At 49.3% G+C, this 57,258-nt stretch carries 51 protein-coding genes and 3 pseudogenes (2 of these 54 running past the window's edge); 22 read left to right on the forward strand and 32 right to left on the reverse strand.

Annotated features, from left to right (window positions below; translation table 11 throughout):
- From lon to KDD30_RS03645, 4 genes are all read left to right on the forward strand, one after another.
- Window positions 1-2,187, forward strand: the 3' portion of a protein-coding gene (lon, locus tag KDD30_RS03630; RefSeq protein WP_211647439.1) for an endopeptidase La. The gene continues 186 nt to the left of window position 1, outside the view; only the last 2,187 of its 2,373 coding nucleotides appear in the window; its start codon lies off the left edge, out of view; the stop codon is at window positions 2,185-2,187.
- Window positions 2,188-2,422: 235 nt separating this feature from the next.
- Window positions 2,423-2,695: a nucleoid-associated protein HU-beta gene (gene hupB / locus KDD30_RS03635; protein WP_027252850.1), complete on the forward strand. Its 273-nt coding sequence runs from the start codon at window positions 2,423-2,425 to the stop codon at window positions 2,693-2,695.
- A gap of 191 nt (window positions 2,696-2,886) precedes the next feature.
- Window positions 2,887-4,779, forward strand: coding sequence for a peptidylprolyl isomerase (gene ppiD / locus KDD30_RS03640; RefSeq protein WP_211647440.1), 1,893 nt, complete (start codon window positions 2,887-2,889; stop codon window positions 4,777-4,779).
- A 134-nt stretch (window positions 4,780-4,913) separates the two neighbouring features.
- A complete protein-coding gene (locus tag KDD30_RS03645) occupies window positions 4,914-5,198 on the forward strand; it encodes a ComEA family DNA-binding protein (protein WP_211647441.1) in 285 nt (94 codons plus the stop codon).
- A 54-nt stretch (window positions 5,199-5,252) separates the two neighbouring features.
- On the opposite strand, the gene rrtA is transcribed toward KDD30_RS03645, so the two are convergent.
- A complete protein-coding gene (gene rrtA, locus KDD30_RS03650) occupies window positions 5,253-5,828 on the reverse strand; it encodes a rhombosortase (protein ID WP_249199186.1) in 576 nt (191 codons plus the stop codon).
- Between the two features lie 10 nt (window positions 5,829-5,838).
- On the opposite strand from rrtA, the gene KDD30_RS03655 reads away from it, so the two are divergent.
- Window positions 5,839-6,468: a tRNA-uridine aminocarboxypropyltransferase gene (locus KDD30_RS03655; protein ID WP_211647442.1), complete on the forward strand. Its 630-nt coding sequence runs from the start codon at window positions 5,839-5,841 to the stop codon at window positions 6,466-6,468.
- 8 nt (window positions 6,469-6,476) lie between these two features.
- Here the strand turns inward: KDD30_RS03655 and KDD30_RS03660 are convergent, their stop codons facing one another.
- The 6 genes from KDD30_RS03660 to KDD30_RS03685 all read right to left on the reverse strand — a co-directional run bounded on the left by KDD30_RS03660 (window position 6,477) and on the right by KDD30_RS03685 (window position 13,117).
- Window positions 6,477-7,835 carry an anti-phage deoxyguanosine triphosphatase gene (locus KDD30_RS03660; RefSeq protein WP_371826078.1) on the reverse strand — a complete coding sequence of 453 codons (1,359 nt, stop codon included), beginning with the start codon at window positions 7,833-7,835 and terminating at the stop codon, window positions 6,477-6,479.
- Window positions 7,836-7,843: 8 nt separating this feature from the next.
- Window positions 7,844-8,428, reverse strand: coding sequence for a 5'-deoxynucleotidase (gene yfbR / locus KDD30_RS03665; RefSeq protein WP_211647444.1), 585 nt, complete (start codon window positions 8,426-8,428; stop codon window positions 7,844-7,846).
- Window positions 8,429-8,532: 104 nt separating this feature from the next.
- Complete coding sequence (locus tag KDD30_RS03670; RefSeq protein WP_211647445.1) at window positions 8,533-9,747, reverse strand: pyridoxal phosphate-dependent aminotransferase; 1,215 nt, start codon at window positions 9,745-9,747, stop codon at window positions 8,533-8,535.
- Window positions 9,748-10,051: 304 nt separating this feature from the next.
- Window positions 10,052-11,926, reverse strand: a complete 1,875-nt coding sequence (locus tag KDD30_RS03675; protein ID WP_211647446.1) for an MFS transporter — start codon at window positions 11,924-11,926, stop codon at window positions 10,052-10,054.
- A 17-nt stretch (window positions 11,927-11,943) separates the two neighbouring features.
- Window positions 11,944-12,540 (reverse strand): TetR/AcrR family transcriptional regulator, encoded by a 597-nt coding sequence (locus KDD30_RS03680; protein WP_211647447.1) that lies wholly within the window; start codon window positions 12,538-12,540, stop codon window positions 11,944-11,946.
- 166 nt (window positions 12,541-12,706) lie between these two features.
- Entirely contained in the window at window positions 12,707-13,117 is a 411-nt protein-coding gene (locus KDD30_RS03685) for a TM2 domain-containing protein (protein WP_211647448.1), read from the reverse strand.
- Window positions 13,118-13,408: 291 nt separating this feature from the next.
- Between KDD30_RS03685 and KDD30_RS03690 the strand changes: the two genes are divergently transcribed.
- Window positions 13,409-14,272 (forward strand): Tim44 domain-containing protein, encoded by an 864-nt coding sequence (locus KDD30_RS03690; protein ID WP_211647449.1) that lies wholly within the window; start codon window positions 13,409-13,411, stop codon window positions 14,270-14,272.
- A gap of 165 nt (window positions 14,273-14,437) precedes the next feature.
- Entirely contained in the window at window positions 14,438-14,683 is a 246-nt protein-coding gene (locus KDD30_RS03695) for a TIGR02647 family protein (RefSeq protein ID WP_211647450.1), read from the forward strand.
- Here KDD30_RS03695 and KDD30_RS03700 read toward each other — a convergent pair.
- Entirely contained in the window at window positions 14,660-14,926 is a 267-nt protein-coding gene (locus KDD30_RS03700) for a YkgJ family cysteine cluster protein (protein ID WP_211647451.1), read from the reverse strand. The genes KDD30_RS03695 and KDD30_RS03700 overlap by 24 nt on opposite strands.
- A 248-nt stretch (window positions 14,927-15,174) precedes the next feature.
- Here KDD30_RS03700 and KDD30_RS03705 point away from each other — a divergent pair, with 248 nt between their 5' ends.
- Window positions 15,175-15,612, forward strand: coding sequence for a YcgN family cysteine cluster protein (locus KDD30_RS03705; RefSeq protein WP_211647452.1), 438 nt, complete (start codon window positions 15,175-15,177; stop codon window positions 15,610-15,612).
- A gap of 94 nt (window positions 15,613-15,706) precedes the next feature.
- On the opposite strand, the gene KDD30_RS03710 is transcribed toward KDD30_RS03705, so the two are convergent.
- From KDD30_RS03710 to KDD30_RS03735, 6 genes and pseudogenes are all read right to left on the reverse strand, one after another.
- The gene (locus tag KDD30_RS03710; protein ID WP_211647453.1) at window positions 15,707-16,369 is read right to left on the reverse strand and encodes a hypothetical protein; all 663 of its coding nucleotides are present in this window, start codon (window positions 16,367-16,369) and stop codon (window positions 15,707-15,709) included.
- Window positions 16,366-17,394 (reverse strand): annotated as a pseudogene (locus KDD30_RS03715) (tyrosine-type recombinase/integrase). The gene KDD30_RS03710 and the pseudogene KDD30_RS03715 overlap by 4 nt, the downstream one beginning before the upstream one ends.
- Window positions 17,394-18,248 carry an MAE_28990/MAE_18760 family HEPN-like nuclease gene (locus KDD30_RS03720; RefSeq protein WP_211647454.1) on the reverse strand — a complete coding sequence of 285 codons (855 nt, stop codon included), beginning with the start codon at window positions 18,246-18,248 and terminating at the stop codon, window positions 17,394-17,396. The pseudogene KDD30_RS03715 and the gene KDD30_RS03720 overlap by 1 nt, the downstream one beginning before the upstream one ends.
- Window positions 18,248-19,405 (reverse strand): DUF262 domain-containing protein, encoded by a 1,158-nt coding sequence (locus tag KDD30_RS03725; RefSeq protein ID WP_211647455.1) that lies wholly within the window; start codon window positions 19,403-19,405, stop codon window positions 18,248-18,250. The genes KDD30_RS03720 and KDD30_RS03725 overlap by 1 nt, the downstream gene beginning before the upstream one ends.
- On the reverse strand, window positions 19,402-20,652 hold the full coding sequence (locus KDD30_RS03730) for a DNA methyltransferase (protein WP_211647456.1): 1,251 nt from the start codon (window positions 20,650-20,652) through the stop codon (window positions 19,402-19,404). Before KDD30_RS03730 ends, KDD30_RS03725 begins: the two co-directional genes overlap by 4 nt.
- Window positions 20,649-21,257 carry a phage repressor protein CI gene (locus KDD30_RS03735; RefSeq protein ID WP_211647457.1) on the reverse strand — a complete coding sequence of 203 codons (609 nt, stop codon included), beginning with the start codon at window positions 21,255-21,257 and terminating at the stop codon, window positions 20,649-20,651. The genes KDD30_RS03730 and KDD30_RS03735 overlap by 4 nt, the downstream gene beginning before the upstream one ends.
- 190 nt (window positions 21,258-21,447) lie before the next feature.
- On the opposite strand from KDD30_RS03735, the gene KDD30_RS03740 reads away from it, so the two are divergent.
- Complete coding sequence (locus KDD30_RS03740) at window positions 21,448-21,648, forward strand: Rha family transcriptional regulator (RefSeq protein WP_211647458.1); 201 nt, start codon at window positions 21,448-21,450, stop codon at window positions 21,646-21,648.
- Window positions 21,649-21,943: 295 nt separating this feature from the next.
- Here the strand turns inward: KDD30_RS03740 and KDD30_RS03745 are convergent, their stop codons facing one another.
- The 3 genes from KDD30_RS03745 to KDD30_RS03755 form a co-directional block, all read right to left on the reverse strand.
- Window positions 21,944-22,423, reverse strand: coding sequence for an arsenate reductase ArsC (locus KDD30_RS03745; protein ID WP_211647459.1), 480 nt, complete (start codon window positions 22,421-22,423; stop codon window positions 21,944-21,946).
- An 81-nt stretch (window positions 22,424-22,504) separates the two neighbouring features.
- Window positions 22,505-23,455 carry a tRNA dihydrouridine(16) synthase DusC gene (dusC, locus tag KDD30_RS03750; RefSeq protein WP_211647460.1) on the reverse strand — a complete coding sequence of 317 codons (951 nt, stop codon included), beginning with the start codon at window positions 23,453-23,455 and terminating at the stop codon, window positions 22,505-22,507.
- 18 nt (window positions 23,456-23,473) lie between these two features.
- Window positions 23,474-24,253: an NAD(P)H-binding protein gene (locus KDD30_RS03755; RefSeq protein ID WP_211647461.1), complete on the reverse strand. Its 780-nt coding sequence runs from the start codon at window positions 24,251-24,253 to the stop codon at window positions 23,474-23,476.
- A 137-nt stretch (window positions 24,254-24,390) separates the two neighbouring features.
- On the opposite strand from KDD30_RS03755, the pseudogene KDD30_RS03760 reads away from it, so the two are divergent.
- Window positions 24,391-25,049 (forward strand): annotated as a pseudogene (locus tag KDD30_RS03760) (UPF0149 family protein).
- Between the two features lie 46 nt (window positions 25,050-25,095).
- Here KDD30_RS03760 and dsbB read toward each other — a convergent pair.
- Both dsbB and nhaB read right to left on the reverse strand, forming a co-directional pair.
- Window positions 25,096-25,626, reverse strand: coding sequence for a disulfide bond formation protein DsbB (dsbB, locus tag KDD30_RS03765; protein WP_211647462.1), 531 nt, complete (start codon window positions 25,624-25,626; stop codon window positions 25,096-25,098).
- Between the two features lie 145 nt (window positions 25,627-25,771).
- A complete protein-coding gene (gene nhaB / locus KDD30_RS03770) occupies window positions 25,772-27,361 on the reverse strand; it encodes a Na(+)/H(+) antiporter NhaB (protein ID WP_211647463.1) in 1,590 nt (529 codons plus the stop codon).
- Window positions 27,362-27,800: 439 nt separating this feature from the next.
- Here nhaB and fadR point away from each other — a divergent pair, with 439 nt between their 5' ends.
- Window positions 27,801-28,652, forward strand: coding sequence for a fatty acid metabolism transcriptional regulator FadR (gene fadR, locus KDD30_RS03775; RefSeq protein ID WP_211647464.1), 852 nt, complete (start codon window positions 27,801-27,803; stop codon window positions 28,650-28,652).
- 104 nt (window positions 28,653-28,756) lie between these two features.
- Here fadR and KDD30_RS03780 read toward each other — a convergent pair whose 3' ends face one another.
- The 3 genes from KDD30_RS03780 to KDD30_RS03790 all read right to left on the reverse strand — a co-directional run bounded on the left by KDD30_RS03780 (window position 28,757) and on the right by KDD30_RS03790 (window position 33,613).
- Window positions 28,757-30,289 (reverse strand): SpoVR family protein, encoded by a 1,533-nt coding sequence (locus KDD30_RS03780; protein WP_211647465.1) that lies wholly within the window; start codon window positions 30,287-30,289, stop codon window positions 28,757-28,759.
- An 87-nt stretch (window positions 30,290-30,376) separates the two neighbouring features.
- Window positions 30,377-31,648: a YeaH/YhbH family protein gene (locus KDD30_RS03785; RefSeq protein WP_211647466.1), complete on the reverse strand. Its 1,272-nt coding sequence runs from the start codon at window positions 31,646-31,648 to the stop codon at window positions 30,377-30,379.
- A gap of 30 nt (window positions 31,649-31,678) precedes the next feature.
- Window positions 31,679-33,613: a PrkA family serine protein kinase gene (locus KDD30_RS03790; RefSeq protein ID WP_211647467.1), complete on the reverse strand. Its 1,935-nt coding sequence runs from the start codon at window positions 33,611-33,613 to the stop codon at window positions 31,679-31,681.
- Between the two features lie 541 nt (window positions 33,614-34,154).
- Here KDD30_RS03790 and KDD30_RS03795 point away from each other — a divergent pair.
- Window positions 34,155-34,535 (forward strand): VOC family protein, encoded by a 381-nt coding sequence (locus KDD30_RS03795; RefSeq protein WP_211647468.1) that lies wholly within the window; start codon window positions 34,155-34,157, stop codon window positions 34,533-34,535.
- Window positions 34,536-34,598: 63 nt separating this feature from the next.
- Here KDD30_RS03795 and KDD30_RS03800 read toward each other — a convergent pair whose 3' ends face one another.
- The gene (locus KDD30_RS03800; RefSeq protein WP_211647469.1) at window positions 34,599-35,471 is read right to left on the reverse strand and encodes a D-hexose-6-phosphate mutarotase; all 873 of its coding nucleotides are present in this window, start codon (window positions 35,469-35,471) and stop codon (window positions 34,599-34,601) included.
- A gap of 112 nt (window positions 35,472-35,583) precedes the next feature.
- Window positions 35,584-36,579: a type I glyceraldehyde-3-phosphate dehydrogenase gene (gap, locus tag KDD30_RS03805; RefSeq protein WP_211647470.1), complete on the reverse strand. Its 996-nt coding sequence runs from the start codon at window positions 36,577-36,579 to the stop codon at window positions 35,584-35,586.
- Window positions 36,580-36,924: 345 nt separating this feature from the next.
- Here gap and msrB point away from each other — a divergent pair, with 345 nt between their 5' ends.
- Window positions 36,925-37,332 carry a peptide-methionine (R)-S-oxide reductase MsrB gene (msrB, locus tag KDD30_RS03810; RefSeq protein WP_211647471.1) on the forward strand — a complete coding sequence of 136 codons (408 nt, stop codon included), beginning with the start codon at window positions 36,925-36,927 and terminating at the stop codon, window positions 37,330-37,332.
- A 23-nt stretch (window positions 37,333-37,355) separates the two neighbouring features.
- Here msrB and KDD30_RS03815 read toward each other — a convergent pair whose 3' ends face one another.
- Entirely contained in the window at window positions 37,356-38,243 is an 888-nt protein-coding gene (locus tag KDD30_RS03815) for a DUF2989 domain-containing protein (RefSeq protein ID WP_249199187.1), read from the reverse strand.
- Between the two features lie 235 nt (window positions 38,244-38,478).
- Here KDD30_RS03815 and KDD30_RS03820 point away from each other — a divergent pair, with 235 nt between their 5' ends.
- Entirely contained in the window at window positions 38,479-38,775 is a 297-nt protein-coding gene (locus KDD30_RS03820; protein WP_211647472.1) for a YeaC family protein, read from the forward strand.
- A gap of 35 nt (window positions 38,776-38,810) precedes the next feature.
- Here KDD30_RS03820 and KDD30_RS03825 read toward each other — a convergent pair whose 3' ends face one another.
- The 3 genes from KDD30_RS03825 to sppA all read right to left on the reverse strand — a co-directional run bounded on the left by KDD30_RS03825 (window position 38,811) and on the right by sppA (window position 42,584).
- Window positions 38,811-39,491: a glutathione S-transferase family protein gene (locus KDD30_RS03825; RefSeq protein ID WP_249199188.1), complete on the reverse strand. Its 681-nt coding sequence runs from the start codon at window positions 39,489-39,491 to the stop codon at window positions 38,811-38,813.
- Between the two features lie 106 nt (window positions 39,492-39,597).
- On the reverse strand, window positions 39,598-40,611 hold the full coding sequence (ansA, locus tag KDD30_RS03830) for an asparaginase (protein ID WP_211647473.1): 1,014 nt from the start codon (window positions 40,609-40,611) through the stop codon (window positions 39,598-39,600).
- Window positions 40,612-40,730: 119 nt separating this feature from the next.
- Window positions 40,731-42,584, reverse strand: coding sequence for a signal peptide peptidase SppA (gene sppA / locus KDD30_RS03835; RefSeq protein ID WP_211647474.1), 1,854 nt, complete (start codon window positions 42,582-42,584; stop codon window positions 40,731-40,733).
- 271 nt (window positions 42,585-42,855) lie between these two features.
- On the opposite strand from sppA, the gene KDD30_RS03840 reads away from it, so the two are divergent.
- The 4 genes from KDD30_RS03840 (at window position 42,856) to KDD30_RS03855 (ending at window position 48,719) form a co-directional block, all read left to right on the forward strand.
- The gene (locus KDD30_RS03840; RefSeq protein WP_211647475.1) at window positions 42,856-44,871 is read left to right on the forward strand and encodes an NADPH-dependent 2,4-dienoyl-CoA reductase; all 2,016 of its coding nucleotides are present in this window, start codon (window positions 42,856-42,858) and stop codon (window positions 44,869-44,871) included.
- Between the two features lie 122 nt (window positions 44,872-44,993).
- Window positions 44,994-45,542: an NAD(P)H nitroreductase gene (locus KDD30_RS03845; protein ID WP_211647476.1), complete on the forward strand. Its 549-nt coding sequence runs from the start codon at window positions 44,994-44,996 to the stop codon at window positions 45,540-45,542.
- Window positions 45,543-45,663: 121 nt separating this feature from the next.
- Entirely contained in the window at window positions 45,664-46,602 is a 939-nt protein-coding gene (locus KDD30_RS03850) for a sulfotransferase (RefSeq protein WP_211647477.1), read from the forward strand.
- A 140-nt stretch (window positions 46,603-46,742) separates the two neighbouring features.
- Window positions 46,743-48,719, forward strand: a complete 1,977-nt coding sequence (locus tag KDD30_RS03855) for a DNA topoisomerase III (RefSeq protein WP_211647478.1) — start codon at window positions 46,743-46,745, stop codon at window positions 48,717-48,719.
- Here KDD30_RS03855 and KDD30_RS03860 read toward each other — a convergent pair.
- Complete coding sequence (locus KDD30_RS03860; RefSeq protein ID WP_211647479.1) at window positions 48,706-50,100, reverse strand: GGDEF domain-containing protein; 1,395 nt, start codon at window positions 50,098-50,100, stop codon at window positions 48,706-48,708. The genes KDD30_RS03855 and KDD30_RS03860 overlap by 14 nt on opposite strands.
- 503 nt (window positions 50,101-50,603) lie before the next feature.
- Here KDD30_RS03860 and KDD30_RS03865 point away from each other — a divergent pair.
- A complete protein-coding gene (locus tag KDD30_RS03865; protein ID WP_211647480.1) occupies window positions 50,604-50,879 on the forward strand; it encodes a hypothetical protein in 276 nt (91 codons plus the stop codon).
- Between the two features lie 54 nt (window positions 50,880-50,933).
- On the opposite strand, the gene KDD30_RS03870 is transcribed toward KDD30_RS03865, so the two are convergent.
- Window positions 50,934-52,814, reverse strand: coding sequence for a DUF3413 domain-containing protein (locus tag KDD30_RS03870; protein WP_211647481.1), 1,881 nt, complete (start codon window positions 52,812-52,814; stop codon window positions 50,934-50,936).
- Between the two features lie 30 nt (window positions 52,815-52,844).
- Window positions 52,845-53,063 carry a YejL family protein gene (locus KDD30_RS03875; protein WP_211647482.1) on the reverse strand — a complete coding sequence of 73 codons (219 nt, stop codon included), beginning with the start codon at window positions 53,061-53,063 and terminating at the stop codon, window positions 52,845-52,847.
- Between the two features lie 76 nt (window positions 53,064-53,139).
- Here KDD30_RS03875 and yejK point away from each other — a divergent pair, with 76 nt between their 5' ends.
- Both yejK and asd read left to right on the forward strand, forming a co-directional pair.
- Complete coding sequence (gene yejK, locus KDD30_RS03880; RefSeq protein WP_211647483.1) at window positions 53,140-54,153, forward strand: nucleoid-associated protein YejK; 1,014 nt, start codon at window positions 53,140-53,142, stop codon at window positions 54,151-54,153.
- Window positions 54,154-54,845: 692 nt separating this feature from the next.
- Window positions 54,846-55,960, forward strand: a pseudogene (asd, locus tag KDD30_RS03885) (aspartate-semialdehyde dehydrogenase).
- Window positions 55,961-56,069: 109 nt separating this feature from the next.
- Here the strand turns inward: asd and sodB are convergent.
- Window positions 56,070-56,654 (reverse strand): superoxide dismutase [Fe], encoded by a 585-nt coding sequence (sodB, locus tag KDD30_RS03890; RefSeq protein WP_211647484.1) that lies wholly within the window; start codon window positions 56,652-56,654, stop codon window positions 56,070-56,072.
- Between the two features lie 425 nt (window positions 56,655-57,079).
- Here sodB and KDD30_RS03895 point away from each other — a divergent pair, with 425 nt between their 5' ends.
- Window positions 57,080-57,258: the 5' portion of a Grx4 family monothiol glutaredoxin gene (locus KDD30_RS03895; RefSeq protein WP_211647485.1), read on the forward strand. 163 nt of this gene lie beyond the right edge of the window; the window shows 179 of its 342 coding nt (coding positions 1-179); the start codon lies at window positions 57,080-57,082; the stop codon falls past the right edge of the window.

Raw genomic sequence — 57,258 nt, forward strand, 5'->3', positions numbered from 1 at the left:
CCCACCGTTGACGATCTCTATGATGTCGGCACCGTTGCCACGATTCTGCAATTGCTGAAACTACCGGACGGTACAGTCAAAGTTCTGGTTGAGGGGCAGCAGCGTGCCAGCATTCACAAGCTGACGGATGATGATTTCTTCAGTGCTGAAGCTGAGTTTCTGGTCACGCCAGAAATGGATGAGCGTGAGCAGGAAGTACTCGTTCGTACCGCAATCAGCCAGTTCGAAGGCTTTATCAAGCTGAATAAAAAGATTCCGCCAGAGGTGTTGACCTCCTTAAACGGAATTGATGAAGCTGCGCGTTTGGCTGACACCATTGCAGCGCATATGCCGCTGAAGTTGGGTGACAAACAAAAAGTGCTGGAAATTGTGGATATCACGGAGCGTCTTGAGTTCCTGATGGCTATGATGGAATCTGAGATTGACCTGCTGCAGGTGGAAAAACGCATCCGCGGCCGCGTGAAGAAACAGATGGAGAAAAGCCAGCGCGAGTATTACCTCAACGAGCAGATGAAAGCCATTCAGAAAGAACTGGGTGAGCTGGATGATGCGCCGGATGAGTTCGAGTCGTTGAAGAAGAAAATCGACGAATCGAAAATGCCTGCGGAAGCCCGTGAGAAAACAGAGCAGGAACTGCAAAAGCTGAAGATGATGTCGCCGATGTCAGCCGAAGCAACCGTGGTTCGTGGTTATATTGACTGGATGCTGAGTGTGCCATGGCACAAGCGGACCAAAGTCAAAAAAGATCTGTCCAAAGCCGAAGAGATTCTGAACGCTGACCACTATGGTCTGGAGCGGGTTAAAGACCGCATTCTGGAATATTTAGCGGTACAAAGCCGAATCAACAAACTGAAAGGTCCAATCCTGTGTCTGGTGGGACCTCCGGGTGTCGGTAAAACCTCGCTCGGTCAGTCGATTGCAGCAGCTACGGGTCGTAAGTATGTGCGGATGGCGCTGGGTGGCGTGCGTGATGAAGCGGAAATCCGTGGTCATCGCCGGACCTATATCGGTTCCATGCCGGGCAAGCTGATCCAGAAAATGTCAAAAGTGGGCGTGAAAAACCCATTGTTCCTGCTGGATGAGATCGACAAGATGTCGTCCGACATGCGTGGCGACCCGGCGTCAGCACTGCTGGAAGTGCTGGACCCTGAGCAGAATAATGCATTCAACGATCATTATCTGGAAGTCGATTACGATCTGTCGGATGTGATGTTTGTGGCAACGTCGAACTCCATGAACATTCCAGGTCCGTTGCTGGACCGGATGGAAGTGATTCGTTTGTCGGGCTATACCGAAGACGAGAAGCTGAATATCGCCAAGCGCCACCTGTTAGAAAAACAAGTGCAGCGCAATGGTCTGAAAAAAGGTGAAGTCGACATTGATGATTCAGCCATCATTGGCATCATCCGTTATTACACCCGTGAAGCCGGCGTTCGGAGCCTGGAGCGTGAAATCTCCAAGCTGTGTCGTAAAGCAGTGAAAGAGATTCTGCTCAACCCGGGTGTGAAGAAAGTCACCATCAATCAGGCGAACCTGAAGCAGTACCTGGGCGTTCAGCGTTTCGACTACGGTAAAGCTGAAGAGAGCAACCGGATTGGCCAGGTGACCGGATTGGCCTGGACTGAAGTGGGCGGCGATTTGCTGACGATTGAAACTGAGTCAATGCCAGGGAAGGGTAAACTGTCTTTCACCGGCTCTCTGGGCGATGTGATGCAGGAATCCATCCAGGCCGCGATGACGGTTGTTCGTACCCGTGCCGAGAAGCTGGGGATTAACAACGATTTCTATGAAAAGCGTGACATTCATGTTCACGTCCCTGAAGGTGCAACACCGAAAGATGGCCCGAGTGCAGGTATCGCGATGTGTACCGCGCTGGTGTCCAGTCTGACAGGGAATCCGGTTCGCAGCGATGTGGCCATGACGGGGGAAATTACCCTGCGTGGTGAGGTTCTGCCGATTGGTGGCCTGAAAGAAAAATTACTGGCAGCGCATCGTGGTGGCATCAAAACGGTGCTGATCCCGAAAGAGAACGAACGCGATCTGGAAGAGATTCCAGACAACGTAATTGCCGATCTGGAAGTGCGCCCGGTTCGCTGGATAGACGATGTGCTGCGTATTGCGCTGGAAAATAATCCGACCGGGATTGAGCTGGTCAACGCGCAAAACAGTGATATGCAGCAAAATTAGCACATGAAAGAGGCTGACTGTGACCGAAATCGCTTGTCAGCCAATTTCTGTCTGGCTATAAGTGAGGTCTAATTTTCCGCAAGCTCAATAATAATAAGGCTTGCAGACTTGTTCAGTGTCGAAAAGGCCTGATAAATTAGACCTGATACAACTTTTTGATTGTCCTTTGCCGTCACAGCGTAAAGTTAGATTATGCTGTTGTCAGGAAGACAATGTTCATAGAGGGGAAGAAATCGTGAACAAAACTCAGTTGGTTGATAAAATCGCCGAAGGTGCTGATATTTCTAAAGCATCTGCTGGCCGTGCGCTGGACGCTTTCATCGAGGCTGTATCTGAGTCTCTGAAAGAAGGTGACCAGGTTGCACTGGTTGGTTTTGGTACTTTCTCTGTTCGTGAGCGTGCTGCCCGTACTGGCCGTAACCCACAAACAGGTGAAGAAATCCAAATCGCAGCGGCTCGAGTGCCAGGTTTCAAACCAGGTAAAGCGCTGAAAGATTCTGTCAACTAAGTCTGGCTTTGCCAGCAGTTGTAAGGAACAAAACCTTACGCTGAGTGTCATACTATGGCATTTTTGCGTAATATGAGAGCGCATCTTCATGATGCGCTTTTTTTACTTTGTATCAGGTAATGAATGTCGGTTCTGAAGGGCCGGATTCAGTAGTTATTGCCAGCTCGAACAACTAGGAGATACGGCACGTTATGATGGAGCGGATGCGCGAAGGCGTGAGCAGCATTTGGGTGAAGATTATTCTCGCCTTAATCATATTATCTTTTGTCTTGACCGGTGTCGGCGGTTATCTGGCAAGTTCTGACCAGCCAGCTGCGGCAAAGATTGATGGCGAAGAAATCAGCCAGGCTCAGTTCGAGCAGGCTTATCAGAACGAACGTAACCGAATGCAGTCTCAGCTGGGTGACTACTTTACGACGCTGATGGGGGATCCGGGCTATGTGCAGCAGTTCCGTCGCAGTGTCCTGGATCGGCTGGTCAATGATGCCCTGATTGAGCAACGCGCGAATGCGCTGGGTTTACGTATCAGTGATGACCAAGTGAAGCAGGCGATTCGCGCAATGCCTGAATTCCAGCGCGACGGTCAGTTTGACAACGATGCTTATAATGCAATTCTGCGTCGCTCTCGCTTTACCCCTGATCAGTTCGCAGAGTATATGCGCACCGATCTGCTGCGTCAGCAATTGCTGACGGCGATTCAGAGCAGTGATTTCGCGTTGACGAACGAAGTTGCACAACTCCAGCAGCTGGAGCAGCAGCAGCGTGAAGTTCGAAGCCTGACTCTGGATCTTGAGACGTTTAAAAAGCGTGCTGAGATCTCTGAAGAAGACAGCCTGGCGTACTACAAGGAGCATGCTGAGCAGTTTATGCGCCCTGAGCAGGTCAAAGTCTCTTATATCGAGTTGTCGGCTGACACCTTGAAGCAGACGATTGAGATCAGCGATGATGCGCTGGAAACTTATTATCACGAGAACCTGGCGAAGTACGCCACTCCAGAACAGCGTCGTGTACGCCACATCCTGATTCAGGGTGATGATGCGCAGGCGAAGGAAAAGGCAGATGCAATTCTGGCTGAGCTGAAAGGCGGTGCCGATTTTGCGACGCTGGCGCAAACCAAGTCGGAAGATACATTCAGTGCCAAGCAAGGTGGGGAGCTGGATTGGTTCGAGCGTGGTGTGATGGACGAGTCTTTTGAAGATGTAGCCTTCGCGCTGAAGAATAATGGCGATATCTCGGATGTTGTGAAGTCAACATTTGGTTATCACATTATTCAACTGGAAGATGTCAAAGCCCCTCATGCGAAACCGCTGGCAGACATTCGTGATGAACTCTTGGCCGATTTGCGTGATCAAAATACAGCTGAAGCATTCTACAATCTGGAAACAAAGCTGGCTGAATTTGCTTTTGAAGAGCCTGAATCTTTGGATGCTGCCGCCAAGGCTGTCAATGGCAAGGTACAGACAACAGATTTCTTCTCACTGGAGGAGGCTGAAGGTGTGCTGGCATCACCTGCTGTTCTTCAGGCGTTGAACTCGCCGGAAGTTCGTGAAGATGCTCTGAACTCAGATGTGATTGAGCTCGGTGCGGAACATGTGATTGTGGTGCGGGTGGATGATTACCGTCCGGAAGAATTATTGGCATTTGAAGATGTGTCGGATCAGGTTCATGAGATTCTGGCTGCAGAGCGTGGCGAAGCCGCCGCAGAAAAGCTGGCTGATGACATGCTGGTTGCATTGCGTAAAGGCGACAATACGCTGCTGGAAAACAATGATCTGAGCTTCTCTGAGCCGGAAACACTGAGCCGCCGCGGGAATGATCCCGTCCTGGTCGAGAAAGCATTTTCAATGCCGAAACCAGACGCCAGTCAAACCGTGTTTGATATGACGCATGATCAGCAAGGCAATGTTGTCATTATTGCGCTTGATAAAGTAACAGAGCCTGAGCTGGATGCGGTGAAGGCAAACGATCCGCTGGCTGACCAACTGGCGCAAATGAACGCACAACAGGATGTCATGGCATTGCTGGATGTGCTGCGTGCAGATGCGAAAGTCACCTATTCGGTTCTGGACGGAACAGCACAGTAAATGTAATTAATAAATCAGTTAACGGGCCGCCTTGTGCGGCCCGTCGTTTTTTCTGCGGAAGGAATTCTGACGGCATTTTAATGCTTTTCAATTTCATTATTCTTCTTGCCACTGTTAACAAGGAAGGAGAAAAAATGAAAAGTTCGATTGCTTTACTGATGCTGGCAGCGAGTGTGGTCGTGCCGGGTATCGCCGATGCGACCACAGAGCATGAAGGCATTGAAATCGTTGTCAATATCAATACAGCCAATGTTGAAGAGCTGGATAAATTGTTACTGGGTGTCGGGCCAGATAAAGCTCAGAGCATTGTGGCTTTTCGTGAGGCACACGGGAAATTTTCGACCATTGAAGATTTGAGTAAAGTGAAGGGCATTGGCGCTTCCACGGTCGAAAAAAACAGAGCCAGAATCCAGCTCTAAAGGCGAAAGCCAACACACTATCTTGTCAGGGGCGCATGAGCGCCCCTTTCAACATCATGCCCGGCGATTCGAGACGCCCAGCGCCGTGGTCACTTTGGTGATGGCCAGCAGCGCACCGCCCAGCGCACCAGCCAGATGGGCTTCCACTGCAACGTGAGCTTCAATCAGCGCCGCTGTCTCTGCAGATCCCCCAACAGACACATCCCAGGCCACTTTGAGTACACCGGCGGCCAGCAGGAGTTTCCCGCCTTTGCGGTGCAGTCGGATATCCTGACAGGCCCCCCAGATAAAGAGGCCATGCAACACACCGGACAAGCCCGCGTAAATATTCATTTGCGTCAGAAATAAAGCCAGTCCGACCATGAGGCTTAGCAAGAAGAGCAGAAGACTCAATCGGAAGGCGCTGAGATCAAACCGGAACAAATAACAGAGAATGATGAGTCCGGACAGATTCATCGCGAGATGCGGCCAATTGGTGTGCGTCAGATTTCCTGTTAGGATCCGCCACCATTGTCCGGTAAGAATCGCTTGCCGATCCCAAACCATCAGGTCATGAATTGGGGCAAATTGTGCGACAATGCCAAGCAGGCAGACAACCAGCAAAGATAGAAACAATGATCGTGAAAACAAGGGCACCTCAATGAGCCGCTATTGTGAGCGTTGCGGCAAAGCCGTGAAAGCCTGTATCTGCCAATGGGTCGAGCAGGTTGATGCTAAAACTGAACTTTGGATATTGCAACATCCGACGGAGGTGAAGCAACCCTTGGGCACGGCCCGGATCCTGACACTTGCTTTACCCAATGCCCGGTTGTGGGTGGGAGAAGACTTCAGACATCATGAAACGCTGAACGCTTTGCTGTCGGATCCGAAGCGCCGGGTGGTGGTGCTCTACCCGGGTGAGCAGGCAACGCCACTCAGTCAGTCCGCTTCAGAGCAGCGCAGCCATCCAATCACAACCCTGATTCTGCTCGATGGCACCTGGAAAAAAGCCTATAAAATGTGGCAGTTGTCTGACAACTTGCATGCTTTGCCTTGTGTCCGGCTGGAAGATACAGACCCAGGGAACTACAGAATCCGAAAATCCCCCAGAGCCACGGGCCTATCCACCGTCGAGGCTGCTTATCATGCGCTGACTCAGCTGGAAGGCGAGCAGACTGATTTTCAGCCGTTGCTTGTGCCTTTCAACCGAATGATCGATTTTCAGATCAACCAGATGCCGCCCGGTGTTTATGAGCGGCATTATGGTCGGCAATCAAAGCCTGAAACCTGAACACAGATTCAGACGTTTGGCCCGAGGTGCCACTCATGGGCCGGATGGAACAAGTTGCCGTACAAGCGCTGTGCAAAGCCATCGGTCATCCCGGCAATGTAGTCGGCAATCACTCGCTGCTCATTTTCACCATGACGAATCGCTGCCCGCCACCGGTCTCGTGTGCCGGCCGGGAGTAAGCGCTCCGGATCTGAGGCGAGGGCATCGAACATTTCCATGATGATTTGCTGCCCCTTGTACTCCAGAAGCTGAATGTCCGGTTTGTGAACCACATACTCACTGACAAATTGTTTCAGCACCGTCAGCACTTTTTCCATCGGCTCTGAAAGATATGCGTTCCACTTCAGTAAAGGTTCCTGAAAGCTGGGTTCTCCTTCAACCGTTGTCGGGGCGATCTCAATGGCCGTGATCAGTGCATTGACCAGAGCGCCGATCGCATCTTTCCGCTGGTGATGATCGGCAAACAGTTGGGCACTGAGCCAGTCGATGCGTTCGGTCAGCCACGGCTCGCCGCAGTCGGCAAGGTGATTTGCAGCAGCGTCTTCCCATTGCTTCTGGGTTACGATGCCCATCACGATAGCATCCTCAAGATCATGAACGCCGTATGCAATGTCGTCCGCCAGTTCCATGATGGAGCAATCCAGCGACTTAAACCGCGTTTTCAGGTGCTGAGACGCTGTTTGACGCGTATCGCGCATGGTCGTGCGCAGCAGATGGCTGTCGGTGTCAGAAAGCGCAGCAAGCACCCAGGCAAAGGTCTCCTGATCATCCCGGTACAGCCCTTTGGCTGGGTGCCAGTCTTTGGCCCTTAAATGTCTGAACTGACTGATCTCCGGTGGCAGTTCCGTGGCCCGGGTATCGCTGAGAAAAGCCGGATATTTCAGCAAGCCAAGCAGCGTGCGACGCGACAGATTCATGCCGAAGTTTTCGGTGTACGGCTCAAGCAGGGTCACGATTCGGAACGTCTGGGCATTGCCTTCAAAGCCCCCGTGATCCCGCATCATGTAGTTCAGCGCGACTTCACCACCGTGACCAAAGGGCGGGTGACCGATATCGTGTGCCAGACACAGGCTTTCCATCAGGCTGTTGGAAGGCAGTAAAGGACGAAACTCAGGTTGTTTGATCTTCAGTTGCGCCACAATTCCGGTGCCAATCTGCGACGCTTCGAGCGAATGGGTCAGACGGGTGCGATAAAAATCGTGGTGACCAGCACCATGGACCTGAGTTTTTGCCTGCAGGCGCCGAAATGCAGCGGAATGCAGGATTCTTGCCCGGTCCCGCTGATAAGGGGTGCGGTGATCCTGTCGCCGCTCTTTCTGTTCCTGGCTCTTTCGGGTTTGCCAGATTTTGGCGATGGGTTCAAACATGTCGGGCATCAGCTGATTTCATCCAGAGTCAGGTTAAAGCTGGTGGCAAAAGTGGTTAGGAAATAATCCATTTCCGGTGTTTTTCGCGCTTCGAGTGTTTCTTCTAATCGCTTTTTTGCCTGTGTAAATTCATGATTGCCAGCACTGAGCTCCTCTAGACATTTCAGATAAGCGCACAAGGTATCGGCTTGCTTGACGATCTGATAGTCCGATTGGTTAATCTGCTCACTCACCAGTAAAGGGGCATAGTCTTCCTGAAATTCCTCCGGCAGCATGGCAATCAACCGGTGTTCGGCGGCACGCTCGATCTTCTTGTATTCTTCGGCAATGGCTGGGTTGAAGTATTTGACGGGTGTCGGCATATCGCCGGTCAGGACTTCGCTGGCATCATGAAACATCGCCAGCAGCGCAATCCGCTCCGGGTTCAATTGTCCGTTGAAGTGTCTGTTTTTGATTAAAGAGAGCGCATGGGCGACGAAAGCAACCTGAAGGCTGTGCTCCGAAACATTTTCACTGGCAACACAGCGCATCAGCGGCCAGCGCTGGATGAGCTTCATTCGTGCCAGATGTGCAAAAAAGTGGCTGGTTTTCATAAGGCTTCCAATTCATCGGTATCTTTTTAAAGCTATCAGATTTTTAGCTGCCTAGAAAACAACAAAGCCCCGATTGTCGGGGCTTGATGGAGAAGTCTGTGAGTTTATTGCCGATAGCTGTGCAGGAAGCGTTCCAGACGGCTGATAGCCATTTCCAGATCATCGACTCTGGGCAAGGTTACAATCCGGAAGTGGTCCGGCTTTTTCCAGTTGAACCCGGTGCCATGCACCAGCAGTACTTTTTCCTGCTGCAGGAAATCCAGCACCATTTTCTGGTCGTCGACAATATTGAATTTCTTCTGATCCAGTTTCGGGAACAGGTACAGCGCGCCTTTCGGTTTCACGCACGACACGCCAGGAATCTGGGTGAGCATGTCGTAAGCCTTGTTCCGTTGCTCCAGTAAGCGGCCACCCGGTAGAATCAGCTCATTGATACTCTGATAGCCTCCCAGCGCGGTTTGCACGGCATGCTGCATGGGAACGTTGGCACACAGACGCATGGATGCCAGCATGTCCAGACCTTCGATATAGCGTTTTGCCAGATGACGTGGACCGGACAACAGCATCCAGCCGGCACGGAAACCACACACACGATAAGACTTGGACAGGCCGTTGAACGTCACGACAAAAACATCTTCCGCCAGAGGAGCAACGGATGTGTGCTGAGCACCGTCATACAGAATTTTGTCGTAAATCTCGTCTGCAAAAATAATCAGTTTGTGCTGACGGGCAATTTCAATCACTTCCAGCAGAAAATCCCGGCTGTACACAGCACCGGTTGGGTTGTTTGGATTAATCAGGACGATCCCACGGGTTTTCGGCGTAATTTTACTGCGAATGTCGTCCAGATCCGGATACCAGTCTGATTCTTCATCACAGATGTAGTGCACAGGGTTGCCACCGGAAAGGGAAATCGCTGCCGTCCAGAGCGGATAGTCCGGTGCAGGTACCAGAATCTCATCTGAGTTATCCAGCAGTGCCTGCATCGCCATGACAATCAGCTCAGACACGCCGTTACCGATATAGACATCTTCAACATCAATATCGAGCAGGCCGCGCTTTTGATAGTACTGCACAACTGCTTTCCGGGCTGAATAGATGCCCTTCGAGTCACAGTAGCCTTGAGACGTCGGCAGATTGCGAATCACGTCCACCAGGATTTCATCCGGTGCATCAAAACCGAACGGGGCAGGGTTACCGATATTGAGTTTCAGAATTTTGTGGCCTTCTTCTTCCATGCGCTTGGCATGTTTCAGAACGGGACCCCTAATGTCATAACAAACATTGTTGAGCTTGGTTGACATCCCGATGTTGTGCATGTGGTCATCCTGCAAAAAGTGAACAATTCCGACAAATTACACCAAAACCGAGCTGTAAATAAAGACTAGGCAGGAAAAAATTATGCCGAATGGCTTTATTGAAGCCTTTTGTAGGATAAAAAACTAAGAGTGTGAAACTTGGAACATGCCGGTAATTTAAGGAAATATCACGCTGAGAGTGGGATTGGGCCAGGTATTAACTTTGCTATTGTCTATAATGGCAGGATAAATAACTGTGAAAGTGCGGATAAAAAGAGAGGGAACGGAAAGCGCGATGGATTGCGCTTTCCGTTTTTTCAGACGATTAGCGCGCTTCTCCCCGCAATGCCATGACGGTTTCACGAAGGTTGCCGCTGGTGGCTTCCTGTGCATTGACAGGTTCGCCAGCGACAATGGTGACACGCGACCAGAATCGTTTCGGCCATTTGACCAGAGCTTTCCCGCCTTCACGACTGAAATAACTGCCCCACAAGCCCTGAAGGGCCATTGGAATGACAGGCGCAGGGGAGCGCCTCAGGATCAGATCAATGCCGCGCATGAAGGGGCCAATCTCACCGTCGTGGGTCAGTTTGCCTTCCGGGAAGATACACACCAGTTCCCCTTGAGAGAGATAGTACTCGACTTCTTCAAAGGCCTTCTGGATGGAGCGCCGATCTTTTGCGGCAATCGGAATGACTTTACAGGCGCTGCAAAAGGTTTTAATCAGCGGCATCTTGAAAATCGCTTCATCCATAATAAAGCGGATTGGGCGCGGACAGGCACCGGCCAGCAACAGGGCATCCATATAGCTGACATGGTTACAGACAATCAATGCACCGCCTTCTTTGGGAATATGCTCCAGCTGGCGATGGCTGACGCGGTACATGGTGTGACTGACAATCCACACCAGAAAACGCCAGAAAAAGTCCGGTGCCTGCAGGTAGATATAAACCAGCACCAGTAGGTTCATACCGGCCAGAAACAGGAAGAAATATGGGATGGACAGTGAAAGCACAGACAGGAAAACAATGGCCGTAATCGCACTGCAAACCATGAAAATCGCGTTCCAGATGTTGTTGGCGGCGATGACCTGAGCTCGTTCTTCCGGGGCAGCACGGTTTTGCATCATGGCGTACAAAGGCACAATGTAAATCCCGCCGGATACGCCCAGCATGGTGAGCGAGAAGAAAACACGCAGTAAATCAGGTTGGGTCAGGAAGGCCCACACTGACTCAGACATCGGCGCAATATCCGGTGTGGCTAAGGCCAGGTCGGCACCGAAAATCGTAATCCCCAGACAGCCCAGCGGAACAATGCCCGGCTCAATCCGGTGGCCAGACAAGCGATCACACAAGAGCGAGCCGATGGCAATCCCGATAGAAAATAGCGTCAGCAGTACGGAAACCGCTGCCGCATTGCCACCCAGATGCAGCTTGGCAAAGTTGGGGAACTGGGTCAGATAGCTGGCGCCGAGAAACCAGAACCAGCTGATCCCAAGCACACATTGCAGCACCAGTTTGTCTTTCGCCGCAATTGAAAGTGTTTTTTTGGTCTGGCGAATGGGTTGCCAGCGAAATGGTGCTGGTGTGCCGCTGGGTTTCGCATCCGGGATAAATCGTGAACTGAAGTATCCGAGTACTGCAAAGGCAACCACGGCGACCGCCGCAATGATTCTGGCTTGCTCCTGATTGGCAATGATACCGGCAAGCAGTGTCCCCAGCAGAATGGCCAGAAATGTCCCGGTTTCCACCAGTGCATTGCCGGAAACCAATTCTTCTTTCTTCAGGTGCTGTGGCAGCAGGGCATACTTGGCCGGACCAAAGAAGGCAGACTGTGCACCCATCAGAAAAAGCAGCAGAAGCAGAACGAGATAATTTTCAGCCCAAAATGCGATGGCAGCCATCGACATAATCAGGATTTCTGCCAGTTTGACCTTTCGCATGATGAAGGCTTTGTCGTAGGTATCTGCCAGCACCCCTGCGGTGGCCGAGAAGAGAAAGAAGGGCAGAATGAATATTCCGGCAGCAAGATTAATCGCGAAATCTGATTCAAACGGTAAAGCGTTCGGTGCAGCAAAGGCAATGAGAATCAGCAAGACATTCTTATAGATATTATCGTTGAATGCCCCCAGTGCCTGTGTCAGAAAATAAGGGAAGAAACGGCGCTTTGACAGCAGCGCAGCTTGAGACTGACTGACCATGTTTCTGAAGTTCCTCTTTAGACTTGCCAGACACTGAGATAGGTGTCGAGCAGGTTATCAATCAGTGCTTTGCCATCCACAGGGGATGACGTGAACAGTTTATCGTCAACGGTCAGCAGTGTGATGCCGTGGACGCCAGCCCACAGGACCCGGCTGGCTTCCGTGACGGCTTTTTCCGACTGATCGGGAATCAATTGACGAATCAGCCCTTCCAGCATGCTGGTCATGCTATTGATGCGTTCACTTTGCCAGTCGGGCAGTTCTTCCCCATTCATGGTGTGCTGAAAAATGAGTTGCCAGCGATACGGATGGGCTGAGGCAAAATTCAGATAGCAATATGCCAGCTTGCGCAGGGCATCTTTGGTTGAATTTGCTTTTTGCATTTCTTTTTCAGCTTCGGCAAAAAGCTCATCCAGTGTTTGAGCGACCGCATGGAGAAGCAGCAGGTTGTAATTGCCGAATACGTTGACTAAAGTGCTGGGCACGTAGCCGATCATTGCCGCGACTTTTCTTAAACTCAGCTCGTGATGCGGATGTTCACTCAGGAATTTTTTGACTTGCTCCAGCGTCATGCGGATCAGTTCTTCCCGTGTGTGGTCGTTTCGTCTTGCCATGATCTTCCCTACATGGTACTTGGTTTGGCATTCATTAAAGGCCGGTCTGTGATGACAACCGTCAGCTGAATGACCTCATGTGTTCAAAGTAAGTATAGAATATAGAACAGTGTTCAATATTCTATGGGTTACAAATATTCTTCGTCAAGGCCGGGGTTCAAGGCGATTATCCGTTTCTTTTCGAATTCTCGACGGAGACCTGTTCATTGAGTGTCCAAAAGTCGATGAGCACGCCAATGAGGAAAAAGCCAAACGTCAGCAGATAGATGATGCCGGTCAGCCATTTCCCCATATACATTCGGTGGACGCCGAAGACACCTAAGAAAGTGAGCAGCAGCCAGGCAATGTTAAAGTCCAGTGTGCCGCTTTGAAAGCGCAAATCGGCTTCTTTATCCATGCCCGGAATGAGGAACAGGTCGATCAGCCAGCCGATGCCCAGCAATCCAAGGGTCAGAAACCAGAGAGTACCGGTGACTGGTTTGCCGTAATAAAAGCGGTGTGCGCCGGTAAACCCAAAAATCCAAAGCAAATACCCAATCAGTTTACTATGGGTGTTCTGATGCATTCTCTCTTGCATGCCGGATGCCTCGTTGATGCCATTGATGGAGAAAGTTCCCTGCTAATACTAGGTGTGAATGAGCCAGAGGAACAAGCCATTTCATTTACTTAGCCGTAGAAGATCGCATTGTTTGATTTGTACGGCAAGCTTGCGGGGAACAAAGTGGCTCAGAGAGCGATGCTGAAATCAACAGCCCTGCTAAATTTGGTAACAATTTGGTCAAGTGATGTGGATTGACTTTACAAGCCCCCGGCTAGGATGCATAAGAACGGGTAAATCACGCATTGAAAAGGCAAAGGTAAAGGATTCATGAAACGCTTTATCACCATGTTTACGCTGTTGATTGCAGTATCATTTACTGCTCCTCACGCAGAAGCGAAAAAATTTGGCGGCAGCAAGTCGCTGGGTAAAAGTTACAAAACGGCGCCGGCTCAGAAACAGCAGCCGCAGCAAACGGATACAATCGGCAAGCAAACGCCAGCGTCTTCCTCGTCTAAAAAAGGACTGATGGGCGGCTTACTGGGTGGTTTGCTGGCGGGTGGCCTGCTGGCAGCATTCTTCGGTGGCGCATTTGAAGGGATCCAGTTTATGGATATCCTGATCTTTGGTTTGATTGCTTTCCTGATTTTCAAGTTCCTGAAAGGGATGCGCAAGGCAAAGCCAACAGCGATGGGGCACCAGCAGGCGTATGCGGGGGATTCTCCGCAGCAGAACGGTCAGTTCCGTCAGCAGGCTGAGGGTTTCCAGAGCGGCGCAACAGCGCAACCGCAATATCAGTCAACAGACAGCGATGTTCCGTTTAATCTGCCGCCAGGGTTTGAGATGAGCGCATTTCTGAACGGTGCACGAGAGCATTACCGTACATTGCAAGGCGCATGGAACCACAATGAGCTGGAAACGATTCGTGAATATGTGAGTCCGGCGCTGTTTGATGACCTGAAAGCAGAGCGTGCGAAACTGAGCGGTGAGCAGCACACTGAAGTCATGTTTGTGGATGCTGACCTGGTTCGTGCGGACTACGATGCAAACACAGCACATCTGAGCGTGAAGTTCTCTGGTCGTTATCAGGATCGTCAGGAAGGTGTTGAAGAAGATATTACTGATATCTGGCACCTGGAGCGCGACCTGACCGCGCCAAATGCACCTTGGTTGATTGTGGGCATTCAGGCTTAATCGCGCTCACGAGACGGTAAACAAAGAACCGCTGATGCCGAATCTGGTCTCAGCGGTTTTTTATCGCAAAAACAAAAGAATCGCTGATTTTTTTGATCGATCCCCCTGTGTTCTGCGCCGCCGCTCACTATGATTGAAGAACATCAATGAAGAAGAGAGGTTTCTATGGCATTCACCCCTGAATTGATTCAAGAACTTGACCTGCTGGTGAAGTTTCCCATGCACAGTGACATGGAGGGCATTAAAGTTCATCAGGAAGCTGGCACCGCCATGATCTCTGCCGCCCAGCGGTTGTATGAGAAGGGATTGGTCACTCAGCCAGACGGTGGCTATCTGACGCATTCAGGGCATCAGGCACTGGAACATGCGAAATCTGCGATTCGGATTTTATCCGGTAAAATGGACGTTTGAAATCCGTTCAAGCTCTGTCAGGTTTGACAGGGCTTGCGCGTTTGTTTTCCCGCAAAGGTCTGGGCAGGGTTTGAACTGATGGCAAACGGCGGGTCTTTCGTTTTTGCCGAAAAGTTTGCAGAGGTTGTTTTCATTGAGTTGAATACACCGGACACCAGCGGGTTTGCCATTCGGCATGCCCGGAATTGGCGAAGAAATACTCGGGGCAATACAACAGGCGCCACACCCTAAACGACAATCCATCACGACCTTCTATACTTCAGTATGCATGTGAGAGCCTGCGTGCGGAGAACCGCCGGCTCAATTGGCGGTGCAAGCTATCATTCCGGGCGGCAGGGATCAATGCTCAGACTGTCTTTCTCAGCGAATTCGCCAATCAATTTCCGGTCAAAGGTTGCACTTTGGTCGGCAGACAGTTATAAAACCGCCTCTTTTTTCTTCCGGGGAATGTGCCCCGAAAGCGTGATGAATTCCAGCAGTAGGGCAGAGTGATGACGGCATTTTGGCAAGAGAAAGACCTGACAGCGATGACAGACTCGGAATGGGAGTCCCTGTGCGATGGCTGCGGTAAATGCTGCCTGCACAAGCTGATTGATGACGACACGGATGAAATCTATTACACCAACGTGGCTTGCAGTCTGCTTGATGATCAAACCTGCTCCTGCAAAGATTACCCGAATCGTTTCGAGTCCGGCGAAGAATGCCTGAAACTCACCCGCGAGCGCATTGATGAATTCAGCTGGCTGCCGGATACCTGTGCCTACCGCCTGCTGGCTGAAGGCAAGCCCTTACCGGAATGGCATCCGTTAATCACTGGCTCCAAAGCAGCCATGCACGCCGCCAACCAGTCAGTCCGCGATAAAGTGGTGTATGAAATCGACGTGATTGATTGGGAAGATCATATTTTGAACCACCCCTCTCGGGGCTAGGTGTTCCAAGCGTTTTCAATGGCTTAAGTCATACATCTCAATCAATAATTATCATAATTTATCTATATTGAGAATCTCTGTAGACACTTTGTAGTCATAAATTGTCTGTTAGTACAAGAACAATCGCGATGATGGAGAGGGCTATAGGTAATCCAATTTCAAGTAAGTGAAATCTGAGTTGTTGCTGGATTGAGAAGCCTCTAATGCTTTGCTCGAATCTGTGAATTCTCTCAATTTCATGGGCTAATCCAGAGCTATGTAAGACTACATCTTCAACTTGTTGTTTATATGTCTGGACAACTTCATCTGTTAACCCAAGCTTTTGAACTTCATCGTCAAAATACTTGAGCCTATTTTTTAATACTTCGTTGATTCTGCTTTCGACACTAGAGTGCTCGGGATGGTAGGTGAATTGGCAAATTTGGGAAATGACCTTGATATGACTGGAGTCATTTTTACCATTCTGATCCTTTTCTTTAGTTCCAGCTAACTGAATTCGCCAAGACCACCATTCGTCAGTAACTCTCCAAACAAAGTGGATGATTTGGTAGGCAATTACAGCACAAAGCACTTGAGCTATGTCTTGTAGTTCAAGTCCACTAATTGGTATTCCCAAAAAGGGTTTATCAGGCACTATTTTGGCTGTTGGGAACCATTCAAGGGTGATCAGAATTGTTGATATAAAAAGTAAATTTCTACGATATTTTACTGTTTGGTCAGAAAATTCAATGAAGGGGCGGTCTGTAAATTTGCTCATATTTTTAATCTTGCTAAAGGGTTCTTAGTCACCACATCTTCCAGGTGATCTGGGGCGAGGTGGGCGTAACGCATTGTTTGTTTAATGTCGCTGTGCCCCAGTATTTTTTGAAGCGCGATGATGTTACCACCGTTCATCATGTAGTAAGACGCGAACGTATGACGCAATACATGCGCAGCTTGCTGTGTGAGTCTTGGAACATGCTTCACTACAAACCGATAGATAGTCGAATACCCAATACTAAATAGTGGCCCGGAGCCTGGCTGATAGATGAGGTCGTGCATCTCTGGGCTGATTGGAACAGTCCGGTTCTTTTTGCCTTTCGTTTGGGTGAACGTAACCTTGTACTTGCTTAATTGCGCGCCTGTCAGGCTTGCCGTTTCCTTAAACCTTCCACCCGTCGCCAGGCAAAGCTTAATCACCTTGTGCAAGTCTTGATGGAACTTGTGTGATTCCGCGGCAGAAATGAGAACTTCCATTTCCTCAACGGTTAGAAACTCCATTTCTGTTTCATGAAGTCGAAACTGGCGAACAGACGTCAATGGATTTGGCCCTTTCCATTCCCCCATTCGGATCAGCTCAACAATGACAGCATTCAGTAAGTCCTGTTCATTGTTACAGGTACGGAAAGTAATCGCGACTTTTCGTCCGTTTTGATCAGCAATGTCACCTGCCAGGCGAGCACTTCTGTATTCAGTAAACATTGCAGGGGTGAGCTTCAGATAAAGCGGGTCGCCCATCCCTTACGCCATAGTCTTCAGCTTGTTGAAGGTGTATTTTGCCTGAGTGAGCGACTGGCCGTGTCGTTCATGCCACAAATCAATCATATCAAGCAAACTACGGCGATCAGGTTTTTCACCCAACCAGGGCTTGTTATCAACTTCACTGAAAATGTACTTCTCATAGGCAAGCGCCTCACCTTTGGTGGCGAAGCGTTTGCGAACTCGCTTACCATTGCGGCCATGTGGGTAGCAGTCGCAGACCCATTGTTTACTTTTGTATTTTTCTAGCTTTTTTACACTCATTAGGGATACTCAAAAGCCCAATAATCCGAGTAAACAGGACTTTGAGTAAACATATTATTTGAAATAGATTTGATACTTTCTTCTAACTCCTCTAACCATCTTAATACCTCATTTAGTAGACTTTGGATAAGGTTTTTTGTATATGATACTAGGTCTCCAAATTGACGCTCTCCTATAGTTGATGTAAATTCACCATGCCCAAGTGAATTTCTTTTTCCAACAAGGCTGTTGAGCTTTGATAGGTCTAATGAATCGGGGTTTAATCCAATAACATGCATGTTTAATTCGGTTACAACTTTATCAACATTAGAAAATGTCATAACAAGGTTGTCGGCATCAACTGATTTGTTTAGGGATGCGTTATTAAATAAATCAATTCTCTGAAGAACATTTTCTGTTAAAGCGAAATGGCCTTTATTTATTTTTCTTTTCATATTTGCCATCTTTTCATGTAATGACTTGTGTGAGTCAACATCATATATATTTTTAATCATATCAATATAGCTTTTGAAAAAATCTTCTTGCTGAAGCCAAATAGCCCGAATTTTTGGGGAGTGGTCGCTTGCTACTTTGTCTAAGTCTTTCAAGGCCCGAAAACATACAGCAATAGATGTTGTGAACACACTTTCCCAAGCAGAATATATCATCGGTGTTGATATGTTTCTATAATCTTTAAGTATATCAGTATCTATGGATTCTTTAATTTGATACTCATTGGTACATAGTTTATTAATGGATAGTTTGGGTTTACTGAGTATAGTATGTATGTTAGTAATTTGGTCAAGCATAGATAAACTATCATTTTTAGTTTGATTTAGCTCTTCCTTTAATGTGTTAAAGTTCACACTACTCATTATTTAAAAGCCTCTTCTCCAAGCTCAATGCGACGAAGTAATTTCGACTTAGTGTTGGAACCAGCACCTGTACAAGAGTTAATTTCGTCTCTTCTGTTGTCCCATAAATAATCAAGTTTATTTTTCACGTCTACAGCTGATAAATTGTTTACATTTTTGTAAACACCAGTTGCAACAATATCTAGAAGGTTAGTACTAAATTGACCAGATGGATTACCGTTCGTTCTAAATTTGAATGCTTTTCCATTGTCAAATGCTGCACCGATGAGAGAAAAAGTTCTTTTTAATTTAGTTTCAATTTCTGCATCAATTGATTTGTCTCTCGAAGCAACGAACATATAATCATCCAGAAACTCATCTACATAGTGCTCAAAAAATTCAGCATGGAAAAGACTAGCAAGGGTACGGAGGACTGCTTCTTCGACACTTTGAGTTTTTTGTTTATTCCCACTCATTCCAAGAGCTGATATTATCTCGGTTTCTGAGGCTATTACACGTAGTTTGTCAGCAAAATGGTTGCCGAGAAGGCGAGATGTACAGTTTCGAATTTCTTGATCGCTGAGTTTAGCTCCAGAGCGATTTAATCGACGGAATACATTATATTTTGTTTGAGGTTTTGTTTCTTGTTCAAGAATAACAACATTCACTCGGGCATTCTTAATGGTTCTAATAACACGATCAGGTAACTCCGCAGCTGTCCATCCATTGAGTTCGGTGATGATTGGAGGTTTGCAAAGGACTGTGGGATTGTGTAGATTGTTCTCATAACTATATTTTTTGTTATTTTCTTGCTCTCTCTGGGCATTTTCAATTTCATCTTTAGAAAATATTTCATGAGCAAAAAAACGAATAATGGAACTTATTCGTTGTAAACCGTCTATTACTTCTTGACGACCTTCATCATCAATATAAAAGAAAAGTGTTGGTACTGGTATGTTGAGTATAAGAGACTCGATAAACTGGGTTTGTCTTTCTAAATCCCAGCGAAATAATCGCTGATACTCAGGTGATATTTTAATATCACCATCTTTATATAAATTTATTATTTCACGCCAAGAAAGTGTATAAGAGTCAGTGACGACTTCATCGCGATTTTTTTGTATCTCTCTTAGAAGTGTTGTTGCATCTTTTTTGCTGTTATCAGATTCATTTTTCATTTTTCTAGCCTAATAATGTCTTCATGATAAATTTTATTGGAGCAGTACTGCCGTGATTTGGAATTAATGTGAACCATGTTGGTTTTTATTACATCGCTTCTAACTGTTTCTACTAATCTAAAGCCAATGTTTAAAGCCATTTCTTTGTAAATGTCAGGGAGAGGTATATCTATCTCCTTATAGTATGAGTTTTGTATTACCAGATAAGCTGAGGATTTCTTATTCAAAACACGATATATTTCATTTAAGGATTTATAAGTGCTTTCAAAGTATTGTACTTTATTCTTAATATAATAGTCTTCTGAAGAATAAGAGTAATGATTTCTAATGGAATTTAAACTATTCTCACATAGCTTCCCCCACTCCGGCTTGGCTTCTTTTGATTGCGAAACAATCATTGTAGTGCCTATTGTGTCTTTTCGAGTATCAAAGTAAAATTGACTATTCGTTAAGGTTAGCAATTCAACTTTTGTCGATACGGCATAATCTATTCGGGTTAGATATGGTGGAGATGTTATTATTAAATCGATTGATTCACTTTGTACAGGAAGTGATTGACTTGACCCAAATTTAACTTCGAAATTACTTTTTGCATTTCCAAAAGTTCTGCATAGGTCTTGTAGCATTTTATTGAAGTTATTACTATATGTATCTTTTATTTTTGAAAAGTTACAGCCTTTGTTATGTGATGAATTTTTAAACCATGTTGGGTTTGATCCGCTTTGATAACCTAGGATCTCTCTGTTTGTAATTAGGAGAACACTTTTAAAAAAAGATATAACTGGTTCAACAATACCAGTGGAATAAACTTTATTTTTTTCGAATTCTTGATTAATAGATTCTTGAATTCTGGCTATTTTTATAGCATGTGATTCTGTACAAAATTCTATCAGGTGTGATATGTCTAATGGCTTGCGGCTGAGAGATGCTCGGCTCATTATATTTTTTATATGCTCTGGACCATTGTTTTTTAATTCTTCAATAATAAGGGAACTCTTACTAGCTGCAAATGTAGCCATCGCAAAATTTATATCAACTCCGATACAATCCACTTCATTCTTTTGGCAAACAACACCTGTAGTTCCACTTCCAACCCAAGGGTCTAAAACTAAATTTATCTTTTTTGCTTTAGTTTTTTCTTCTAGTAGAACTGACTCCACAAATGCTTCTGAATATCCAGCATAGTATGGATGCCAAGAATGGACACCTTGACGTTCGTTCTTTGTTCTTTTTGCGTTGCCAATCACTTCTTTTTCATTTCCATTGTGACTCGACCCAAAACTTTTATATCTTCTTCAGAAACTTCAATTGTTGAAGTGCCGAACGCGATAGCTAACTTCTTACCAGGTAGTCTCTGTAGATAATTGATTGATAGACGGCCGTCGATATCAATCAGGTAATCACCTGCAACTGGGTCAACGGACTGCTTATTGATGTAATAGATACCTGAGTCATCCTCAATCACTTGAGTGAATGATGGCTTTAGACCAAAGCGATCCAGTGTCATGAGATCGATTGTTGTTTTTGTTGTTTCTACAAGAGCGCCATCATTGAGAGAGTACATCTGAAGACTTTCAACGTTCGGTACGTTTGAGACTCCGCTGTCAATTGGTTCTCCTTCACCCAGAGCCATGTATCGAATTGATGCGCCTGTAGCTAAATGAGTTCTAACTATCAACTCCCACCCGGTTCTGTTGTGAGTGTGCCATGTCGAAAAAGTTGAGTTTGGCACTCCGTAATAATCGCTCAGCAATTCATACGTCTTACATCCAGTTACAGTCTTTAGCTTTTCAGTAAAATCTCGGCCACCTAAGTAGTCAAATGGCGGAACTTTTGCTTTCAATCTACCCATTCGAGAAATTCCTCTATTTCAAATGGTCTCATGAGTAATGATCTTGCGCTAAAGCAAAATTTTTATTGTTATTAGCCAATCATTATTGTCAAAACAGAAAGATTGATTTGATGATTACTCATTCGAGAAAATGGCGTATCAACTTCACTCAATCGCCATCAATTCAACCCAAACGACAAGGATACCATTTATGGCAAGTCTTCAAATAGCTGTAGACACACCTTTTTGCACGAAAAAAGAGTTTCTTAGACGTACTGGCTGGTCTTCAGCTTCACTTGAGCGGGCTATTAAAGCTGGCGAAATCCCAATCATGCCTAAAAAAGGGGCTAACAACTCAGTGCTCATCAACATGGTCAAAATGTTTGAAAGCGCTGTAGGCCAGCAAGTCTGAGCCATCGCATCCCTTCAGAATCAAACCCCGTTCCAGTTGCCAACAACACGTAACCGCCTAGGGCAGGGCGCAGCAAACCCACTCAACCGTAGAAATGCCCAATCTGGTTGAAAGTGGTCGAGTTTGCAGTGTCTATCGGACTGCTATTCTATTCATGAGTAATGCTATGTTTGTAAATGACCTTACATCCATCTTCTGCGATGTGAATGCAAGGCTTTGGAGAGAATGAGTCTATGGCGCAGTTGGCTGACAGTCCGATCATTCACGGGGGCAACCGGTAACTGCGCAATGCCCCTTAAACCCTGTCACCCAAGGCTGCCTGACTCAGTTTTTGTTTGATCTCATTCGGGGTCATAGTGTCGAGGGGGAGCCGGATCATTGTATCGATATGATGTTTCAGGAGCTGGGTTGTTTCTTCACAGGCTTTTTTCTGTTCCTGCGGGTTGCTGCTGACTGCCAGTGGGTTCGGTAAATCCCAGTTGATCCGGACGCCGCCGCCCAGCCAGTTCGGGCAGGGTTCGTCGTGCAGGGTATCGCAAACGGAAATGATGATATCCGGATGAAAGCGGGTCATTTCTTCCCATGATTTACTGCGGAAATCATCGGGATTCAAATTCATTTGTTCGAGGTAGATCCTGATTTCCGGTGAAATGCTGCCTGTGGGATCGGTGCCTGCGCTGGCAACTTCAAAACTGGCAGGTAAAAAGCGCCTCGCCACAGCCTCAGCCAGGATACTTCTGCACGCATTATGACAACAAACAAACAGCACTTTCATGGCTTCACAACTCCTCTGCGGGCCGTCCTTTCGTTAAAAATAGACTAATTCAGGCCCGTGAAGTTTTTGTGACAGCGGCAATTAACGGATCAGTGCATCCTGAGCGGATTTTAAGACATCGACAATAGGGGCTGCGCGGTTATGGCGGCGGATGTCGGCAAACAGATCTTTTGCCTGCGGGTACTCATGGCGCAGGTAGGCAAACCACTGTTTCACCCGGTTCGGGTAATACAGGCCTTTGTCGCCTTTGATTTCGTACTCTGAGTATTTCAGCAGCAGGGTCAGTACCTCTTCCCAGATCATATGGGTGTGATTATATTTGACGACATTACCCAGATTTGGAAGATTCAGTGCGCCCCGGCAGACCATCAGCGCATCTGCTTGTGTGGCAGCCATGCACGCCAGCCCATCCTGATGATTCCAGACTTCGCCATTGGCAACGACAGAAATGGCGGCCTTGGCTTTAACCTGTTGGATATAATCCCATTTGATGGCTTCTGCTTTGTAACCGTCTGCTTTGGTACGGGCGTGAATCGTCACTTCATCGGCTTTCGCGCTGGCAACGGCATCGACGATTTCAAAGCAGTGGGCCGGGTCATCCCAGCCTAACCGGACTTTTGCGGTTACCGGCAGACGCGGATCGACGGCTTCGCGCACACTTTTTACGATCTGGTACATGAGTTCAGGCTCTTGCAGCAAAACGGCGCCCCCGCGGCTTTTATTGACCGATTTTGCCGGACAGCCGAAGTTGATATCAATGCCCGGCGATCCTAAAGATGCCGCCAGATCAGCATTTTCGGCCATCCATTCAGGTTCCTGACCCAGTAACTGAACACGTACAGGCGTGCCCGCTTTGGTTGTCCCGCCCTGTAATAACTCCGGGCAAAGGCGATGGAAGACACTTTTGGGCAGACGTTGATCGATGACGCGCACAAATTCGGTCACGCACAGATCATAGTCGTTGATTTCGGTCAGCATTTCCCGCATCAGGTGGTCAAGGACACCTTCCATCGGGCCAAGTATCAGTCTCATAGCCTCAGAGTACAACAGTCATTTCAAAGAGGCGTGGATTGTAATGTGGAAAGGGACAATTGTCACCCGATGCGCGAAACCGGCTTCAAGCCGGAGGTCAGGATTCGTGTTGTGCGCCGCCAAAGGGCGGGCGTCTGAGTGCATTGCTGCGAATAATCCGGGCCTTCTCAGGGCTGTGTTGAGTGACTCAATTCCCAGTTGCAACATGGCTGCTGCGACATCTTCAGCAGCAATCGGAGTTAGTGAGGACAATGGACCTATTAAGAGGGGAGAAAGGGTGTCCAGAATTTTCAGTGACATTTCTTCACCGGGACGGGGCGGTGTGCGTTCACCGGACAGTGGACCGGGGCGCACAATAATACAGTGTGAAAATTCCAGCGCAGCGACCGCCTGTTCCATTTCGGCTTTACAGCGCAGGTAGAAAGAGGGGGAGTAGCGGCTGGCACCCAGGCTGGAAATCACCACCAGGGTCTCAACGCCCAGTTGTCGCATATTGCGCGCGACGGATTTGACCAGTTCAACATCAACGGCCCGCAGCCCATCTTTACTGCCGGCACTTTTCAGGGTTGTCCCTAAGCAAATCAGCCCAAGTTGCGGGACCGGGTCCTGTTCGTCCCATTCTGTAATTCTGAGTTCCGGGTGAACCAGCTGAACCAGATGTTTACTGCGATAAGGTAAGGCGGAGCGCGACAGGGCATAGACGTTGCCGATCGTTTCACTGCCCAGCAGTAGGTGTAAGAGTTCATTGCCGACCAGTCCGGTGGCCCCGGCAATGATAGCGCTGATGGGGTGTGACATCCCGGTTACTCATTTTAAATAAAGTGTCCGTGTATTTTTGCGCTGATTAGACTGAAAATTCAACATAAAATCGTCACGTTGGCGACATTTTTGGGATGCGTTATACTCGCCGCGATACCTAAAGACAGGAAAAGACCATGACCACACTGATCGCCCTTTCTCCGGACTGGGATGGAATGCCGCCTGAATTTATCGAAGGCGCATTACTGGCAGCCAATGCAAACCCCAGTGCCATGGAACCGGAGCAATGGTTACCGGTTCTGATACATGGCGGTGTGTCGGAAGATGAACCGACGTCTGTCAGTCGTGAAGACAAAGCCGCGATACTGTCGCATTTTGAAAATCAGTATCTGCACATCAAAGCCGGTGAATACAGTTTGCCTGAGACCTTACAGTGGCAGGATGCTGAAGGTGTCACGGAAGCGATGGGGTACTTTGCGGAAGGATTTCTGGCCGTTTGGCCTTATGTGGAACCGAACTGGGCTGAACGGAGCATGTCTGACGGCACGGCGCGGATGCTGTCTGCTCTGCTGACGACGTGCATGCTGATGATGGATGAGGCGGATACGCTGGCGCAGATGCAGGAAGCGGGGATTGAAGGGATGCCGGAGCCCGAGGCGATGTATGCCAGCCTGCCGCTGATGATCACCGAAGTTGTGATGGCTGCCGATGAGCTTCAGCAGGGGGCAGTGCGGCGCAGTCGGTCAATCCTTACAAATCCGTCGGCCGGAATGATCCATGCCCGTGCGGCAGTGGTAAAAAATTCAAGCAGTGTTGCGGCAGTCATCCGTCATGAATCAGGAGGCATCAAGCCTCCTGTTTTTTCATTTGCTGATGTTGAATCAGTTGTGAGAGTGTACTCGGTTACCGTTTTTGGCAAACTGGGACAGCACAATCACGGCCCAGGCGATCAGGTTGGCGGCAAAAATAATGACCAGCCACTGCGGCATCGACTGGCCCAAGAATTGCCAGACTACTTTGCTGCAATCCCCATAGGCTTCAAACAGCCACGGCATCCACTGATTCAGCGGTGCCCAGGACGGTAACTGTACAAACAAATCGCAGGTCGCAAAGGGAGAAGGATTAAACTGATAACCGACATGCTCCTGAGCCAGCGAAAATCCACGCCAGGCACTGTATCCCCAGAGCGCCAGACCCGCCCAGCGAAACACTGGTTTGTCTGGTGCAATCACACCCACCAGTGCCGCAATCCCGATGCCAAACATCGCAATGCGTTCATAAATACACATCACACAAGGTGCAAGGTTCATGACGTGCTGAAAGAACAGAGCACACCCTTCAAAGAAGATGACAAATAGCAGTAGCAGGAGCCAGGACAGGCGTCGCTGGCTGAAGGTTTTTAACAGTTGCATGTATGTCTCTCGGTCTGTATTTCCCTTTCATCCAGCATGGACTCCGGGGACAAAAAGCAAAAGGGTTGCTTGCGCAATGGCAAACAACCCTTGTTTCTCAGTAATTTGCTTTAGCTATGACAACGTAGAGAACCAGAAATTCCCTTTAGTGTCCAGCGGCAGGCGCCAATTGTGGAATCACCTCACTGGCTGCGGTAAGCCAGCCCTGCTGGTACATCCAGTCTGTCATTGGAATCAGTGTCAGCTCAATGCCCGCTAGGCCAATCAGAGACAGTACCAGCGTATACGGCAGGGCCATATACACCATGCGACCGTAAGATAAACGAATCAGCGGTGCCAGTGCAGACGTCAGCGCGAACAGGAATGCCGCCTGGCCGTTCGGCGTGGCGACGGATGGCAGGTTGGTCCCTGTATTGATGGCGACTGCCAGCATATCGAAGCGCTCGCGATCCAGCATGCCGTCGATCAGCGCAGATTTGACCTCGTTGATGTATACCGTGCCCACGAAGACGTTATCCGACACCATGGAAAGCAGGCCATTTGCGATGTAGAACATGCCCATTTGCGCACTACCGTCCATTTCCAGGACGGCGGTAATGATCGGGCTGAACAGCTTCTGCTCGATAATGACGGCAACGATGGAGAAAAATACGGCCAGCAGTGCGGTAAAGGGCAGGGCCTCTTCAAAGGCTTTTCCAAGTGAATGCTCTTCGATGATGCCGGTAAATGCAGTAGCCAGAATGATCACGGTCAGACCGATCAGGCCAACCGCAGCAAGGTGCAGCGCCAGACCCACAATCAGCCAGACGGCGATGATGACCTGAATCCAGAGCTTGGCCACATCCAGATTGGTGCGACGTTTGCGTTCTTCGTTGTCGAAATCAATCAGAATCTTACGGACATTTTCCGGCAGCTTCGCGCCGTAGCCACAGATGCCAAATTTCTCAACCAGCACACAGGTCAGCATGCCGCAGAAGAATACCGGAATGGTCACCGGCGCCATGCGCAGGAAGAACTCCCCAAACTGCCAGCCAGCCTGATTGGCAATGATCAGGTTCTGTGGTTCACCAACCATGGTCATCACACCACCCAGTGCGGTCCCCACACCAGCATGCATCAGCAGGCTTCGCAGGAAGGCACGGTAGTTTTCCAGATCGTCGCGGCTCAGTTCATGAATATCATGGTCAGACGTATGATCATGCGCTGCATGCGGCTCCTGACCGGACGCGACTTTATGATAGATACTGTAGAAACCTGTGGTCACGCTGATCACGACAGCTATCACGGTCAGTGCATCCAGGAATGCCGACAGGAATGCAGCCATAATACAGAAAGACAGGGATAACAGAACCTTAGAACGGATACCGATCAGGATCTTGGTGAAAATGAACAGCAGCAGCTGCTTCATAAAGTAGATACCAGCCACCATGAAGATCAGCAGCAGTAACACTTCAATGTTTGCCACCAATTCATGCTTAACCAGTTCTGGTGTGGTCATCCCGATGGCAACTGCCTCAATTGCCAGCAGACCGCCGGGTTGCAGCGGGTAGCACTTCAGGGCCATAGCCAGTGTGAAGATAAATTCCACCACCAACAACCACCCGGCGACAAAAGGGTCAATCAAAAAGAAGACGATCGGGTTGATCACCAGGAAGGCGATGATAGTGAGCTTATACCAGTCGGGCGCTTTGCCCAGAAAGTTTTTAATAAACGCGTTCCCTAGCGTGATAGCCATGTTGTTAATCTCTTGTTATTTATTGATGCCATCTTTCAGCACGCAAAAAAACAGCCTGAACGACACATCGTTTGGCTGTAGCGTGTTGAATTTGATAGCAGGCCGCTTCCATTCAAGGCTGTCTATTTGATAGGCTGCCTTTGTGTTATTGGCCGCAATTTTAACTGATTGTATAAATTGATTGTTAAGCTGTTAATATTTCGTAACACAAAATTATGGCATTGACGCAAGCGTTCAACTACCAAGGTTTAGATTGTAACAGAAATATTTTGAAATATATTCGTTAGAACAATAAGTTGGGATGCGGGTCTGAAAGCAGCAGAATACTCCATTGTTAACCAGCTTCAAATCTGCAGGTGGCAACGTTTCTACTCGGCCATAACTAGTGGTATGATGAGTTCATAAAAGATAGCAAGAAGCAAGATTGGAAATCTAACTGATGGTTATAAAGGCTGACAGCCCAGCAACATTTGCTGAAAAATACATCATTGAGAGCATTTGGAATAATCATTTCCCGCAGGGGTCAATTCTGCCTGCTGAACGTGAGTTATCCGAGCTGATTGGTGTAACGCGCACAACTTTACGCGAAGTGCTTCAGCGCTTGGCTCGAGACGGGTGGCTGACAATTCAGCACGGTAAACCCACCCGTGTGAACAATTATATGGATACATCCGGACTGAGTATTCTGGATACGCTGATTACGCTGGACGGCCAGGATGTACAACGTGTTCTGGAAGATCTGCTTTCGGCCAGAACCGATATCAGTAGCGTGTATATGCGCTATGCGGTGAAGTCAAACAGTGAGAAAGTCAGTCAGTTACTGGATTATGTGATTCATTCCTGTGAACATCTGCTGGCTGCAGAGAGCTTCGAATCTTTCGTTGAAAGCAGCGATACAAAAGCTGAGTTGCTGCTGGAAGTGAGAAAGATCGTCGATAAATACGGCAAAGATGATCCGGAACTCTGTGAGCAAATCTGCCGGGCACGTGCGTTTAACTATTTTGATTACCGGATGTTCCAGGGGATGGCGACACACTCAGGAAACATCCTGTATGTACTGACCATCAACGGCCTGCGTAAGATTTACACCCGGGTTGGCGGTTACTATTTTATGAACCGTGAAGCCTGCGAGCTGGCACTGAGCTACTACCGTGATCTGAAAGCCTTCTGTGATAACCATCAGCCTGAGCTGGTGGCAGATCGGATTCGCAAATATGGCCGTGACAGCGGTGCGATTTGGTACAGTAACCGGGTAGAAATCGCTCGCTTTTTGCACGAAGAAGAGCAGTAAATACGGGCTCGAGAAGAATTTGCAAAAAACTGACATGGGTCAGCACCCAACAGAAAAGAGAGGCAGATGCCTCTCTTTTTTTATCAGTCGAACATAGAACAGGGTCAGATATCAGTGGTGTAGCTGCTTCCCCGGACGGGGCAGGCCGCCAGAATATGACTTCTGCCATCGCTGAGCTCTTCTTCCAGAATGACGTCAAATCCCCACAGTCGATGCAGATGCTTTAGAACCTCGTTATAGCTGTCTGCCAGCGGGATACGATTGTGCGGTACATAACGCAGGGTCAGTGAACGGTCGCCCCGCAGCGCCACGTTCCAGACCTGAATGTTCGGCTCATTATTGCTCAGGTTGTACTGTGACGAGAGCTTTTCACGAATGGCCCGGTATCCTTCTTCATTATGAATGGCATCAACTTCGACATAGTTATTTCTGTCATCATCATCCACAGCAAAAAACTTGAAGTCTCGCATGAGTTTCGGAGATAAAAACTGACTGATAAAGCTTTCGTCTTTGAAGTTTTCCATGGCGAAATGCACGGTATCCAGCCAGTTTTTCCCGGCGATGTCCGGAAACCAGTATCTGTCTTCTTCGGTCGGGTTTTCACAAATGCGCCGGATGTCCTGGAACATGGCAAATCCCAGTGCATAAGGGTTGATCCCATTGTAATACGGGCTGTTGTAACTTGGCTGGGCAACCACATTGGTGTGGCTGTGCAGGAACTCGATCATAAACCGGTCTGTGACCAATCCTTCATCGTACAGATGATTCAGGATGGTGTAGTGCCAGAAGGTGGCCCAGCCTTCATTCATCACCTGCGTTTGCTTTTGCGGATAGAAATACTGGCTGACCTTTCTCACAATCCGGACAATTTCACGCTGCCAGGGCTCCAGAAGCGGAGCATGTTTCTCGATGAAGTACAGAATATTTTCCTGCGGATCTGAAGGAAAACGGATTTCTTCATGCTCATTGTCTTTTTCTGCATGGGTCGGGATGGTTCGCCAGAGGGCATTGACCTGAGTCTGAAGATAATCTTCCCGGGCTTTCTGCCGGGCTTTTTCGACAACCAGTGAAATCTTCTGAGGCCGTTTATAACGATCCACACCGTAATTCATCAGCGCATGACAAGAGTCGAGTAATTTCTCGACGTCTTCTTCACCATACTTCTCTTCACATTCGGTGATGTACTTCCGTGCGAAGAGGAGGTAATCAATAATGGAGCCTGCATCCGTCCAGGTTTTGAACAGATAGTTGCCTTTGAAAAATGAATTGTGCCCATAACTTGCGTGTGCCATCACCAGGGCTTGCATGGTAATGGTGTTTTCTTCCATCAGATAGGCAATACAAGGCTCGGAGTTGATGACAATTTCATAGGCCAGTCCCATCTGACCGTGCTTATAACCGCGCTCCGTTTCAATGAAACGTTTCCCGAAAGACCAGTGATGATAGTTAATCGGCATCCCAATACTGGAATACGCGTCCATCATTTGTTCGGCAGTAATGATCTCAATCTGATTCTGATAAGTATCCAGACGATAATGATTGGCCACCCGCTTGATTTCTTGGTGGTAATCTTCAAGCAGTTCGAATGTCCAGTCCGGACCATCACTGAGTGCCTTTTGTTTGGTGTCTGTTACCATAACCTACTCCCACATCGGCCAATTCGCTCAGTCCCTGAGTGTCTGCAAAGCGGGCGAGGTTGCATGTCGCCCGTTTTAGTTCTCGGATTAATGGACTTGTTTCTTAAACAGCTCCCGGAAGACCGGGAAGATGTCATCCACGCCCCGAATATTCTGCATGGCGAAGTTGTCATGACCTCCCAGCAGCGATTCGTATTCCCGCCACAGTGTCTGGTGTGCTCTGCGGGTAATTTCGATATAAGCGTAGTAACGAGACACCGGAAGAATATGCTTGTTCAGCAATTCACGGCAACCCGGTGAGTCATCAGCCCAGTTATCCCCATCCGATGCTTGCGCAGCATAGATGTTCCATTCCGAAGGCGAGTAACGTTTTTTCACGATTTCATCCATCAGGCGGAGGGCGCTGGAAACAATGGTGCCCCCGGTTTCCTGTGAATAGAAAAATTCGTGTTCATCAACTTCTTTCGCCTGCGTGTGGTGCCGGATAAACACCACTTCCACATTTTTATAGGTTCGGGTCAGGAACAGATAAAGCAGAATGTAGAATCGTTTCGCCATATCCTTAGTCGCCTGATCCATGGAGCCGGAGACGTCCATCAGGCAGAACATCACAGCCTGGCTGCTGGGCATCGGACGGCGTTCGTAGTTTTTGTACCTCAGGTCAAAGGTGTCAATGAAAGGCACGCTGCTGATGCGCTCACGCAAGGTCTGAATTTCTTCTTTGACCCGCTGCTCATCAAAAGGCTGTGCTGGTTCTGTACTTTGTAACCGATCCAGTTCCTGCTCCAGTTCACGAAGCTGGCGGCGTTTGGCTGCGGTCATTGCAGTACGGCGTGCCAGTGAATTCTGCAAGGATTTCACAATGGCAATATTGGCCGGAACACCGCTCGACTTATAGCCAGACCGGAACGTTTTCCACTCCACAATCTTGTTGAACTGGTTTTTCTTCAGATTCGGTAATTCCAGATCTTCAAACAGCAGATCGAGGTACTCGTCTTTGGAAATCTGGAACACAAAATCATCCTGACCTTCCCCGTCGGGGCTGGCCTGGCCTTCTCCTGAGCCCCCTGAACCAGCTCCCCCCTGGGGCCGCTCAATGCGGTCGCCAGGGCTGAACTGATCATTGCCAGGGTGCACGATTTCCCTGTGCCCACCACGTCCCTGATGGAAAGCAGGTTCACGGATGTCGCGCGAAGGGATTGAAATACTCTCGCCGCTATCTACATCCGTGATGGAGCGCTTATTTACTGCATCAGCAATCGAGTCTTTGATCTGTTGCTTGTGCCGGCGTAAAAAGCGCTGCCGGTTCACCGTACTCTTATTTTTACCGTTGAGCCTGCGGTCGATAAAATGCGCCATAAGCTCTCCCCCTTAATCATCATCCATCTATTACGATGACTTCCGTACGCGCAGATACCATTCGGACAGCAGGCGTACTTGTTTGCGGGTATAGCCTTTTTCCATCATACGAGCCACAAAGTCGTCGTGCTTCTTCTGCTCCTCCGTGGAGGTTTTTGCATTGAACGAGATGACTGGCAGTAACTCTTCAGTGTTCGAGAACATTTTCTTCTCGATCACGGTGCGCAGTTTCTCGTAGCTGGTCCAGTTTGGATTTTTACCTTCATTACTGGCCCGGGCACGCAGTACAAAGTTGACGATTTCGTTCCGGAAGTCTTTCGGGTTACTGATCCCGGCAGGCTTCTCGATTTTTTCCAGCTCGTTGTTCAGGGCCGCGCGGTCGAATAACTGACCGGTTTCCGGATCACGGTATTCCTGATCCTGAATCCAGAAGTCGGCGTAGCTGACATAACGGTCGAAAATGTTCTGACCATACTCAGAGTAGGACTCCAGATAGGCGGTCTGAATCTCTTTGCCGATGAATTCGACATATTTAGGGATCAGATAACCTTTCAGGTGCTCCAGATATTTTTCTGCAAATTCCTGCGGGAACTGTTCCCGTTCAATCTGCTGCTCAAGGACATAGAACAGATGAACCGGGTTCGCTGCGACTTCTGAGTGATCAAAGTTGAAGACCCGGGACAGAATCTTGAACGCAAACCGCGTCGACAGGCCTGACATCCCTTCATCAACACCTGCGTAGTCGCGGTATTCCTGATAGGACTTCGCTTTCGGATCCGTGTCTTTGAGGGTTTCACCGTCATACACCCGCATTTTCGAGTACTGACTGGAGTTTTCAGGCTCTTTCAACCGTGACAGCACAGAGAAGCGGGCCAGAATATCCAGCGTACTTGGTGAGCAGGGTGAATTGGCCAGTTCACTGTTCATCAACAGTTTTTCGTAGATCTTAATCTCTTCCGACACACGCAGACAGTAAGGCACTTTCACGATGAACACACGGTCCAGAAAGGCCTCATTGTTTTTGTTGTTACGGAAGGTCTGCCATTCGGATTCGTTGGAGTGGGCCAGAATAATGCCTTCAAAAGGTAGCGCAGAAAGCCCTTCGGTCCCGTTGTAGTTCCCTTCCTGAGTTGCCGTCAGCAGTGGATGCAGCACTTTGAGGGGTGCTTTAAACATCTCCACGAATTCCATCAGACCCTGATTGGCCTTACACAAGGCACCGGAATAGCTGTATGCATCCGGATCGTCCTGTGCAAAGTGCTCCAGCTGACGAATATCCACTTTACCGACCAAAGAAGAAATATCCTGGTTGTTTTCATCACCGGGTTCGGTTTTCGCAATCCCGACCTGATGCAAAATGGACGGACGCACTTTCACCACTTTGAACTTGGTGATATCTCCACCGAACTCTTTCAGGCGTTTGGCCGCCCAGGGCGACATAATGGTGTTCAGATAGCGCTGAGGAATGCCGTATTCTTTATTCAGAATTTCGCCGTCCTCTTGTGGATCAAACAAGCTGAATGGATGGTCATTGACCGGGCTGTGTTCACCGTTTGCGGTCAGTACGTAAATGGGCACTTTCTGCATCAGGCTTTTCAGTTTTTCAGCCAGAGAAGATTTACCGCCACCCACAGGACCCAGTAAATAGAGAATTTGTTTACGTTCTTCAAGGCCTTGTGCGGCGTGTTTCAGATAAGACACGATTTGTTCAATCGCTTCTTCCATGCCATAGAAGTCTTCAAACGTTTTATAGCGCGAGATGACACGGTTCGAGAAGATACGGCTCAAGCGTGGATCTTTCGCGGTATCAATCATTTCCGGTTCACCAATGGCCATCAGAAGACGCTCTGCAGCGTTCACATAGGCACTGCGATCGTTACGACAAATTTCAAGGAATTCCTGCAATGAAAGCTCTTCATCCTTGGCTTCTTCATAGCGATGACGATAGTGGTCAAAAATACTCATGGTATGCCCCCTGAATCGTTCTTCAATCATTTAGAAAGGACGAAATCATCAATCTTTCACATCCCTCACAACTAAGACTAGACCTAACGAATGAATTTGCTTTAGTGAGTGATTGGTTTTGCTATAAATTTCATTGAAATGTGTGGTCGGACCGGGCAAAAATGAACCTGCCCTCAAAGCTACTATCCTCCTATCAACAGGGATCTGCAAGCCATCTGCTCAAAAAAACGTCAATCTTGCTTCCCTGATTCAGGGGATTTCAATCGTGGTCTGAATGAAAAGTGTGTTTGGGGGGCGAAGGCGTATTTTGTGGTGGTTCATCGGGTGAATGGTGTTCATTTCGGTTGAAAGTGACGCATGAGGTGTATATTGCAGTGAAAGATGTCTTTTTTTGAGGGGGAGGATTTTGATGCCTGACTGTTTCAGCGATAGGACGCTGAGCCTCAGGAATCCTCATATGCTTAAGCTGTGCTTATTTTTTGAGCTAAATCAACAGCTCTGACGTAAGCTAGAAAAGTGTAGCTTGAGGGGAGAGTGATTCATGCCAATTTCTCGGGTTGATACGGTGTCGATTCCAGTCTCGGATCAAAGTCAGGCGCTTCTTTTTTACCGTGATGCGCTTGGATTCGAGTTGATCAGGGATCATCAGGCGGACCGTCATAAACGATGGATCCAACTGGCACCAAAGGGCGCAGAGACGACCATTAGCCTAGTCATGCCTTTCGGGGGAATGCAGGCCGGTTCCGTTCAGGGGCTGGTGGTTCATACGGACGATATCACGTCGACCTATGATGAACTGACCAACCGGGGGGTGAGCCTGTCAGAGATTGTCACCTTGATGGGGGGGCGGTTTGCAACCTTCAATGACCCGGATGGCAATGGCTGGGTGCTGATTGAAGCGGACGGCACCATGCAAGCCTGACCGGGCCCAGATACCGTCATTGGAAATTATTCTGTCAGGCTCAATTGATCTGAGCCTGATGTCTTACTCGGCGCCGATTTCGGTGCTGAGATGATGCGATTGTCCCGGTTCAAGCACGATCCCTGTACCTGAAAGAGCGGATTCCACACACACCATCGTGGTGTAACCTTCCGGGGTCATATCGACCATACTGGCAGCGCCCGCTTGCCAGGGGTTCCAGACGACGGCGCTATCGTGTCCCTGATTCCGGATTTTCAAACGTCGGTACAGTTGTGGATCTTCCAGATGAATGGTCGATTCAGCGCGATTGTAGATGCGGTCAACTGCATCATCGAACTGTAAGGTGCCATTTGACGGAAGACGCTGCTGGTTTGCCAGGCCATCCAGATATTCATTCCCCAGTCCGGATAAAGTCGTTTGCATGATGTCACCAACCGCCAGATACGTGTGCAGGGCACCGGACATCCGCCACGGACGTTGGTCTGTGTTGGTGCTGGTCAGTTGCACTTTCAGAGTTTTATCCAATTCAAAATGAAGGCGATTATGAAAGCGATAGGGCCAGATGGCCTGTGTTGTCGGAGAATCATGCAGCGTCAGCGTTACTGTGACATGGCTTTTCTGGTCGTTAAAGCTTTCGAGTTCCCAAAGGCTGGTGCGGGCAAAACCGTGGGATGGGGTCGCCGCTTTCCCAAACCAGGGCCAGCAGATTGGAATCCCGCCCCGCAATGCAGACGAACCTGAATAATCGGCGGCTTCACTCATCCAGATCATCGCCTGATGCCCTGTGGGCTGAAAGCTCAAGAGATGGCCGCCAAACAGAGAGATCGCAGCCTGACACTGGGGATGAAGAATACGTATCACGTCGATACCATCCAACCGGCACAGGCTGATGTGTTCTGAAAGCACAGTGGTAGTCGGGAGCTGACGTAAATCCATAGCGGGTTCCTTTTTTGAGCCAATCTTAGCAGAGAACTGATTTTACAGACGAGCAAATAGCAAATAGCAAAAAGGCGGCCATCAGCCGCCTTTAGAGTTCACAGTCTAAGGATTACTTAGAGATGTGCGCTACCAGATCCAGTACTTTGTTTGAGTAACCGATCTCGTTGTCGTACCAAGATACAACTTTCACGAAAGTATCAGTCAGTGCGATACCTGCGTCTGCATCGAATACAGATGTACGTACTTCACCGATGAAGTCCTGAGAAACGACTGCATCTTCGGTGTAACCCAGTACGCCAGACATTTCAGCTTCAGAAGCACGCTTCATTTCAGCTTTGATTTCTTCGTAAGTTGCAGGTTTTTCCAGGTTTACAGTCAGGTCAACAACAGAAACGTCTGCAGTTGGAACACGGAACGCCATACCAGTCAGTTTGCCGTTCAGCTCTGGAATGACTTTACCAACTGCTTTTGCTGCACCCGTTGAAGATGGGATGATGTTCTGAGAAGCACCACGACCACCACGCCAGTCTTTCGCAGAAGGACCGTCAACAGTTTTCTGAGTTGCAGTGGTTGCGTGAACAGTCGTCATCAGACCGTCTTTGATGCCCCACTTGTCGTTCAGTACCTTCGCGATCGGTGCCAGACAGTTTGTTGTGCAAGACGCGTTAGAAACGATGTCCTGACCTGCGTAGTTTTCGTGGTTCACACCCATGACGAACATTGGCGTGTCGTCTTTAGACGGGCCAGTCAGTACAACTTTCTTGGCACCCGCTTCGATGTGTTTACGTGCAGTTTCGTCAGTCAGGAAGATACCCGTTGCTTCAGCAACAACATCAACACCGATGGCATCCCATTGCAGGCTCGCTGGATCGCGTTCTGCAGTCACACGGACAGTTTTGCCGTTGACAATCAGGTTGCCGTCTTTGACTTCAACAGTGCCTTTGAAACGGCCGTGAGTTGAATCGTACTTCAGCATGTATGCCATGTATTCAACATCGATCAGGTCGTTGATACCCACAACTTCGATGTCATCACGCTCTACAGAAGCACGAAAAACGAAACGACCGATACGGCCAAAACCGTTAATACCTACTTTGATAGTCATTATGTTGCTCCACAACTTAATTTCTAATGAAAGATAACTGGTAGTAAAATTACATAATCTCACGCGGGTCTGCAAGCAAAAACAGACCTCAAATTGTCTTTAATCAAAAAACTTTCGGATTTTTATTACAATCCTGGCCGATGGCTGAATAATGCATCTAAAACTGCTGGCAAAGTAATCGACAGTGTTGCTTAGTTTTAAATTTGTACCCGAAATACAGGGAAATATGCTTAAATGCGATGCTGCGGTGTAAAAACCTTTCGAGCAAAAGTATGTGCTATTTCTGCAAAAATTAGCAAATTTAAAGTCAGCAAGGCTTGGAAAAATGTGTTTACAGGAATGTGAATGACTTTTAAATCAGACGCTTATTGGAAAGATTTGTTATCTGAAGAACAATATTATGTGTGTCGGGAAGGCGGTACTGAAGCGCCATTTTCCGGAACCTTATTGCATCATAAAAAAACAGGGATATATCACTGCACTTGCTGCAAGATCGCATTATTTCATTCTGAACAAAAATATGATTCAGGTTGCGGTTGGCCAAGCTTTGATGCACCGGTTGATCAGAATGCGATTCGATATTTAACTGATCACAGTTATGGAATGAGCCGCACAGAAATTCGTTGTGCAGGTTGTGACAGTCATTTAGGACATGTGTTTGATGACGGGCCGATGACGACAGGGCAGCGCTATTGTGTGAACTCAGTATCGCTTGCCTTTAGCGATCAGGATTCACCAGCGGATGCCCTGTAGTGGTCATTGGATTCATTCTGAAATCAAGCGGAAGAATCCGGTGCCTGCTGACTTGGTAATGCTGCGAGACTTTTCTCAACGGTGACCCGGTTAAAGTGCCCGGTACTCAGATTCTGAATAATGCGGTCTGCCAGCATATCAAGGTAGACTTTATCTTCGGACGTTAGCGGATAGAGCCGGGCCAGTTTCTCTGTGCTGGCGACTGGCAGTCGCATCAGGCTGCCGACTCGGGACCACAGATACGCTTCTGCAATTTCTCCTTTCTGATGGGCCTGAGTGGCCAGGGTTAGGATAATATCCGGCTTCACTTGCTTTTCTCCGTGATAAAGCTCTAAAGCTCTGAGCAGCAACTGACGGGTTTTCTCTTTATCGCTGTCGCTATAAAAAGAGGCCAGTGCCAGTTGCAGTTCTGGCGTTTGCAGCTTGCCGGAGCCTTCCAGTTTCAGAAATTCTTCTTTGGCTTCATGGTTTCCCTGGCTCCAGCGATCGTAAATGATTTCCGGTTCCTGGGAATTTGCCAGCGCCAGAGTGAGCGAGTCAATTGCGTTATAGCTGTTCACCAGTGCGGTTGCCCGGTTCGATTTTCGCTCTTTGTACCGGGTTGGTTCAATTTCGGCTGCATATTCAAGACAGGCCTGATAGTTTCGGGTGAACTCTAGCGTATGGAATGTCTCGATATCGGTTGGTGTTTTGTGTTGCTTATACCGCTGCCAGATCAGGTCGGTGCGCTGAATGCGGCATTGGCCATCATTATTATTCAACCCTTCACATATTTCGGGATGTGCTGCGCAGAGACTATCTGTGGTTTTAAATTCGCCCTGGCAAGCAGAAAGTAAAAACACTGTTGATAATAAAAACAATACGTTACGGGCATGAATGCCAAAGGTGGTCATGTATGGTGCGTGGCTCATTGGTTGGTTCACTGCGGTCAAGAATACCCTAATAAGAGGCGGCAGAAACGGCATTCGCACAAAGAAAACTGTGACATTGCTGCAGTGTGATCACGAAAACAAAAGAAAACGAAATGATCATTGCGACTTGACTGGCTGAATCAGGGCATTATCGTTGCACGGTGTTGAGTGAAGGTGATGCCACCGCGAATATTGACAGCCATCTTCAGTGGATGGCGTGAGAGGAGTATAGGTAATGGATGTTCAACAGATTCTGGCAGCGATGACCCCTGAAGTTTATCAGCGTTTGCTGGCAGCCGTTGAAACCGGTAAATGGGCTGACGGTACACCGCTAACGGAAGCGCAACGGGAGTCGACGTTGCAAGCTGTGATGTTGTATCAGTCGCGCCACAACACGGACGCCGAACATATGTCAGTTGCTGCGGGAGGTGACATCCGCTTTAAATCCAAAGCAGAGTTGAAGCGTGATTTCGCGATTGAAGATGAAGCGCCCGTCGCAGACATCGCCCGTTTCCCGTTGCAGGGGAACTAAGCTGCACGAGTTGTCATGGATTCATTTGGTGCCGGCTATGCTTTGTCCGGCACTGTGACCATAACGGGTGAACAATAATAAACGCTCAGTTCGTGATCTTCTTCTGTTATGAGATTGGCAATCCAGGGTTCTTGACCGACACTGTTCAGATAGGCATCCAATTTCGGGAAGTGTGGCTGCAGCCTCAAACCTGCCATCCAGCCACTGCGAAAGATACTCCATAAACTGATTTCGGCCATGGAAAAGTGCGTCGAGATAAATCCCTCATCAGGAATCTGCTCTTCCAGATATCGCAGCACTGGCGGTAAGTGGTGATGCAGACAATCTTCAATGGCCTGCTGATCCACTTCTTTTTCCAGAATCTGACCCCGCAGAATGCGCTGATAGAACAGCACGCCTGCCAGTAAGGCGCTCAGGCGGGTATCGACGTATTCTTCCAGCCAGCGGATCCGGGCGCGCTCGCCAGCATCACCAGGATAAAGCGGGGGCACGGGATACAGATCATCCAGATAATGGGCGATGACTGTGGAATCAATGACGGTCTGGCCTTCATGCTCAAGAACAGGCACTTTTCCCATCGGATGACGTTTGTGCGCCAGCTCTTTTTCCAGATACGGATTGAGCGGCTGGAGTTCATAACTCAGTCCCTTGTAAGACAGGGCCAGCATGATTTTTCTGACAAAAGGAGAAATGGACGCGCCATGCAGAATCATCATCAGCGTTGCTCATCACCAGTCAATGAAATTGGTATAAGTGTAGCTGAGATATAAAAAGAGCCGCGTCAGGCGGCTCTCAGATTATCCGGTTGGATGAGATGTTCTGTCAGCGGCTCAGTTCGCCACGCAGATCCTGTTGCATCAGCTCACGGACCTGTTCAGCCGGTAATTGCTGGCTGAGCAGATAATGCAGCTTCGCCAGTGCCGCTTCACGGGTCATGTCAAAACCGCTCAGGACACCAGCGTCGGCCAGGGCACAGCCGGTGGCGTAGCCATCCATGTTCACTTTGCCAGACAGGCATTGCGTCAGGTTCACAACAATCACACCACGATCACTGGCTTCTTTGAGCTGGGCCAGCAGATCCGGGTTTTGTGGCGCATTGCCCACGCCGAAGGTCAGCAGAATCATGGCATTGACTGGCTGGCGCAGGGTATTTCGGATCACTTCAGGTGAAATTCCCGGATACATGGTGATCACACCAATGGGCTGCGGGGTGATTTGCTGAACCCGGAATTCACCTTCAGGCTGTTGATTGAGAACGGCGCTTTGTTTCACCTGAATGTTGATCCCCGCTTCAATCAGTGCAGGCAGATTCGGTGAGATAAAGGCGTTAAAGCCGTCCGCATGCGCTTTGGTGCTGCGGTTTCCCCGGAGTAACTGGTTATTGAAAAACACAGTGACTTCATTGATCGGGTAATTGGCAGCAAGGTGCAGGGCATTCAGTAAGTTGCTCTGCCCGTCAGAACGCAGTTCTGCAAGCGGGATTTGAGAACCGGTGACAATCACAGGTTTGCCCAGATTTTCCAGCATAAACGACAGGGCAGAGGCGGTATAGGCCATGGTGTCCGTACCATGAAGAATGACAAATCCATCAAATTTATCGTAATTGGCCTGGATATCGTCTGCAATGCGTTGCCAGTCTTCAGGCGTCATGTCGGAAGAATCGATCAGCGGGGCATATTCGTGGATGGTAAAATCCGGCATTTCTGAGCGGTGAAACTCAGGCATGCTTTTGAGTTGCTGCTCCATAAAACCAGCCACAGGGATGTAGCCATGGTCAGATTTCTGCATGCCTATGGTGCCGCCTGTGTAGGCGATGTAGATATGTTTTTTTGTCATTTGAATTCAGGTACAGCGTTATTTTGATGGTGCCTGCATTATACGGTGAATCGGGCCGAAAAAAAGCCCGGCATCGCCGGGCTTAACTAGTCAGATGTGTGGCTGAACTTCGCTGAGGCCTATAGCCCCGTGCTGCTACAGTTTAGACAGAAAGCATATTGCCCTTTGGGATCGTTCAATTGGTTCAGTCCGGAGATATCTGTCGTGATTTGCTTCAGCGCAGGCTGGAAGACACTTGGCACCTGAGACGCAACCACCTGACCAATCGCAGCACTGGCTTCCGAGGTCATCTCCTGCATGAACTGCTCAAGCGGAGAGAGCGGAATATCAATCCAGCGCAGATCATAATCGTCCAGTTTCGCTAGTTTGGCGGCTGAGACGATAGCGTCATCGAAATCGCCCAGACGATCGACCAGACCCAGTTTCAGCGCGTCCTGACCTGTCCAGACCCGGCCCTGAGCAATTTTGTCGGTTTCTTCCAGAGACAGATGGCGATTTTCACTGACCAGACTGATAAAGCGCTGATAGCCATTCTCGATGCCCAGCTGGAATACCTGAGCGACGTCATCCGGCAGGCCACGTGTAATTCCGATGCCGGCAAATGGGGTTGTGCCCACCCCATCGCTGTAGACGCCCATATTTTCCAGGCCTTTCTCGAAGGTTGCCAGAATTCCGAAGATGCCGATTGAGCCGGTGATTGTCGTGGGTTGCGCGATGATCTCGCTGGCACTGGAGGAAATCCAGTAACCGCCGGAGGCCGCCAGACTTGACATCGAAACAACCACAGGTTTACCAGCCAGTTTGAGTGCGTCGACTTCGTTTCGGATCACTTCAGAGGCGAAGGCGCTGCCGCCAGGGCTGTCTACCCGCAGGATCACTGCCTTGATGTGATCGTCCAGACGAGCTTCACGCAGTTGCGCGGCTGTGGTGTCGCCACCGATGCTGCCCTGACCCTGCTGGCCGTCGACGATGGCGCCACTGGCGACGACTACTGCGATGCCGTTTTTACTTGGCCCGAAAGGACTGGTAACGGTCGGCAGATAATCGTAGTAACTGATCTGGTTAAACCCGTGGTCGCCATCGGAACCGAATTCTTTGATGAATTGCTGGCGGAGCTGAGTACGGCTGACCAGTTCATCCACCAGTCCCATTTTCTGGCTCAGGCGGGCAAAGTCGCCCTGAACACCTTTCAGCGCTTCAACCAGATCGGGGACATCCGGTGTCAGCACACTGGCATCAATCTGACGGTTGCGGGCGACATCCTGTGTATAGGCTTGCCACATCTGGTTCAGCCACGCAGTATTTGCTTCACGTGCTGCATCAGACATGTTGTCGCGCGTATAAGGTTCTACAAAGGATTTGTAAGTGCCGACCCGGAAAACATGGGTGGTGACATCCAGTTTTTCCAGCAGGGACTTATAGTAAAGCGAATAGCTGCCGTAGCCGGTCAGCAACACACCGCCATCGGGCGACAGGAAGACTTTATCGGCATAACTGGCCAGGTAGTACTGACTCTGACGGTAATGATCACCGACCGCGTAGACAGGTTTTCCGGCCTGCTTAAACTCTTCAATCGCTTTGGCGATATAACGCAGTTTCGTCAGATTGGTTTCCGGCATGCCTTTCAGATTCAGAATCAGGCCGGTGATGTTCTCGTCTTTGGTGGCGGCACGTACGGTGTCGACCACATCAAACAGCACATTTTCCTGAACGGGAACTTGTCCCAATGCGCTGTCAACGACCTGATCAAACGGGTTCACATAAGAGCGCTTCTCAACAATCGGGCCATCCAGATCCAGCACCAGCGCAGCTTTTTCTGGCAAGACGGGTTCATCTGAACCTTGCTGAAAGATAAAAATAATCACACCAACCAGTGCGAGAAAAATCAGATTGAAAAATAACTGTCGGGCAAAGCTGAGTAATTTCCAGCACCCGCGCAGCACTTTAGCAATGCCTTTGAGTAATACTTTCATGGTTTTTCCCGAAAATGAATCTTAATGCCTATCCTACCTGAGACCGGACTTGATTACCTAATACTATACCAAGGGCAGAGTCAGGCGCTGGCTCAGGCATTCAACGGCTGAGTTTGACGACATAATGATTGAATGCGACCTAAAAAGCGTTTGGCGGAAATTACGTCTTCAGTGATGAATGTTGATAATATGTAAACGGCTGTTTGAATGACCGTTAACCCTATGCTATAAGTGGTCTGACCTTCTATAAAAACGAAAGAGATAGGAAGCTATGGACAATGTCACCTACCCGCATTTGCTGGCACCGCTGGATCTGGGCTTTACGAAGCTGAAGAACCGAGTGTTGATGGGGTCTATGCATACCGGACTGGAAGAAGCCCACGATGGCTTTAAAAAACTGTCTGCCTTTTATGCCGCCCGCGCCAGAGGTGGGGTGGGGCTGATTGTCACCGGCGGTTTTGCTCCCAATTTCAGGGGTCGGCTCACGCCACTGAGTGCTGAATTCAGCAGCGGCCGCGCGGCCAGAGCGCACCGGACAATCACTGAAGCTGTTCACCGTGAAGGCGGTAAAATTGCCCTTCAGCTTCTGCATGCCGGTCGGTACGCGATGCACCCTTTCGCGGTGAGCGCATCGGGGATTAAAGCACCTATCTCAAAATTCACACCGAAGGAAATGAGCCGGCGTCAGATCCTGAAAACCATTGATGCGTTCGCCCGCAGTTCTGAACTGGCGCGGGAAGCGGGTTACGATGGCGTGGAACTCATGGGCTCGGAAGGGTATTTGATCAACCAGTTCATTTGTCAGCGTTCGAATCACAGAACTGACGAATGGGGCGGCAGTTACGAGAATCGCATGCGTTTCCCGGTGGAGCTGGTGAAGGCGGTCAGGGCTCGGGTGGGTAAAGACTTTATCATTATTTTCCGTCTTTCCATGCTGGATCTGGTCGAGCAGGGCAGTACTTTTGATGAAGTGGTGCAACTGGCTCAGGCGCTGGAAGCGGCTGGGGTGACCATTCTCAATACCGGTATCGGCTGGCATGAAGCGCGTGTCCCGACCATTGCGACTCAGGTTCCCCGGGCTGCGTTTAGTTGGGTCACCGAAAAACTGAAAGGACAGGTTTCGATTCCGCTGGTCACCTGTAACCGAATCAATACTCCGGATGTTGCCGAATCTATTCTGGCATCTCATCAGGCCGATATGGTGTCAATGGCCCGGCCGTTTCTCGCAGATGCTGATTTTGTGGTGAAAGCCGAGCAAAACCGTGCAGACGACATTAATACCTGCATCGGTTGTAATCAGGCTTGTCTGGATCACGTGTTTGCAGGCAAGCGGGCCAGCTGTCTGGTGAACCCTCAGGCCTGCTATGAAACTGAGCTGGTTCTGACCCCGGCGGCTCAGAAACGCAAAGTGGCTGTGGTGGGTGCCGGTCCGGCAGGTTTGGCATTTGCGACCGCAGCGGCAGAGCGTGGTTTCGAAGTTGACCTCTATGAGAAAAATGATTACATCGGCGGGCAGTTTAATCTGGCGATGCAGATTCCCGGGAAAGAAGAGTTCCGGGAAACCATCCGTTATTTCTCCCGACGTCTGGAACAAACCGGAGTGAACGTGAAACTGGGTCAGTCCGTATCGGCAGCCGATCTGAAGGGGTACGACGAAGTCGTGGTTTCTACCGGTGTGAAACCCCGGATCCCGGAAATTCCGGGTATGGCGGACAGCGACAAAGTGATTGATTATCAGACGCTGATTCGCGATAAGGTCCAGTTAGGTCAGCGGGTTGCCGTGATTGGTGCAGGGGGGATCGGAGTGGATGTGTCCAGCATGCTGACCGAACCGGAAGATGCTTCTCTGGCGCACTGGCTGAAGGATTGGGGCATCGATACCTCGATTACCCAGGCAGGCGGACTGTGCCAGCCAGAAAGTGAGCACAGTGCCCGGCAGGTGTGGCTGATGCAACGACGTTCCGGAAAAATGGGCAAAGGGCCGGGCAAAACAACGGGCTGGATTCATCAGAAAGTACTGCAAAAACGTGGTGTGGAAATGCTCTCTGGTGTCAGCTACGACAAGATTGATGCGCAGGGATTGCATATTACCGTCGAAGGTCAGCAGCGCATTCTGGAAGTCGACCACATTGTGCTTTGTGCCGGGCAGACTTCAGTCGAAACCTTGTCTGCACCGCTGAAAGCGGCTGGCTTGAATGTGCATGTGATTGGTGGTGCTGAATTTGCCGGTGAAGTGGATGCCAAGCGTGTAATCCGCCAGGGTACGGAACTGGCTGCACGGTTATAAACGGCAACTGATTTGAATGAACAATCGGCTCCTTCGGGAGCCGTTTTTGTCTCTGTGCTTCGAAACTGCGGATATGTTATCTTACCAAACAAGAATCGTTATCACCGAGGTAGAAAGTTTTTATGGATGCATTATCATTGCTGCTGAATCGCCGTTCACTGCCGAAAATGACAGCACCGGCACCTCAGGGAGACGCACTGGAGAATATTCTTCGTGCCGGGCTTCGTGCGCCGGATCATGGTGCGCTGACCCCATGGCGGCTGATTGTTTCTGAAGGCGAGGGTCTGCAAAAGCTGGCAGATATTCTGGTCGCAGCTGCAACGGCAGACAATGCCGAGGAAGCCGTACTCGAAAAAGCGTCGAAAGCACCTTTCCGTGCGCCGATGGTGATCACTGTCGTCGCTCAAGTCCAGGCCAGTGACAAAATTCCTGTGATTGAACAACACATCTCTGCGGGCTGTGCAGCTCAGGCAATGCAAATGGCCGCCGTGGCACAGGGTTTTGCGGGCTTCTGGCGCACAGGCAGTTGGGCTTATCATCCGGTCGTTCGTGAAGCGTTGGGTGTGCAGGGCGATGATATGATTGTTGGCTTCCTGTATCTGGGCACGCCAGGCTGCCGGGAAGTTAAAGCGCCGGAGCGCGATCTGACTCAGTTTGTCGAATATCTGTAATTGGTTGAAAGACAGGCAAAGGCAGCGGTTCCCGCTGTCTTTTCTGTTTCTGCACGCCAGCAAATTTGTCGTTTTTTGCTAGTTTTGATTTAAGTCCACAAAAAATGACCAGGATCCGACCATGGCTCGATTATGCTTTTTGCTCGGGATTATGCCGCGTTCCGGCACGAACTATTTTGCCAATCTGCTGAATCTGCATCCGCAATGTTTTCACAATGCGCCCGTCTATGAAGATTTTCTGCTCAGCCAGTCGGGGTATCTGAACACTTACTGTCAGCAGGTCAAACGCTACTGGAGTTCGCGCTGGGATCCGGAGCAGCATATTCTGACGGAAGCACATCTGATGCGGCATCTTGGTTTGGGGCTGCAACAGTTCTTACTGAGCGGACCGAAACAGCAGGCTCTGAGTGAGACAGATCTGGTGGTGGCCAAAACGCCGTCTGTCCGCCAGCTCCGGCACTTCTTCAAGCTGTTTCCGGATAGTAAGCTGCTCATTCTGGTTCGGGATGGCCGGGCAGTGGCTGAATCCGGTGTCCGTTCGTTTGACTGGGACTTCGAAAAAGCCGCTTATGACTGGGGAACATCCGCCCAAAGAATTCTGGACTTTATGGCGGCGCATCCTGAACGTCAGCATCAAATCAAGCGGGTGAGCTATGAATCGTTACTGACCGATGCAGAACAAACGCTGAAATCTGTATTTGAGTTTCTTGCTCTGGATCCGGATGCGCTTTCGATGGATGCAGTGCGGCAGATGCATGTGTCGGGGTCATCAGAGCAACGTGAGCAGCAATCGGCTGTGACCTGGACGCCGGTGGCGGCGGATCAGAACTTCCAGCCACTGGCACGTTTCCGGCACTGGCGTCCTCACAAACACCGTCGGTTTGAATGGCTGGCCGGACAGGCGTTATATGATTTAGGCTACCTGGCACAGGCCCCGAAGTTTACCCTGTGGGAACAGTTGCTTCAGCGTGGTATGGATCTCAGCTGGGGGATTCGGGTGACACCGAAAACGCTGCATCATGCAGTGGTGCATCGTAAATTGATTCTGAAAACCTATTAGAGTCTGCAGCGTCTGCGTGCTGTACTTTGTGAACCCACACCGGCTTTCTGTCAGGATACTGTTTTTATATCCAGTAAAGATTGTCACTGCGTGTTGAATTCTTTATAGTGCGGGAAGTTATTCTCAGCTCAAACAAGTTCATGACCCGCTTATACATCGCTGAAAAGCCAAGCCTGGGCCGTGCTATCGCCGCGGTATTACCTCGTCCTCACAAGAACCATCAGGGATACATAGAAGTGGCCAATGGCGACATTGTAACCTGGTGTATCGGGCATCTGCTTGAACAGGTTGAGCCGGACGCCTATGACCCGCGCTATAAAAAGTGGCACCTGGATGATTTACCCATTATTCCAGAGCAATGGCAGCTTGCGCCCCGAAAATCAGCGAAACAGCAGCTCAGTGTTGTCCGGAAGCTGGCCAAGCAGGCCACTGAGGTCATTCATGCCGGCGATCCGGATCGTGAAGGGCAATTGCTGGTGGATGAAGTGATTGATTACGTTAAGCTGGCCGCCGGGAAAAAAGCAGGCATGAAACGGCTTTTAATTTCGGATCTGAACCCAGCGGCGGTGAAGCGGGCGCTCAGTCAGCTCAGGGACAACAAAGACTTCATTCCTTTATCGGTTTCGGCGCTGGCGCGTTCCCGGGCCGACTGGCTGTATGGCATGAATATGTCCCGCGCTTATACCTTGCTTGGACAACGGGGCGGTTATCAAGGTGTTTTGTCGGTCGGGCGGGTACAGACCCCGGTGCTGGGTCTGGTCACCCGGCGTGATGACGAAATTTCCAATTTCATTCCCGTGCCATTTTATGATGTGTATGCGCTGATTCCTTATCAGGACATGGTCATTCGTGCGCGCTGGCAGCCAAGCAAGGCGTGTGAGCCCTGGCAGGACGAAGAAGGGCGGGTACTGAACCGAAAACTCTGTGAAAATGTCGTTGCCAGAATTCAGGGCCAGTCTGCGCTGGTTTCTGATGCTGAGCGGAAAGAAACGCGCCAGGCACCTCCTTTGCCTTATTCCCTGTCTGCTTTACAGATTGATGCGGCCCGACGCTACCAACTGAGCGCAGCCGATGTGCTGGCTTGCTGCCAGTCGTTGTACGAAAAACATAAAGTGATTACTTACCCGCGTTCTGACTGTCGTTATTTGCCGAAAGACCACTTTCATCAGGCGACGGATGTGGTGAAAGCTGTAGCTGCGACGGCACCAGCCATGAGTGGTGCCATTCAGGGCGCGGATTTAACGTTGCGTTCGAAAGCCTGGAACGACAGTAAAGTTGATGCGCACCATGCCATTATTCCGACACCGAAGGCGGTTCAGCCCGGAGTGCTCAGTGATCGGGAAGCCAAGGTGTATCAGCTCATCGCACGCCAGTACCTGATGCAGTTCTACCCACCGGCCATTTATGCAGAAGCCAAACTGACGTTTACCATTGCCGGAGGTATTTTCATTGCCCGGGGAAGGCAACTGATGCAATCCGGCTGGAAGGCGCTGCAAGGGAAAGAAGATGCGGAGAATGAACAGGATTTGTCTGCAAAGGTCCCGCCACTCGATAAAGGGACGACATTAACCTGCGAGAAAGGGGAGATTAAAGACCGGGTCACTGAGCCACCTAAGCACTTTACCGAAGCGACCTTGCTGCAGGCCATGACTGGAATCGCCCGTTTTGTGGCGGATAAGTCGCTGAAAAAAATTCTTCGTGATACCGATGGCCTCGGGACAGAAGCAACCCGGGCCGGTATTCTGGATGTTTTGTTTAAACGGCAGTTGCTCTATCGTCAGGGGAAAAACATTCACGCTTCAGAAGCGGGCAAAGCCTTGGTTTATGCCTTACCGGAAGCCGCGACGTATCCGGATATGACAGCGCACTGGGAGCATCAGCTTCAGGACATGGCCGACCGGAAATGCGCTTATCAGCCTTTCATGGAAGCGTTACAGGCACAGATCCAGCACCTGATGACTCAGGTGAAGCAAGGAGAGGTCCCGCCAAGTCTGCGTGCGTTGCAGGCCGTAGCGCCGCCAGCATTCAAAAAGAAAGGCAGCCGGCAAAAGCGGGGCGGGACAGGTAAAAAAGCGTCGGGTGGATCCCGGCAAAGCAATCGGACTAGTCGGCCATAAAATACTGGTTTCGCCCTAATGCTTTGGCATGATACAGGGCGTTGTCGGCCAGATTAAACAGTTGCTCTGCGCTGTTCTCTGCATCAGGGATCAGCGTGGCAACGCCGATGCTCACCGTGATGCCGTCTGTTGGCTTTTCGTGGGTGGGTACGCCCAGCACGCGGACGGCATGCAGCGCGTTTTCTGCCGTGACAACGGCTGCCTGAGCATTTTGCCCGGGTAACAGAATCACAAATTCCTCGCCGCCATAACGTGCAAAGAGTGCGCCTGCGCGTCGTTCAAGCGAGCTGAGGGCCTGTGCGAGGCGTTTCAGGCACTGATCCCCCACAGCATGGCCGTATCTGTCATTGAAATGCTTAAAGTGATCCACATCGATCATCAGCAGAGACAACGGGAGTTTGTGGCGTTTGGCCCGTCGCCATTCCAGAGGCAGGGTTTGATCAAACACACGCCGGTTCGGCACCTGAGTTAACGGATCCTGACGGGAAGTATGTTCTAACTGACGGTTCAGTTGCTGTAATTCCAATGTCCGTTCCGTGACACGCTTTTCCAGCTCAGTATTTAACTGGCTGAGTTTTTCTTCGGCCTGCCTTCGCACCAAATGCTGAGAAACAATGAAACTGAACTGTTTTAACAGCTGCGCATGATATTCAGCCAGTGGCGCACCGTGGATCAGATTGTCATAGGCGATCCAGCCGACGCGTTGTTCGTTGTCCCACAGCGATGTGTACGCACTCCAGCCTTCCCCGACAGGTTCCAGATTGTGATAGAGCTGGGTCCGGTGATTAATTGCCAGATAACCGTTTTGTGCCTGAGGATGCTCCGTAAACCAGAGCGGTGGAATCAAGGCTTCAAATTCCCGCTCATTCACGGTATGACCATCAATATCCGTGCCATAGGTCCCTTTCATTTTGTTGTCACCGGCCAGCAGGAAAATGGCAATCCTGTCGATTTGCATGACTTTCTTTCCTTGGTCGACGGCCTTAAAAAGCAGTTCGTCCAGTGTTGATGCCCGCCAGAGCATGAAAGAAAACTCGTGCAGACCCTGCAGCATATCCAGCAGGGGGCGCTGCGTGTGTTCAGGGGGCAAGCTTGCCTGATGACGGGCCAGTTCATGGCTCAAATGTGCTGTGAGAGGGGCAAAGTAATCCGGCTGCAGCGGGTTGGCTTTGCTTGCAGACTCCAGAACCAGCAGGCCGGCCCATTGAGTCTGCTCGATTAACGGCAGCCAGAGCGAGGTGGATGACCCGGAGGGATCCCAATGAGGTGCGTGCGTTTCTAACGTCAGGTGGCTCAGTTGTTCCAGCAGGGCTTGATTTGGCGAGTGGGTGTTGAGTTGTTGCCAGCCATGTGGCTGGCGAACGAAAATTGTACAGCTCACCGATGGGAAATGGTGCTTGAATAACCGAACAAGTGCTTCGAAGGGGATTGAACCCCCTGAAGTCGTTCGCCAGATCGCAAAATAAGCCTGATAAAAAGAGTCCATAGAGTGAGCATCACAAGGGTTAAGAGTAGTCCGTTTTGAATCATTTTATTGTTTCCAAAGTATGAAGAAAGCGCGCCGGGTGAAAATAGTGATGTGAAAATAGTTGAAGGCAGAAATGTTAAGACAAGCTTTTCATCAAATAAAACACTGATTCAGACCCCTGAATTGCACCAATTCTGTGAGGGGGGAGAGGAAAAGGGGGCTGAGAGAAAAATACAGATTGCTCAATAGTATAGGGTCAGCTTGCCAGTGTTTTCATGCCTCTGCTGTGAAGCCAGCCAAAGCGATCGAAGTTTGTGAGCAGTGTGGTGTCACTTTTGAGACGGGATGAGCAATTGACTTTCACTATTTTTACCTGAGAGGGGCTGAAGATTAGGTATTCCCTTAGGGTGACAAGCATGAAAAAACGAATGGTAGGGTTCGTGTGGTGTGTGGCGGTCGTCTTGCTTTCTGGCTGCAGTGGCACACGCCATGAGCAACTGGCGGAATTGGGGTTTGCAAGAAACTATCTTGATGGGTATCAGGATGGCTGCGATAGCAGAAAAGAACAGGCCACCACATTTTACAATGGCTTCCGGCAGGATCCGGAACGCATGCAAAAAGAATCCAAATACGCGAATGGCTGGAATGATGGTTATGAACAATGCTATGCCAGCAACCAGACATATCATTGAGCAGAGTGAAGGCAGGAAAAGTGAGCAGGGCAGTGTCAGGCTGCCCTGTCCGGTTTACGGATTCTGTTGATAGAAGCGCTTCAATTCGTGCAGGACCTGCATCAGTGTCGACAGCTTGGGTTTACCGTCATCTTTCATTTTGTAGTCAGGGTCGTACACGGTGTAGTTGCCGTATCTGTCGACAATGGTCGTACTTTCCGGCTGTACGACAACAATATCTGAAGTGTCTCCTGCCAGCACCCAGCGGCGTTTACTGCTGTTATCAAACAGGCTGATCCCACTGCTGTAAAACTCCGGAACCGTGGTGGTACTCAACAAGGTTTCCATTAAGGTTGGAACGATATCCAGATGGCTGGTAGCCCGCGTGATTTGTGCTGCCTGACTGCCCGGCCAATGGATGATGAGCGGAACTTTGAGCTGATACTGGCTGTAGTTGGTCCCGGAACCCCACGAATTCGTGCCGGTTTCGTTAAACTCCATCCCATGGTTTGCTGTAATCACGACAATGGTGTTGTTCAGTAAATTTCGCTCAATGAGGCTGTCGAAAATTTGAATCAGTTGCTCATCAACGTAATAAGCGGCATTCCGGTACGTATTTTTCAGCAGTTCTGCCGGTGAGGCATTCGTTTGATGATTCTTGACTGATTCATCGGCAGACGTCGTCAGTGATGGCTGAAATTGAGCCGAGTGATTTTCGCCGGTTTCTTCGTAGTTTTGTACGTCAGTCAGTTCAAGGTAACCAAACCATGGATTGCCTGCGGTTTGTTTGCTTAACCAGCTTTGCATGTCTGCAATCGCAGCCTGATCGCCCGTTTCGTCACGGGCTAATTCAGCGGCCAGGCTCAATTGTGCTTGTGTGAAAACAGTTTGCTGATAAATCGGGTCTGCAAATCCGGATCCACTGAACAGGCCAAACCGGTAACCCCGCTTGTGTAGGGTATCCAGTAACACGGGCTGATTATGTTCTGCCCGGATACTGTTACTGTAAGCGCCGGGCAGTCCATAGAAGAGTCCGAACGTCCCCAGTGTGCTGTCATTGCCTGTGCTGTAATGATTGGCAAAATTCAGGTTCTGATGCGCAAACGCATTGAGATAAGGCATGGTTTCCGCATTGACCATGTCGCTGCGTAGGCCATCGACCATAATCACCAGCAGGTTTTGTCCGGTGCCTTTGTCGCTGAAAGAAAGCGGCTTGAGCGGATAACGGATGTTTTCACTGTTCTCAACACCTTGTTCTTCACGCAGACGGGTATATTCCTGCCGATCCAGCAGACCGTGGCGCTCCATGAAGGTTTTGGCAGTCATGGGGTAAGACAGCGGGAAATTTGAACGCTGTGCCGTGACCGGGCGGTAGAGATTGGCATCCGCCCAGATGTAAATCAGGTGACTGGCCAGAAAACACAGGCCGAAGACCGCAGCAATCGGCACGCCAACATGTTTGCGGGTCAGTTTGCGTAGCTTGCGCCATAACCATTCAGACAGGAATAACTGCAGCAGAAAAATAGCGGGTACCACGATGAAGAGGTACTGCCATTTTGCATTGAGATCGGTCCGTTCACCACTGAGCAGTAAATCCCAGACCAGTGGGCTGATGTGGAGTTCCAGGCTCTCATAAGCGTGCGTATCCAGCAGCAGCACGGTTTGGCCGATTGTTCCTACCAGTACCGCAAACAGGCGCATCAAGCGCTGAGAGGGGATCAGAAAACTGGCAGGAAACAGGATCAGGATATAGAAGCCAAAGACCAGAAATCCAAAATGGCCGACCCAGCTCAGGCCAAGATACAACTGCCCCATCAGGGTTTCCGGCCAGTCCGAATGGATGATGTACCGGGTGCCTAACAGCATGGCGGCGATGATATTGAAAAAACTGAACCAGTGTCCCCAGCTGATCAACTGAGACACGGTTTCTTTGTAGTTGTTTCCGCTGGCGACCATAGACCTGTGTTCTTCTTCTCTGATGCTGGTTTAATCTTTTTTGATTGAGGTCAGCAGAGCTTGGGCGAATTTTTCAGCAATGGCTTCACGCTGTGAAGCTGGAACATCTGCATTGATGACATTTGTGGCAACATTTCCGACAATCATCAGGGCTAATTCTGCGGATGCACCGTGTTTTTCAAATACTTCGAACACATCATCCAGGATTTGTTCCACTTTTTCATTGCTGTATTTTGATGTAATTGGCATATCAGGTCTTGTTTTAAGGTGAAGAAAGCGACTTATAATACCCTACACTTTAGATTTACTGAAAAACTTTTCCATTATGAGTCTCACGCTTTCTAACGTCATCCTGCATCAGTTCTTGAAAAATGAACAAGATGAACTCTCCGTTCAGCTCCGGGAGCAGGAACTGGAGCATAACCCGAACACAACGGAACTCGTTGCCGAGTTACACCGTGTCTACAGCAGCAAAGGGGCCAAAGGTTTTGGCCGGTTTGCTGAAGACAGTGAATTTGGCTACTGGCTGAAACAGTGCCGCCAGGGCGAGCTGGATTTCCTGTCATTTTCTAATCAGGCTGCGCAGCGCCTGCAGGCCGAGCTGATCAAGTATCCGTTTGCTGACGCCGGTACATTGGTACTTGCCCAGTATCAGTCACTGGCGACCGATTATCTGTTTATTGGCTTGCTGCCAACGTGTCACAGTATGAAGGTCACCGACCAACTTGATATTAGCGCAACAGACTATCTGGATGTCAGCAAGATGGAAATTGTTGCCCGCATTGATTTGTCATCGTGGGAGACGGATCCCGAATGCAATCGCTATCTGACTTTTATCAAAGGCCGGGTTGGCCGAAAGGTGGCCGATTTCTTCCTTGATTTTCTGCAGGCGGAAGTGGGGCTGGACGTCAAAGTTCAGAATCAGGTCCTGATGCAGGCTGTCGAGGATTTCTGTGCGGATTCACGCATGGATAAAGAGGAAAAACAGCAATATCGCAAACAGGTTTACGATTACTGTAACGGTCAGCTGCAGTCTGGTGAAGAGGTGGCGGTTAAGGAACTCGCGGGTGAATTGCCACCTTCAGACGAGGGCGTCGATTTTTATCAGTTCACCTCCAATCAGGGGTATGAGCTGGAAGAAACGTTCCCTGCAGACCGCACAGCGATGCGCAAGCTCACCAAATTTGTGGGGTCAGGGGGCGGATTAACCATCAACTTTGACAGCATGTTACTGGGCGAGCGAATTTTCTACGATGCGGAAACCGATACTCTGACGATCAAAGGTACACCGCCGAACTTGAAAGATCAGCTCAATCGCCGGTTAAACAGCGATAACTAAGTGGTTCGGGCAGCAAGCAAAAGATTGTGCGCTGCCCGATTTGAAGCTGTCAATTATTGAGGTTTTATCAATCTTCCCACCTGTGTTTGACGCTGATTCAGTTTGTTCCTGCTGTTTCCTGTTCTCTGCTCTATTTCCTTACCTATTCTTGATGTGATGTTTCTGGTCGCGGGCTAACTTCTGAAGGGGGTTGTGTCTGATTTTTCAATCTTGAGTCCTTTTACCTGTTAAGCGTGCAAAAAATGAAGGTTACTGGCTGGTTTTGATGTGTTCTATTCAAGGTAAGGTGGAAAAAATGCCGTCAATGAGAAAGTGGAGAAATCAGATTGAAATCGCTTTAAATCTGGCATCAACAGCGAGTTGTTCTGCATCCAATTAGCTAAATACTCTAAAAATCTCAAAGATGCCCTGATGCCAGGCTGTGTAAACACTTTGACATAGGTTAGTTTTGGCATTTTGTTGCGTTAGGGGGGGCTTTGCTTTATGGTATTTAACAATCTTCGTTTCATAGCAACCCCGGGTCACTTGAGTGAATCGGTTGCTGTGAGAGTGGCTTTTTCATGTGATTGAATTGTATGCCGCTGTCAGTGAGTCACTGATGGCCTTTCTTTGACCTGAAGCATGCATGTGGCTTTTCTCCGTCCCTTTTAGGAGGTGCCCAATCATGTCAACAAGGAGTGTAGCAAACTATGATGAAAGTTGGTTTGATCGGTTGGCGAGGCATGGTCGGTTCCGTGCTGATGCAACGTATGGTGGAAGAGAAAGATTTTGACCATATTGAACCTGTTTTCTTTTCGACCTCTCAGGTAGGTATTCCTGCGCCGAACTTCGGGAAAGATGCGGGTGTTCTTCATGATGCGTTTGATATCGATGCGCTGAAGAAACTGGATGCCATCATTACCTGTCAGGGGGGAGCTATACCGAGAAAGTTTATCCTGCTCTGCGTCAGGCAGGCTGGAAAGGGTATTGGATTGATGCTGCATCTACATTGCGTATGGATGAGCAGGCCATCATCACGCTTGATCCGGTCAACTTTGATCAGATTCAGCAGGGTATCCATTCTGGCGTTCGTTCATTTGCCGGTGGTAACTGTACCGTCAGCCTGATGCTGATGGCTGTGGGTGGCTTATTCCAGGCGGGTCTGGTTGAGTGGATGACCTCTCAAACGTATCAGGCCGCTTCCGGTGCTGGTGCGAAAAACATGCGTGAGCTGATCAGCCAGATGGGCGTGATCAACGACTGCGTGACTAGTGAACTGGCGAATCCGGCAACTTCTATTCTGGATATCGACCGTAAAGTGGCGCAGACCATGCGCTCTGCAGATTTCCCGGCGTCTGAATTTGGCGTACCGCTGGCTGGCTCACTGATCCCTTGGATTGATGTGAAGCGTGAAAACGGTCAGAGCAAAGAAGAGTGGAAAGGTGGTGTCGAAACCAACAAGATTCTGGCAACGGGCAACAATCCGATTGCGATCGATGGCACTTGTGTGCGTATTGGTGCGATGCGTTGTCACAGTCAGGCACTGACCCTGAAGCTGAAGAAAAATGTTCCGCTGGATGAAATCGAAGGCATCATTGCGTCTCACAACGACTGGGTCAAAGTGATTCCAAACGAGCGTGATATCACGATGCAAGAGTTGTCTCCGACGAAAGTGACCGGGACTTTGTCTGTACCGGTTGGCCGTTTGCGTAAGCTGGCGATGGGCGATGACTACCTGAATGCTTTCACTGTGGGTGATCAGCTGCTTTGGGGTGCCGCAGAGCCGCTGCGCCGTACACTGCGTATCATCCTGGCTGAAAAAGCTTAAGTTTCTTGTGTCGCAGGGAGTGGGGCTGCCTGCGAAAAACAGAAACGTGAATCGAAGAAGGCCCGCACAATTGTGCGGGCCTTTTGCTTGGAATCACTTGCAAACTGTCTTAGGCAGCCAGGTTCTTCGCAACGAATTCCCAGTTTACCAGTGCCCAGAAACCATTCATGTAGTCTGGACGCAGGTTACGGTAATCGATGTAGTAAGCGTGCTCCCACAGGTCAACAGTCAGCAGTGGCGTTACGCCAGCTTCAGTCAGTGGGGTGCCTGCGTTCGAGGTGTTCACGATGTCCAGAGAACCGTCCGCTTTCTTCACCAGCCAGGTCCATGAAGAACCAAAGTTGTTGATTGCAGAATCCGTAAATTTCGCTTTGAAATCTGCGAAAGAACCGAAAGCTTTCACGATTGCATCTGCAACTTCGCCAGTTGGCTCACCGCCGCCGTTCGGGCTCAGGCAGTGCCAGTAGAAGGTGTGGTTCCAGATCTGAGCTGCGTTGTTGAATACACCGCCAGTTGACGTTTTGATGATCTCTTCCAGAGATTTATCAGCGAACTCAGTCCCTTCGATCAGACCGTTCAGTTTCACAACATAAGTGTTGTGGTGCTTACCGTGGTGATATTCCAGCGTTTCTTGAGAGATGTGTGGCTCAAGTGCATTTTTCTCGTACGGTAGAGCAGGTAGTTCGAATGCCATTACTCGATTCTCCATATTGATGGTGTGGGCGGACCCACGACATTGCTTCCGTTGGTAGGATTGACACCTACCTCACTTCAAACTGTCTGTTATTGTATACAAGCGATGGGCTTGCGTGTTTTCAAATTATTTTAGCAAGTTTTTTCTTTATTAAAAGTACCCTGAACGAAAAAGCTTGGCTTCGGGCTGCTGTGGCTGAATCGGGTTCAGAAAACATTCAGATAAGTATACCCAAGTCCCTTCAGGATGCCTGATTGGGTCAGTGTGATCTGACCCGCCGTTGCAGTTCCGGGTTAGAAGGGAGTGCTGGTGAAAGTTTGACTTCCGTCTTAACCACACTGGGATTAGGCGTTTTTTTCCTTGGCGTGACAAAGTAGAATGTGGGTATCACACTTATTAAAGCGCAAAAGTCGTTAGAGGAAGCTATGGAAACCATCGACAAAATCAAACAACAGATCACTGAAAACCCAATTCTGTTGTACATGAAAGGATCACCAAAACTGCCAAGCTGCGGTTTTTCTTCTCAGGCTTCTCAGGCACTGATGGCTTGTGGCGAAAAGTTTGCTTACGTTGATATCCTGCAAAACCCGGATATCCGTGCTGA

The sequence above is a fragment of the Photobacterium sp. GJ3 genome (assembly GCF_018199995.1).
Lineage (GTDB): Bacteria > Pseudomonadota > Gammaproteobacteria > Enterobacterales > Vibrionaceae > Photobacterium.

What these genes read in the sequence shown, in the direction of transcription:
- ppiD (WP_211647440.1), top strand. Translation starts at nt 2,887, where the DNA reads ATGATGGAGCGGATGCGCGAAGGCGTGAGCAGCATTTGGGTGAAGATT.
- KDD30_RS03645 (WP_211647441.1), top strand. Translation starts at nt 4,914, where the DNA reads ATGAAAAGTTCGATTGCTTTACTGATGCTGGCAGCGAGTGTGGTCGTG.
- KDD30_RS03655 (WP_211647442.1), top strand. Translation starts at nt 5,839, where the DNA reads ATGAGCCGCTATTGTGAGCGTTGCGGCAAAGCCGTGAAAGCCTGTATC.
- KDD30_RS03660 (WP_371826078.1), bottom strand. Translation starts at nt 7,835, where the DNA reads ATGTTTGAACCCATCGCCAAAATCTGGCAAACCCGAAAGAGCCAGGAA.
- yfbR (WP_211647444.1), bottom strand. Translation starts at nt 8,428, where the DNA reads ATGAAAACCAGCCACTTTTTTGCACATCTGGCACGAATGAAGCTCATC.
- KDD30_RS03670 (WP_211647445.1), bottom strand. Translation starts at nt 9,747, where the DNA reads ATGCACAACATCGGGATGTCAACCAAGCTCAACAATGTTTGTTATGAC.
- KDD30_RS03675 (WP_211647446.1), bottom strand. Translation starts at nt 11,926, where the DNA reads ATGGTCAGTCAGTCTCAAGCTGCGCTGCTGTCAAAGCGCCGTTTCTTC.
- KDD30_RS03680 (WP_211647447.1), bottom strand. Translation starts at nt 12,540, where the DNA reads ATGGCAAGACGAAACGACCACACACGGGAAGAACTGATCCGCATGACG.
- KDD30_RS03685 (WP_211647448.1), bottom strand. Translation starts at nt 13,117, where the DNA reads ATGCAAGAGAGAATGCATCAGAACACCCATAGTAAACTGATTGGGTAT.
- KDD30_RS03690 (WP_211647449.1), top strand. Translation starts at nt 13,409, where the DNA reads ATGAAACGCTTTATCACCATGTTTACGCTGTTGATTGCAGTATCATTT.
- KDD30_RS03695 (WP_211647450.1), top strand. Translation starts at nt 14,438, where the DNA reads ATGGCATTCACCCCTGAATTGATTCAAGAACTTGACCTGCTGGTGAAG.
- KDD30_RS03700 (WP_211647451.1), bottom strand. Translation starts at nt 14,926, where the DNA reads ATGGATTGTCGTTTAGGGTGTGGCGCCTGTTGTATTGCCCCGAGTATT.
- KDD30_RS03705 (WP_211647452.1), top strand. Translation starts at nt 15,175, where the DNA reads ATGACGGCATTTTGGCAAGAGAAAGACCTGACAGCGATGACAGACTCG.
- KDD30_RS03710 (WP_211647453.1), bottom strand. Translation starts at nt 16,369, where the DNA reads ATGAGCAAATTTACAGACCGCCCCTTCATTGAATTTTCTGACCAAACA.
- KDD30_RS03720 (WP_211647454.1), bottom strand. Translation starts at nt 18,248, where the DNA reads ATGAGTAGTGTGAACTTTAACACATTAAAGGAAGAGCTAAATCAAACT.
- KDD30_RS03725 (WP_211647455.1), bottom strand. Translation starts at nt 19,405, where the DNA reads ATGAAAAATGAATCTGATAACAGCAAAAAAGATGCAACAACACTTCTA.
- KDD30_RS03735 (WP_211647457.1), bottom strand. Translation starts at nt 21,257, where the DNA reads ATGGGTAGATTGAAAGCAAAAGTTCCGCCATTTGACTACTTAGGTGGC.
- KDD30_RS03740 (WP_211647458.1), top strand. Translation starts at nt 21,448, where the DNA reads ATGGCAAGTCTTCAAATAGCTGTAGACACACCTTTTTGCACGAAAAAA.
- KDD30_RS03745 (WP_211647459.1), bottom strand. Translation starts at nt 22,423, where the DNA reads ATGAAAGTGCTGTTTGTTTGTTGTCATAATGCGTGCAGAAGTATCCTG.
- dusC (WP_211647460.1), bottom strand. Translation starts at nt 23,455, where the DNA reads ATGAGACTGATACTTGGCCCGATGGAAGGTGTCCTTGACCACCTGATG.
- KDD30_RS03755 (WP_211647461.1), bottom strand. Translation starts at nt 24,253, where the DNA reads ATGTCACACCCCATCAGCGCTATCATTGCCGGGGCCACCGGACTGGTC.
- dsbB (WP_211647462.1), bottom strand. Translation starts at nt 25,626, where the DNA reads ATGCAACTGTTAAAAACCTTCAGCCAGCGACGCCTGTCCTGGCTCCTG.
- nhaB (WP_211647463.1), bottom strand. Translation starts at nt 27,361, where the DNA reads ATGGCTATCACGCTAGGGAACGCGTTTATTAAAAACTTTCTGGGCAAA.
- fadR (WP_211647464.1), top strand. Translation starts at nt 27,801, where the DNA reads ATGGTTATAAAGGCTGACAGCCCAGCAACATTTGCTGAAAAATACATC.
- KDD30_RS03780 (WP_211647465.1), bottom strand. Translation starts at nt 30,289, where the DNA reads ATGGTAACAGACACCAAACAAAAGGCACTCAGTGATGGTCCGGACTGG.
- KDD30_RS03785 (WP_211647466.1), bottom strand. Translation starts at nt 31,648, where the DNA reads ATGGCGCATTTTATCGACCGCAGGCTCAACGGTAAAAATAAGAGTACG.
- KDD30_RS03790 (WP_211647467.1), bottom strand. Translation starts at nt 33,613, where the DNA reads ATGAGTATTTTTGACCACTATCGTCATCGCTATGAAGAAGCCAAGGAT.
- KDD30_RS03795 (WP_211647468.1), top strand. Translation starts at nt 34,155, where the DNA reads ATGCCAATTTCTCGGGTTGATACGGTGTCGATTCCAGTCTCGGATCAA.
- KDD30_RS03800 (WP_211647469.1), bottom strand. Translation starts at nt 35,471, where the DNA reads ATGGATTTACGTCAGCTCCCGACTACCACTGTGCTTTCAGAACACATC.
- gap (WP_211647470.1), bottom strand. Translation starts at nt 36,579, where the DNA reads ATGACTATCAAAGTAGGTATTAACGGTTTTGGCCGTATCGGTCGTTTC.
- msrB (WP_211647471.1), top strand. Translation starts at nt 36,925, where the DNA reads ATGACTTTTAAATCAGACGCTTATTGGAAAGATTTGTTATCTGAAGAA.
- KDD30_RS03815 (WP_249199187.1), bottom strand. Translation starts at nt 38,243, where the DNA reads ATGAGCCACGCACCATACATGACCACCTTTGGCATTCATGCCCGTAAC.
- KDD30_RS03820 (WP_211647472.1), top strand. Translation starts at nt 38,479, where the DNA reads ATGGATGTTCAACAGATTCTGGCAGCGATGACCCCTGAAGTTTATCAG.
- KDD30_RS03825 (WP_249199188.1), bottom strand. Translation starts at nt 39,491, where the DNA reads ATGATGATTCTGCATGGCGCGTCCATTTCTCCTTTTGTCAGAAAAATC.
- ansA (WP_211647473.1), bottom strand. Translation starts at nt 40,611, where the DNA reads ATGACAAAAAAACATATCTACATCGCCTACACAGGCGGCACCATAGGC.
- sppA (WP_211647474.1), bottom strand. Translation starts at nt 42,584, where the DNA reads ATGAAAGTATTACTCAAAGGCATTGCTAAAGTGCTGCGCGGGTGCTGG.
- KDD30_RS03840 (WP_211647475.1), top strand. Translation starts at nt 42,856, where the DNA reads ATGGACAATGTCACCTACCCGCATTTGCTGGCACCGCTGGATCTGGGC.
- KDD30_RS03845 (WP_211647476.1), top strand. Translation starts at nt 44,994, where the DNA reads ATGGATGCATTATCATTGCTGCTGAATCGCCGTTCACTGCCGAAAATG.
- KDD30_RS03850 (WP_211647477.1), top strand. Translation starts at nt 45,664, where the DNA reads ATGGCTCGATTATGCTTTTTGCTCGGGATTATGCCGCGTTCCGGCACG.
- KDD30_RS03855 (WP_211647478.1), top strand. Translation starts at nt 46,743, where the DNA reads ATGACCCGCTTATACATCGCTGAAAAGCCAAGCCTGGGCCGTGCTATC.
- KDD30_RS03865 (WP_211647480.1), top strand. Translation starts at nt 50,604, where the DNA reads ATGAAAAAACGAATGGTAGGGTTCGTGTGGTGTGTGGCGGTCGTCTTG.
- KDD30_RS03870 (WP_211647481.1), bottom strand. Translation starts at nt 52,814, where the DNA reads ATGGTCGCCAGCGGAAACAACTACAAAGAAACCGTGTCTCAGTTGATC.
- KDD30_RS03875 (WP_211647482.1), bottom strand. Translation starts at nt 53,063, where the DNA reads ATGCCAATTACATCAAAATACAGCAATGAAAAAGTGGAACAAATCCTG.
- yejK (WP_211647483.1), top strand. Translation starts at nt 53,140, where the DNA reads ATGAGTCTCACGCTTTCTAACGTCATCCTGCATCAGTTCTTGAAAAAT.
- sodB (WP_211647484.1), bottom strand. Translation starts at nt 56,654, where the DNA reads ATGGCATTCGAACTACCTGCTCTACCGTACGAGAAAAATGCACTTGAG.